We start from the raw sequence: 56,294 nt of genomic DNA, 5'->3' as shown, positions 1-56,294 counted from the left end.
GCGCGCTGCAGGCGCCGTACCGGCACAGATCGCCAGGCGATAGCGTTGCCGGCTGCCGTTTTTCATTCTTCCTCCATTTCCGGGTAGCGCCGCAGCACGCTGACCTTACCGTTTTTGCGCTGCAGCAGGCTGTACTGTCGGTAATCCACATCCGCCATCCGGGCGGTTACGCGTAAAGTAAAATAGTTGCTGTTAAGCGTCAGGTAGCGCCGCTGGCCCGCCAGCGGCTCCAGCCCGGCAACCGCCTGCTCCAGCGTCTCCCAGCCCGCCGCCGGGCGTTGCTTAAGCCAGCGTAAAATTTCGCTCTGGCTGCTGTCGGGCAGCAGCGCCGCCAGCAATAGCCACTGCTCCGGCTGTAACGTATTCAGATTAAGCGTGAAATTTTTTTCCGGTAAGACGCATACCAGCGGACGAAGCTGCTGCAAAATGTCGGGGGTAATGCCGCGCACCGGACGTAATTCACTGCTATGCCACAACGGCTGGCTGGCGGTGAGAAAGGGCGGATCGCTGGCCTGGTAGCTGTCGTCTTTCGCCCCGCCGGAACGGTTTTTTACTCCGCCGTCGAGCCAGTCCGCTATTGCCGCGCCCAGGCGTTCGGCCTGCAAAGGTTCGAGCTGCAGCAGCCGCAGCAGGCGGATAAAGATGCGCTGGATATCCTCATCGTCGGGCAGCGCGTTTATATTGAAACAGCTGCGCGCATCACGTATTCGCACCTCAAGCTCGCCATCCGGCAGCATAAATAGCGGCCCCGCGGTCGCCCACTGCTGCGCAAGATGAGTGTGTCGGACATCGTCCACCGCATCCTGCAGCAGCGCCATCGCGGCGATATTTTCCGCCGCCGCGGCATGCCATTTGCCCTGCAGGCGCTGATGCAGGTGCAGGCTATAGTGAAAGCTGAAAAACCAGCGTTCGGTCACCACCGTAACCAGCGCAACGATAACCGCCAGCAGCAGCAGCACCGTCAGCAGCGCCATGCCCCGTTGTTTCATTTCCCCTCCGTTAACAGAAAGCGCCGCGTAAGCGTGCTCCCTTCCGTCAGCTCCAGCCTGATTTCAACAGCCTGAGGTAAGCCTTCGCTTTCCTGCCACTGACGCTGCCAGCCGCCCTGGCGCCAGTAGCGCAGCTGCAACGCCCTGACGCCGCCGAGCAGGCGCTGGCGGTGCAGGCCGCTATCCGTCGGCATATCCGGATAATCGAGGTAGTCACGCATCAGCGCGCCTTCTGCCAGACGGTAAGCCACCCGCTGCAGCGTGGAACGGGCCAGCCGATCGCCGGGATTGAGCCAGCCGCCGTGGGTAAAGATGATGGCATCATCGCCGCTGCGTCCTGCGCTGGCGCGTGGCGAGGCTCCGGCCATAACGCCGGGCGTGCGCACCGGGCGCGGGATCATGGCGGAAAAATCGCGTTCCATCAGCGCAAACGCATGCTGAATTTGCGCCAGCCGCTGTGCGTGGCGGGCGGAAAAACGCTCCAGGGCGATGCTCTGTTGCAGCAAACGGCTGCCCATCAGCCCCAGCACGGCAAAAATCGCCAGCGCCAGCACCATTTCCAGCAGGGTAAACCCGGCGATACGCCCGTTCACTGGCGCACCACGTAAGTGCGCAGCACCGTAACGGGCGAACGGTTTTCATGCCAGGGTGCTGACGAGACCTCAATTTCCAGCGTTCGCACCTCTGCGCGGTGCGTTTCAACGCCGCGCCAGCGCCAGTACCAGCGTCGGCCTGCCTGTTCGCTCTCTCCTGCCGTCCAGCGCAGCGGCGGCCAGACTTTTTTTAACCGCAGCTCGACCAGCTGGTTTTCCGCCGTCCAGTCGGCCCAGGTTTTTTCCTCCAGCCGGCCGGTTCCGGTCGCCAGCTGCCCCAGGCCTTGCAGCAGCGAGAGCGCGGCGAGCGAGAAAATCGTCAGCGCTACCAGAACTTCCAGCAGCGTCATGCCGCTATAGCGCTTCATCGGACGCCTCCGTAAGTGCGACGCGCCCCTCAGCGTCAACCGCGATCGTCGCCTGCAGCTGCTCCCGGTAGAGATAGCGCAGCCGGAAGGGCGTGATTTCTCCGCCCGGCAGCAGCAGCACCTGCGGCGCGTCGCCGGCGGACTGGACGCCGGAAACGCTTAACCGCAGCCGCCATTCGGCAGGCAGACGCTGGGCGCCGCCCCGGCCTGGCAAAGCGAAGGCGTGCCAGCGGCGATTGCGCCACTCCATCAGCTGCCAGCGGTTGTCGCTCACTCTCAGGCCATAGGCGCGTCCATCCAGCGCCGCCTGGCGCGCCAGCGCGTTGACGATATCGGCCAGCCGTGCGCCTTCCTGCGGCGCCCGGTAACGTCCGCTAATGTTGTTGGCCGCCACCAGCGTCGCTCCCAGGCTGAGCAACAGCAGCACCAGCATCAGCTCCAGCAGCGTGAAGCCGCGGGCGTTAGCGGCTCTGAACCATATTGCTGATGTCGTCATCCGTGCCATACTCGCCGTCGGCGCCAGCCGAAAGGATATCTACCGCGCTATATTCGCCCGGCTGCCGCAGCCGGTAAGGGTTCCCCCAGGGATCTTTCGGCAGGCGGCGGATATAGCCGCCTTCAGGATAGCCGGGAGGAATAGGTTCGACGGTGGGTTTGGCCACCAGCGCCTCCAGCCCCTGCTCGCTGGTGGGATAGCGGTGGTTATCCAGCCGGTACATATCCAGCGCGCTCTCCAGTGCGTTAATATCGCTGATGGCTTTCTGCCGATCTGCCCTGTCTTTATTGCCCATCAGGTTTGGCACCACAAGGCTTGCCAGAATGCCGAGAATGACAATCACCACCATTATTTCCAACAGGGTAAAACCGGCCTGGGGCGATGCTTTAGCCGAGCCAGGTTGCATAAGATGTACCTCCTTGTATTTACAGCGTCATCATCGTATTGAGTTGCAGAATCGGTTGCAGAATGGCCAGCACGATAAACAGCACGACGGCGGCCATTGAAACCACCAACAGCGGTTCAAACAGGCTGAAAAACAGCGTGACGCGCGCGCCGAAAACGCCCTCCTGGTTATCCGCCGCCCGCAGCAGCATATCGCCCAGCTCGCCGCTGCGTTCGCCTGAGGCGATCATATGGCGCATCATCGGCGGAAACAGCGCGGTCTGTTCCAGCGCCTGTTGCAGGCTGACGCCTTCGCGTACGTGTTCGCACGCTTCGCGCAGCAGGCTGGCGAGATGCAGGTTGTTCAGCACCTGGGCGCTGATATGCATCGCCTGCAGCAGCGGCACGCCGCTGTTGTAAAGAATGCTGAGCGCGCGGGCGTAGCGGGCGCCGTTCAGCTCGCGGATGATGCGTCCGCATAGCGGCAGCCGCAGCAGCAGACGATGCCAGGCAAGCCGCCCGTTCGGCTGACGCAGCAGACGCCGCGCAAGCAGCATCAGGCCCAGCGTCGTCACCGCCAGCCAGGGGCCGCAATGACGAACGCCGTCGCTTAGCGCTATCAGCAGCCGGGTAGTCCAGGGCAGCGCCTGTTTCATATACATAAACTGTTCTGTCACGCGCGGCACTACGACACTGAGCAGGGTTACGATCACGCCGATAGCGACCAGCGTCAGCAGCAGCGGGTAGATTAGCGCCTGCATCAGCTTATGTTTCATCCGCTGGCGCTGTTCGGCGTAGTCCGCCAGCCGCAGCAGCACGCCGTCAAGCTGGCCGGACAGTTCGCCCGCCTCCACCAGCGCGCAGTAGAGCGAGCCGAATACCTGAGGATGCGCGCGCAGCGCGTCCGCCAGCGGAAAGCCTTCCACTACCCGCGCGCGCACGCCTTGCAGGAGCTGTTTTACCCGCTTTTCTTCGCTCTGCTGCGCCACCGCGTGCAGCGACTCATCCAGCGGCAGCCCGGCGCCGGTCAGCGTCGCCAGCTGGCGCATCAGCAGAGCCAGCGAGGAGCCTGAAATCGTTGCGGCCGGAAACAGCGCGCGCGGCCTGACCGCCTGCAGATCTACTGGCAATAGCCCCTGCTCGCGCAGGCATTGTCCCGCCTGGCGCTCGCTGCCTGCGCTAATTCGTCCGCGTCGGGTTTTTCCGCCAGTATCCCTGGCCCGATAGCGAAATTCTGTCATGTCAACTTCTCCGTGTGACGCGCGTAACTTCTTCCAGTGAAGTTATCCCCGCTAAAACCCGTTCCAGTCCGTTTTGATACAGCGTGGCGCCGCCGAGGCGCTGCGTCATGCCCGCCTCATCTTCGCCATGCAGAATGGCGCTACGCAGCGGATCATCCACCAGCAGCAGTTCATGAATCGCCGTTCGTCCGCGATAGCCGGTAAAATTGCAGGCCGGGCAGCCGCCGGGGCGAAAAAACTGGCTGCCGGCGGGCAAGGGTTCCTCCGCGCCGGCGGTTACCGGGCGGCGGCATTGCGGACAGAGCTTGCGCACCAGCCGCTGCGCCATGACGCCCAGCAGCGAAGTCGCCAGTAAAAAGGGTTCGACGCCCATATCCCGCAGGCGGGTAACGGCGCCGGCCGCGCTGTTGGTATGCAGGGTGGATAGGACTACACATCTCTTATGATAAACTCCTGTTAAGTCTATCATGGTAACTTACTAGCTCATGCCAAAAGCAATCTCATACATTCGATTTTCCTCAAGAATTCAGGCATCTGGAGACTCAACCAAACGCCAGAACAAGTACATAAATGAATGGCTCAAGAATAATCCAGACTATCAATTAGATGAGTCGCTCAGGTTTCAAGACCTCGGCATAAGTGGTTACTCTGGCGCTAATGCTAAATCAGGTGCATTTGGTGAATTCTTAGCCGCTGTTGAATCAGGGGTTATTGAGGCGGGTTCAGTGTTGTTAGTTGAATCACTGGACAGGGTAAGCCGTCAAGACATTGACACTGCAAGGGAACGTCTGCGAAAGATTTTGTTAGCTGGTGTTGATGTGGTCACATTGGCGGATAACTCATGGTACAAGAAAGAGAGTCTTAATGACCCTCTCAGCTTGATTAAAGCTGTGCTTATCATGCAACGTGCTAATGAAGAATCTGCCACGAAATCAAAGCGGTTAAGGTCTGCATGGGATGCAAAACGAGAAGAAGCTGCTAAGGGTAAGATAATGTCACGGCGCTGTGTGGCGTGGCTCAGAGTGTCTGATGATATGTCTCACTTTGAGCTAATACCCGATAATGTGAAAGCGGTTCAGCGTGTCTTTCAGCTACGTTTAGAAGGCTTGCCTTTTGTACGAATCGCCAGACAGATGAATGAAGAGGGCTTCTATACTCTAAACCAGCGCAATCCAGTTAAAGGTGCATGGTCTCATACCACTATTAAAGCACTCTTGGATAACCGCTCAGTGATTGGTTTCAAAGTGCCGTCTAATTGTACAGTTACGAAAGGGGTAAAGGAGATACCCAATTATTACCCTGCCGTCATTAGTGAAGAACATTTCTATGCTGTACAGCAGTTAAAACAGGGCGCAGGCCGTAGACCATCATCAGAAAAGCCCTTACTTACTAACCTCTTCAAAGGTGTAATGCGTTGTGCTGAATGTGGCTTTGTGACCATTGTTAACTGTGCAACTGAAAAATGGCATGGGGTCTATAGATGCTCAATGAGATATGAGGGGCGATGTCATGCCAAAAGTATCAACCGTCGATTGGCTGATAAAGCCCTTGTTCAGGGGCTTCTGTATAACACTAACCGTCTTTCCCTCAATCGTGGTAATGGCTCTGCTATAGGCTCTCTTCAAAGTGAGTTAGAACAGCTTCAGAAACAGCGTGAGAGGCTCATTAAGCTGGCTATGCTGGCAGATGATACCGAATCAATGGCAAAGGATTTGAAAGCCCTGAATAGTCAAATTAAGGACGCTGAAAAGGCTGTCTCAGAGGTTCACCAGCGAGAGCAATCAAGCCAGCTTGAGACAATCAGTCATCTTGATTTAACCTTGAAGAAAGACCGGATAGAGGCTCAAATCATTATCAAACGGATAGTGAAAGAGATTCGGCTAAACACCGCTCAAAAGAAGTGTGATGTCTTCTTACACAACGGCTTGAAATTGTTAAATTTCCCACTGGATAGGGTTGTTGATGGTGCGCAATGGCTGGAGATTTTACCGCTAATTGATGGTGATGAATTTGACTTTGAAGGGTTCACTACCAAACCGCGACACTTAGCCTTAGAAGAGGCCCCAAAGTGGGTGAAAGAGATGGAAGAGCAACCTAATCAGCCGTTGTGAAAACTTTGCTTACAAAATCATGATTCAAATGTAAAATCGCAATCAATTAGCTTACAGAAATACCAGAGGTGGCTGTGTCCAATTCGCCAGTACTAGAGTTACAAAACCTTGTGTCTTCAACTGATGGAAGCATTACAGATATGCTTCTAAAAGCAAAATTGATTGCATCCAAACTTGAGTTGGAAGTTTTTGATGATTTCATTAATAAAGAGTTTCTTGGTTACAAATATGCTTTATTAGGTGAGGATAGGAAGAAATTTCCATCTTACAGACAAATACGAGCAACCATTGTCAAACGGGATGAATACTACAATTATGTTGATATTGACATATATAACTGTGAAGACCCATCTTTTTTTAAGACCTTGCTGGAATTAAGATGGGCTTATGTGACACTGAGTATTACTCATCTTGAGTCAGAGTTGTCTTCTGGTGGAACGTTATATCTAAATATTCCAGACTGGCTTTTATGGGATACTCCCATCCCCACCGCAGATTATCAATATTATTTCTGGGAAATTGAATCGGTTAAAATTAAAGAAATTATAAGTGCTATAAAGTTTAATTTACTTGAATGGACATTGAGTTTAGAAAGGCAGGGGATATTAGGTGAGGGGCTGTTGTTCACGCAAAAAGAAATTGATGCGGCTCCCATGACAATTACCAATAACACCAATAATTTTCATGCCCCTGTGAATAATGCCGGTTCAATTGGTGCGGGTAACTCAGGTGATAATCATCAAAATAACTCTATCGTTTCTGGTGACTTTAACTCGCTCAAACAGCAACTCAGGGGATTTGGTGTTCAAGATGACGATATCGGGTTATTGGAGGAAATAACTAAAGAATCACCAGCGCCTTTGTCGCACGATAAGCTTGGTAAAGGAATAGGTGATTGGGCGGGAGCGATGATAGGCAAGGCTTATGCTGGTGAACTTAAGATTTCTGGAGTTTCTGCTCCGGCACTTCTTATAGGTTCGATTTGCAGCTACTTTGGTATTGCATCATGATTTTAAGGATTATCGGTATGTCGTATGGAGTGACTAATGAGTAATTCACCTGTATTAGAATTGCAAGCTCTGGCTGGAGACCCATCTTCAGACATTGTCGCGGTTTTATTAAAAGCTAAGATGATAGCTGTTAAATTAAATTTGAATGACCTTAGTGAATGGCTTGAATATGAAATTGAAGGTTATCCAACAGGTAATGATATTCCAAAGTATCGAGTAGGTCGAGGGATAGTCAAGGCGTTCAATCCTTATCATGGCTGGTTTCCTGTTGATTTTAGTAATGTATCGCCAGATTTCATTGAGAGTGCTTCTGAGTTTAGGATTACCGAATCAATATCGTCAATGAAAAAAGGCGAATCAAAAGATGGTATGCTGCGTATAACAATGCCTCCTAAAATGGTAAATCTCTTATTCGGTTCGCACGATATTCACCCTGAAGTTTGTTGGTTTTTTAGTGCAAACAAACTCAATCATATAGTGACAACCGTAAGAAACAAGATTCTCACATGGTCTCTGGAGTTAGAAAAACAAGGGATTATGGGGGATGGTTTATTATTCACCCAAAAAGAAAAGGATGCAGCACCAATGACAATCACAAATAACAATACGAATAATTTTCACGCTCCTGTAAACAATGCTGGCGCAATTGGAGCAGGTAACAGTGGCGACATCAATCAACAAAACTCTATCTCAGTTGGTGACATTGCATCCCTTGAGCGTGAGCTAAAGAGTCACGGTCTTGATGATAATGATGTTGCTGAATTGAAACAGCTTGTTGAGCAATCACCTAAACCAGCTTCAAAAGAAGAGGTTGAAAAAGGTTTTGGGGCGTGGATTGGTAAGATGACTGGTAAGGCTTTTACAGGTGCGTTAAAGGTCGCTGGTACGGCGGCTCCTGCCGTTCTTACTAACGCAATCTGCTGCTACTTCGGGATCCCTGTTTAACTCTTTTAAGGTCGCTATGGTTAGACGGGATTCCTTTTTGATTTCTGAAATTTCCATAGTGACCCCTTCAATGACTTGTTAATCCTGAAAAGTAGCCGTTTAGATGGCTAAATTAACAGTGAAAAACAGTATTCCCATATGGGGTGAAAACCCCTATCAACACCAGTAATTTCAATAGCTTTAGCCTATTAACTGTTCTTTATTCAGAACAGGCGTTATTCAGTGAATTTAATCCTGTTTAAATTTCTTCTTTGCTCCAAAGTAACCGCCAGCAGTTGAGGCCGCTACATAGGTAATCATAATCTGAATGGTATTGCGGGAAACATCCGACACAAAGTCATCATCAAAGATGCTTATATAGCCATCAGACGTATCAGCCACACGTTGAATCAGGTCAATAAGCAATATGTGATTCAGATATAAAAAGGCCGCTACGTTACAGATGGCAAGCACCCATCCCAACTTGCTTAACTTTTTGCCTTTACACCATAAGTATGAGGTCATCCCGCAACTGAACGAACAATAACCGATGATTGGGGCAATCAATGCCGCTGTATGTAACATGCTCTTACCGTCTATGTTAGGGGCTATCAAGTGGCTTTTAAGATAATTGATTGGTCATTTGGTTACAATCAGCCCTCAGTCGATGCAGTCTCAAAAGGAAGTGGTTTTGATACTCCTGAAAAGAGTCTCGAAAGGTGTGATTAGGTTGTCTCAAAAGGTTGATTTTGATTTTTGATACATATATCATTTTGAGACTGGCTTTTGAGACAACTTTCAGGGAATCACCATAATGTCATCTGTAATCGCTTACGTCCGTGTATCAACTTCTGACCAGACTATTGAGAACCAGAAGAAACAAATCAATGAGGCTGGCTATCAGGTAAACAAGTGGTTCTCTGATGAGGCTGTATCAGGTGGCATTAAGGCAACAGAGCGTAAAGGGTTCGGTGACCTGCTGAACTATGTTCGTGAAGGGGATACGCTGGTAGTTATTGGGATTGACCGCTTAGGCCGTAACACTATTGATGTTCTCTCAACGGTTGAACTTCTTCAGGCCAAAGGAGTGAAGGTTATCAGTCTCCGTGAAGGATTCGACCTGTCTACACCAGTGGGTAAGGCTATGCTCACTATGATGGCTGGATTGGCTTCTTTAGAGAAAGACTTGATAGCAGAGCGCAGAACAGCAGGGATTAAACGTGCTCAGTCTGAGGGTGTTCACTGTGGAAGACCGATTAAAGCAACCTCTGAACAGGTTCAGGAACTTCTTTCACAGGGAATGTCACCAAAGCAGGTGCAGGGTGAGTTACAGATTAGTAAGGCGACTTTCTATCGACTGAACAAGTAACAATTGGATGGTGATTCACAATGCCCCTTCGCTGGGGCTTTTTTATATCTGGCGTTTATCAGGATCCCTGTAACGCATTCTAAGCGGCCTTTATATTAACCTATGGGTTAGGGTTGCCATCATTAAATAATCGCTTAGAAAGCTGCACAGGCTCAGATATGTTCATTTTTTGCCATTGGTACGGAACCTTTGAAAAGGCGCGACTAAGCAGAGAGACTCAGACTATTCAAAATCTTCAAAGGTGCTTTAGATATGTTGAAAGTTTCCGGTGAAGCTGAAATAAAAGTAGGGCTGGATATTTTTTGGAAAAAATATTTCCAGTAAATTCACCTACTATCTTTAAACTACTTTCAGGGATCCTTGTAAGCTGAAAGTAGGTGAAGTTACAAAAGAGGTCTTTAACGGGAGTGCTTGGAATCTTCAGGTATATTTAGCTCTCAATAATTATCTCTAACTATGGTATCGTATCGCTCAATAAATGTAACTATTTTTTCATAATTATCTGTATAAGTGTTAAGCCATCTATCCATTGCATCTTCGATAATATCAATTAAATCAGTGTAATTAAAAAACGTAATTCCCTCATGCTCGCGAGTGGGAGTGCCTTTTGGTGCTATCGAGTAACTAATCCTTTGGGCCTCACCCCTGATTACCTTATGTGAGTTGAGGTTGGTCATGTGAAGTAATGAGTTCCTTAGTTCGTAAAGGTCTTTGGATGTAATACCTAGCTTGGGTAACTCTGAATATTTATCCATCCATTGAACAAATACAGCACTTCTTGGTGGGTTTCCTAATTCAATAAAAGCCATTGTGTCGATGAATGATACGAGTAATTTGAAGCTTGAAAGATAATGCTTGTTATTAAATAGCAAGTGAATCGGGGTGACGTGGTCATCAATTAACAGTTTTTTTATTTTAAAACTATTCCCATCACTGTATTGTTCCAGATAGTCAGGCATAACTTTAACACCCTCCACTTCAGCGTTAGGGTTGTGCTTGCGCCTAAATTGTTCATTAGCGGGTACTGTTGCATCTACTCTTGGTATTCCGTTTACTATTGCTGTAAAAACGTGCAAAGGGCTTTGCGGAGCATTAACGGCTTCAAGTGCAATCTCAAACGGTTGTAAAGAATTTCCTATCCTTGCATTTGCAATAAACCTATCAATTGTTAGCATACCTTTTTCATCCAATGTAAACGGATGTATAGGGTAATGAGTGCATAGCTGTGCATCAGATATAATATTATTTTTTAAAAATTCTAATTTTTCAGCATCCGTTCCCTCGCACTCATGGCACGAGATGCCAACATCCTTTATGTGTTTTCCATCCTCACAAAAATAAAATAGATTGAAGATAACTTCGTTCATTACGCTTCACTCACTGGTTGCTAATGGTATTGAAAGACTAATTCTATATCAATAACACTACAAAATCTCAAGCCGTATTTGAAAATATAGGTTTGGATGAACGAGGGCTTCAGTGTCAGGTGTGCTCATATGGCTTCGCTGTGTAGACAAGCTAAGATTTTGCAAAAAGCAGAGAATCTTTGAAAGGTGAACTGCTGAGTAGGTGGATGTCCGCTGTCTGATGTCGGATATTCTTGATGAATTAGGTGAAGTCTAGATAAAAAACCTCACCTAATTATTAGAAAAATATAAAATCAATAAAAGTCTTCTGGTAAAGAATTACCCCTTCTTCACGTTGTCTTCCTGCCATAACGGTTGGAGGTTACTCAAAGCATTGATAACGGAAATATCTTTTTCACCCATCTTGAGAAAATGTGAAACAGGGATTTTATGGTCGATGTTCCAGCAGCCTTTGCCAATTCCGTAGTTAGCCCAACACATGCCATATGTCCAAAGACTTTCAATATGGAGTTTGAACTCCTTTTCGGTATACAACAGGCGTTTTCTGAGACCTTTGTATGGTAGCCCCATGCGATTGCATGTGGTCATAGCCAGGCATAAATAGCTGTTCTTATCCCGATACCGCTTCAGGCGTTCAAGGCATTTATCCCTATTCGTTTGACGATACCGTCTATTGTGCTCAAGACGCCTTTCCCGATTATCACCAGCCCAACGATTGGAGTTGTCATTATTACATTCAACACAGAAAGAATTACTCGCATAGTGCTTACCCGCACCATGAACTTTACATATGTGTATAAAGGATTTTTCGCCAGCAGCTTTAGCAGCAGCATGTTTAGGAATCGTGAAGTCTTCTGTACCAGTCAGAAAGAGGAATTGATTAGACGGTGATGGTTGAATGACCTTAGCAGGTAAATCGAAAGGTAGGGTGCTCATAACGCTGTTTATCCATGTTCAAAAGTTCATCCATTCCACTAGCAGAAATCACCAGTGAAAGAAAACCCTTGCTGTGTAAGCGTTATGTGCTGCTGTTTCAGGGTGTAGGCAGCGACTGAAACCAATGTTAAGTGATAGCTGTAGGTTGGTCACATTTGGGGTGTGAATCCTTCACCGTTCATCGGTCTGTTATTTGATGATTGCTAATCGGGTGGGCTTACTGGAACCTGTCACAAACTCAACTAAATGAGCCGTTACAGCAGAATTACCACATCGTTTCCGGTGTTTCACTTCCATCTCCTAACAGACTGATTATTCTATCAAAGATGATGGTTTGATGCAATGTAGTCTGAGCTATTCTTTAGCGCTCTCTGAGGGCTTATTAGAGCTGTGAAGGGGAACATGCTATTAAGTATTAAGAGCGCTTCAGAATGACATACAGGGATTCTGATAGGCTATCTGAATAAATACAAGGCGAAAGCCATAGCACCGATAAGCGAAGCAAGGTGAGATTTAAATGATTGGTGATTCAGGAATTTAACTTTCTGTTAAGTGTTATTGATATTCTTTGTAAGTGAATCAATCAAATTTTCATGGCTTTTTGCGTTAGCCATGTTTATTGAAGTGAAACAAAAAGACTCAATCAGTTAACTTAACAGATAACTCTATTTATATCATATTTTCATCAATTTTTCTTAACAAAAAGTGCTAAATATGCATTTTCGCCATCACGCCCACCCCGCCAATAATAACCATTCATCAATTTCTGTAATAACAAAATACCACTGGACAAAAACACAGTTCCGTATGATAATAATACAGTAATGCTCATTTATCAAAATCGGTCAACAGGGTCTTAGATAGATGGGAATAGCCGGAAGGTCACTTTCTCAGGTTTTATCTTGGGGGTGACCTTTCCTGTTTCAGGAGTATTAATATGAATGAAGAAAAGAAAGAAATACTTTATCATCGTAGCTGAAAAGACACATCAATTCTACATGCAGTATAAGAGCCTTTCCGAATTAACAGGAATCACACCTCTCTCTGATTACACCCCGCCTCGTATGATGACTAAAACCAGACGGTACGAAATCATCAAGGCTATCTGCCAGAAACTGAAACCCCTTGACGGAATTTAACATTATGTTAACATTTATATATTGAATTGATTTCCTGACAAATTAATGGCTTTCCTGTGGCATCCTTCCTCGGAGACAGGTTAGCCAACCCTTTACACATTCCAGATTACACTACACGGGTTACGTAAAAAGACGGCCTGTGTGGTGTATTTTTGTATCTGAATTTCACGAGAGCGTTACTAATGACAACCTTGAATAAAGCCGTATCAATTAACCAACCCATCGCAAGTATTAACCATCTGCTACCTTTTGAACAACGTCAGCATATTGAGAAGCTCTATTTCCCGAAGGTTCAACAGGTCACTGACAAGATGTCTAAAGCAGAATCTGAATATCAGGATGCAGTAGAATCGCGCCAGCAATTGATTAATCAGAAAGCTGCCGAATATCAGGCTAATCCTTCAGAACGTCACGGATTCATTGTGAAGCAGGTTTACCCAACGAACCAACAGCAGATTATTGAGTCAATGGCTGATTCTGGCTACATGGTTCACCGCATGGGTATCGGTGTAATTAGTTTCATTCGTGTGCCAAAGAACGCTAAAGATAATCCTCTTCAGGAAATCACTGATAAGGCTACAGCAGAGGCTGAGTCAACTATTGATAAGATGATTGAACGTCTGAAGGTAAAAGCCTCTGAAGCTGTCCACCAGCGTAATAAGATTGTGATTGAGGCCCGTAAGGCTTTAGATTCTGTAAAAGACTTTACCGATTACCTGAACCTGATTGTAACTGATACTGAAGAGGTAAACGAATAATGAGTGTCCCAATGAAAGGGCTGTCCAAACGTGGCAGCTATAATCATCTGACTGACTCAATGCAATTCAAGTATTTTGACGGGCAAATAGAAATCAGTGAAGCAACTTATAAATCACTCTCTTCAGGCAGTAAGCCTAAACCAACTGTGAAACCCTCGAAAGCAATCACCACTTACAAGGTTAAGCCAAAGCCAACAATTGAACAGCAAAGAGATACAGCCCTGAAAGAGGCAATTAGGAAAATGACAGGAGGGCGGTAAATGAATCAACTCTTCAATGCTTATGGTCAGCAAGTACGAGCAAACATAGCTCTGAACCTTCACCCTTTTTATTTGGGGCAACTGGAAAGGCTGGCAAACCGAATCGGTAGCGGGATTAAGTCAGAAGAACAGCGTCTAATACTGGCAATTGGTGAGATGCTACGACAAGTGGAGACTGAACAATGAACCTTTACGCATTCAACCCACTGAAACAAAATGATAAACAAGAGGTGCTTACACCCGTAGCCTTCAATTTGGTCTTATCGCTACCTGAGCAGCTACTGAAAAAGCTGGATAAGGTCGGCTATGAACTGGTTAAGCGTTACGGTATTGCAGGGTGTAGTGATAAGCAGCGGCATCACATCGCTATTGTTCATCTGCTTGAAAAACATACATTGCGATGATGACTTGTACTTCAAAAAATCAGGCACTTTGTACCGTCAGGGTTTAGAAGCAAGACATCACCCCTCACCTCCATAGACGAAATGCAAATTTCACTGAAATCAAAATCTCCCAGCTTTCTCAGATGGTTTTGGACTTTAACTCTTGCCCCCTGTGGGGTATCCGCATGAACCAGAAACTTATAGATAACGCTGCTTTTTGACGTCAACTGAACCCGCGAATCATAAGAGGACATAAGTAATCTCCTGAATGCTACTTGCTTTATCACGATTCACTGTACATAAAACCAGCATAGGAATCAATTGGAACTGTCTGGTAAAGCTCTATGCCATATCCTTGAAGTCGCTTAACATCTATACAAATCGAAGTTAGTGATTAGAGAGTTGTAAATAGCACCAGATGGCCGGTGAGCGAGGCCTGCACGGCGATGGCGGCGGTTTCGCCGTCGCGGATTTCCCCCACCATAACCACATCGGGATCCTGGCGCAGAATCGCGCGCAGCCCACGCGCAAAGGTCATTTCAACCTTGCTGTTGACCTGAGTTTGCCCGATGCCCGGCAGATCGTACTCAACCGGATCTTCTACCGTCAGGATATTGCGCTCTTTGCTGTTGAGCAGGCTCAGCGCGGCGTAGAGCGTGGTGCTTTTGCCTGAGCCGGTGGGGCCGGTAACCAGTATGATGCCGTGCGGCTGCGTCAGCAGCGAGGCGGTTTGCTGGTAGAGCGCCGGCGACATGCCTGACGCCTGCAGATCCAGCGGGGCGCTGTTTTTGTCCAGCAGGCGCAGCACCACGCGCTCCCCGTGGTTGGCGGGCAGGGTGGAGACGCGCACGTCGATGGCGCGCCCGCCGATGCGCAGCGCGATACGTCCATCCTGCGGAATGCGCTTCTCGGCGATATCGAGTTTCGCCATAACCTTGATACGTGATACCAGCAGAGCGGCGAGCCGCCGCTGCGGTTGCAGGATCTCGCGCAGTACGCCGTCGATGCGGAAACGGATGCTGAGATGGCGCTCAAAGGTTTCGATATGAATATCGGACGCGCCCTCTTTAATCGCCTCGCCCAGCATGGCGTTAATCAGGCGAATAATGGGCGCGCCGTCGTCGCTTTCCAGCAGATCGTCCTGCTCTGGCAGCTCTTCCGCCAGGGCGTAAAAACTCATCTCGTTGCCCAGCTCGGCCATGACGCGCTGCACCCGATCGTCTCCCGCCTGCCAGGCGTCCATCAGGCGCTGTTCAAACGCCTCATTTTCCAGCAGCTGAACCTGCAACGGCGCGCCCGCCGCCCTGCGCGCTTCGCTCAGCGCCGCGGACGTGACCGCTTTCCGGCACAGCAGCACCATTCCTTCCGCCTGTCGGCACAGCAGCACGCCATAACGGCGGGAAAAGGCGGCGCTAAGTAAAGGAGCGTTCATCACCTGTCCCTCACGACTTGCTATAAAACAGGGCGATGGCGCTGCGAACGTCGTTGAAACCCCGATCGGCGGCCAGCTCAGGCAGCTGCAGCTGTCGCTGCGGGCTATCCCGCCACAGTTCAGCTTTCGAGGCAGCGACGTCATGACGCTGGAACTGCTGGTATTTGCCCGCTGAGGCGCGGTCGTAGTGCTGCTGATCGCGAATGATGGTGGGGCGGATAAACAGCATCAGGTTGCGTTTTTCACGGCTTTTGCTTTTGTAGCTGAACAGATTACCGAGCAGCGGGATATCGCCCAGCAGCGGCACCTTGCTGACGCTCTCCCTGCTGGTGGTGTTAAGTAAGCCGCCGACCACGACGGTCGCTCCGCTGGAAACCAGTACCGCATTGCTGACGGTGCGCGTATTAAAAACCGCGCCCAGCTCGTTGCCGCGGGCGTTTTCCGCCACGCTCGACACCTCCTGCTCTATCTCCAGCAGCACCGAATCGCCTTCGTTGATTTGCGGGTTGACCTTGAGTTTGACGCCGACGGTTTTTCGTTCGACGGTATTAAAGATGTTATCGCCGGAGGTAGTTTGCGAACCTGACAGCACCGGCACCTCCTGGCCGACGTTGAAGGTGGCCTCTTTATTATCGATAGTGACGATGCTGGGCGTCGCCAGGATATTGTTTTTGCTGTCGCTGGCAAGCGCGGTGAGCAGCATGGCCCAGTTGCCGGAGTAGAAACCGGCGGCGATGCCGTTGAAGGCGCCCAGCGCATCGCTCATGTTGTCGGGAATTTTTCCATCCTGGCGATAGCGATCGGCTCCGGCGACAACGGTGCCGATCGGCAGGCCGGTAGGGGGAAACTGCGTCATTCCGGCGTGGGTATTGCCCCACTGAACGCCGAGATTAAGTCCGTCGGCATTCTGTACCTCAGCGATAATCGCCTCCACCAGCACCTGCGGGCGGCGGATATCGAGGCGGGCAATGACCTGTTCCAGCTCATTCATCACGTCCGGCGTGGCGTTGATAATCAGCGAATTGGTTTGCGGATCGGCTTTTATCACCCCCTCTTTGCTGAATACGCCGCTGCTGCCGGCGTTCTCCTGATTGCCGCCGATGCCCGTCAGCACCTCAACCAGTTTTTCCGCGCTGGCATATTTCAGGTAAATTACGCGGGTGTTGCCGCGGCTGACCTGCGGTTTATCCAGCTGGCGGACCATCGCCGCCAGCCGGCGACGCGCGCGATCGTCGCCGCTGATCAGCACCGCGTTGGTGCGTTCGTCGGCCAGGATACGTCCCGGCGGCGCCGCGTTTTTATTGTTCTCCAGGGCCATCTGCGTGACCAGCCGCGCTACCTCAGCGGCTGAAGCATGCCGGAGCGGCAGGGTTTGTACTTTCTTTCCGCCGGCGTTATCGACCCGTTCGATTATCTGCATCAGGCGATTAATTACCGCGGCGCGCCCGGTAAGCAGCAGCACGTTGGAAGGATCGTAATGCACTACGTTTCCGACGCCGGCATTATCGTTAAGCTGACGCAGCAGCGGCGCCAAATCGCGCGCGGTAACGTTGTGCAGCGGAGCGACGCGAGTCACCACCTCATCGCCGCGCGCCGCGCTGCTGTTGTCAACTACCGGTATAGAGGCGTTTTTGGCGTCTTTCGCTTTTACCACCTTCAGCACGCCGTTATCCATCGGCACGACGGCGAAGCCATACACGTCAAGCACGCTAAGGAAGAACTGATAGTATTGTTCCTCATTCAGCATGTCATAGCTGCGGACGGTAATAGTGCCGCGCACGCCGGGATCGATAATCACCGTTTTATTAAGATTTTTGCTGACGGTATTAATAAATTCATGCACCTCAACGCCCTTAAAGCTTGCTGAAAACTCCGCGGCCTGCAGGGGCAGTACCAGGCAGAGCCCGAAAACCATCAGCCAGCGGCTGCCTCGTCCCATTACGCTTCCTCATCCAGTGCAACCGAAATCTCATAACGCTGGCCGTCGCGCTCGACGGAGACGGTTACCGTTCGTAGCTGCGGCAGCTGCAGTAAAATATGCTGCGCCTGTTGCTTATCGCGCAGATCGGCCCCGTTGATAGCTATCGCCAAATCGCCCGGCTTAAATCCCAGGCTGGCAAAAAGCGCAGATTTGCGTCCCGGATTGATTCTGTAGCCGAGCAGCCTGTCGCCTTCGCGCACCGGCACGACGCTCAGATAATCAGCGATATCGCCAGGGCGCTGTTTTAACTGGCGCGTCAGGCTGGACGACAGCGGTTGGGCTGCCGCCGTTTGCGGCCGACGCGGGTAGCCTAACCAGGTATCGCCTGCGGGTTCCGCTAAGAGCACGCCGTCAGCGGTAATCTGGCGGACAGAGACATTCGCAACAGGCAGCTTATCTCCTGCGCTATAGCTGGCCTGACGTCCCTGATAAAGAATCACCGCCAGCGTTAACCGCGAGTCGTCGCTGACGAGCAGGCCGGTTAACGTCAGAGGCAGCGAGGTGGCCGGCAGTGAGATCGATGCCGTCGCCGCGCTTTGCGCTGCGCTATTTGCCGTACCAAATAATCCCCGCGGAATAACGGGCAAAGCGCGCGCCGCAGACAGGGAATTTATTTCTTCGTCAGGAAACGCCCTGGGCGGAAAAATTAATTGCCAGCTAATTTTCGCCATCAGCCAGCCGGCCAGCGCTATTGCTGTCAAAGTTAATAATTTGGCAATTAATAAAATATCGATCCATCGCCATCTACCGTTTTCCATTATTTTTTCAATTTAGGTTGAAAAGTGAATTTTATTTAATTTGTGATGAATTAATATTTAGTTTGTTTACCATTTTTTCGTACTTGACTGATATCATTTTTAATTATGTGCCTCATTACTTTGTGTTTCTTACGATGTTTTTAACGCATAACCTGTCTTTAAACATAATGGAAATTAATAAATGTGTGGGCATGATCACGCATTGAAAAACTCTTAATTTCAAGGCTTGAAATTAAGTGACATAGTCGAAAAAACAAAAAAACAGCGGGCGCGAAGATTGCGTCATTTTCTTACTTATTCTTTTTTTATCGCACTCTGCCTCATTATCTTTGCAAAATGGAGTTGTCATATGATGTTTAAAAGGAAACCGGCTCTTATATTGAGCGGAATAGTTATTTGCGGCCTGAGCGGATGTGACAACAGCACTGAGCATCCGCCAGAGCAAACCACGCAACAGGCCGAACTGGAGGCGCGCAACGTCGCTCTGCTGACGGTGGATGGGCTTAAGTTCAAGGATTTGAATAAGAACGGCAAGCTTGATAGCTATGAGGACTGGCGTCTTGACAGCGAAACCAGGGCAAAGGCGCTTACCTCATTAATGAGCGTTGAGGAAAAAGCCGGAGCGATGATGCACGGCACCATTACGCTTAATGACGAAGGGCGCGTTGATATCGCCACGACGCACGAAGAGATTAGCCAGGGACTGGTAAACACCTTTATTACCCGGATGGCGGGCAATCCCCGTTATATCTCGGCGGATAACAATAAGTTACAGGAGCTGGCGGAAGAGACGCGCTTAGGGATTCCCATCACTATCAGTACCGATCCGCGCAACCATTTTGTTAACGATCCTAATGCAACCAGCGTGGCGGCAGGCAGTTTCTCCCAGTGGCCGGAAACGCTGGGGCTGGCGGCGATTAACGATGCCGAACTGGTCAAAACCTTTGGTGATATCGCTCGCCAGGAATATCGCGCCGTCGGCATTCATATGGCGCTGTCGCCGCAGGCCGATCTGGCGACGGAACCCCGCTGGGGACGTATCAACGGAACCTTCGGCGAGGATAACCAGATCGCTAAAAGCATGGTGCAGGCCTATATTGAAGGGTTCCAGCACGGCGCTGAAGGCCTGAAGCCAGACAGCGTTATTACGGTAGTCAAACATTTCGCCGGCGGCGGCCCGCAGCTCAGAGGGCTGGATCCGCATAATATTTATGGTAAAGAGCAGGTCTATCCCGGTGACAATCTGGAATATCACCTGGTGCCGTTTGAGGGCGCCTTTGCCGCTAACGTGGCGTCGGTTATGCCCTATTATGGTCAGCCGATCGGCCTGTGGTATCAGGGGCAGCAGATTGAAGAGGTCGGTTTTGGTTTCAACAGGCAGGTATTAACCGATATGCTGCGCGGGCGCTTCGCCTTTAAGGGCGTGATTCTCAGCGACTGGGGCATCCTGGAGGATTGTGTCGGCCAGTGCGCGACGGGCATCAGCGATGAAGAGGTGGCCGCCGGCGTCTCGCCATGGAAAGCCGGCATCGGCATGTCGTGGGGCGTGGAAAATTTGACCCGCCAGCAGCGCGTAGTTAAGGCTATCGAAGCGGGCATAGATCAGTTTGGCGGCACCACTAACGCCAGCGATCTGATAGCCGCTATCAACCAGCAGCAGCTTCCCATCGCGCGTATTGATGAGTCGGTTACCCGTATTTTGCAGCAGAAATTTGAGCTGGGGCTGTTTGAAAAACCCTTTGTTGATGAAGATAAAGCGGTAGAAATCGTTGGCAACAGCGCATTTCAGCAACAAGCGGATGCGGCCCAGCGTCGTTCTCAGGTTTTACTGCAGAATAACCATAACCTGTTGCCGCTGGCCCTGAGCGGTAAAAAAGTCTTTCTGCACAATGTTAACGCCACCGTTGCCGCCCGCTATGGGCTGCAGGTAGTGGAAAACCCTGAGCAGGCGGAGATCGCTATTCTGCGCGTTGATACGCCGCATCAGAATGAACCGCACTATCCGTTCGGCTCGGTTAATTTCGGCCAGCTTGGATTTGAGGATGATGACGATGTGCTGCTGGATGAATTATCCAACGTCTATAGCGGCAGTGAAGATTATCAGCTGATTAAGCAGGTTAACGCGTTAAATATTCCCACCGTTATTGCGCTCTATGTCGATCGTCCCGTTATTCTCAGCAATATTATTGATAAAGCCGATGTGCTGCTGGCGAATTTCGGCGCTTCTGATGAAGCGGTGCTGGACATTATTAGCGGTAAGAGCAAAGCCGAGGGTAAAATGCCGTTTGAGCTGCCTTCCAGCTGGCAGGCGGTGCTGGATCAGAAAGAAGATGTCGCTCATGACAGCGAAGATCCCTTATTTCCCATCGGGGCCGGAATTTTATAAGCCGCAGCTATGGGCCTGAATACAGGCCCATTTTAGTTGCCCGCAGGCCGGCAACCTTTTCTTGCCGCGGCCGCCCCCTGGTTAATAGCTTTAAAAGCCCGCACAGATGAAAGGGCGCATCGCTTCGCTTTTATCCACTCTTCTCCGAATGCCGGGATTGCGCCTGAATTTATCCCTGAGGAGAAAAAAGTGAAAAAAATACTGGCGGTTAGTTTGCTGACGCTGGCTTAATCCTTGCTGTTACTGATAGGAAAACGTCACGCTGGCTAACGCGTTGGCCGATCCCGGCGTCAGTTCGCCCGTGCGGATATAGCGCGCCTGAAACGGTAAAGAGAGCCTTTGCGCCTGGCCAGTGCGCTGAATAAAAAACTGGTTGGCGGTGCCGCGCGCGGCGCTGTCCGGGCCGAGCTTTAACGGCCCGGTGCCGTTATAGAAGAACTCCACGCCTACGCCCGCCGCGGTAGAATCGCCGGTAAGCGAAACCACCGTCGATCGGTTATCAGGATTGCTTTGATCGGTGACGACCGCGTTTAAGGCAATATTTTCATCACAGTCGACATCAATAGTAAAATTCGCCGCCGGCGAAGTGCTGCCAATGGCGGGCAGTTCGCGCAGGTTGATATTGCCCAGCTTCAGATCGACGCTGTCGGTATCAACGGTACAGCCAGCGGCTTTTACGATAAAAGTAGTGGGATTGATATAGACATCAGCCATGGTACTGACGTTGGCGCTGTCAATGGCCGTTAAGACCGCAACGTGGATCAGCGGCGATCGATGCGATCCCGACTGTAATTTTTCGCCGGTTTTAACAAAGGTCACTTTTATCGACCAGCCAAGCGAAGGTGAATAGCCAGGGGCGGCGTCGTCGGCAGGAAAGGTCTGCACTTGCGCCATTTGCAAAGGCATATAGTGGGTGGCGTTGTAGTCTTTTACCGCCACGATATAGCCTATTCCCGGCACGCTGGTTTCAAACACGTTATAGCGCGCGCCATTTAGCGTTACGGAAAATCCGGCGGATTGAATCGTGCTTGATGGTTCTACCGTGCCTGTCGCGCAAACAAAAATAAAGTCGCACCAGATAACCTCAGCAACCTCCATCGTTTCAGTCCAGGTTACGCCCATAATATTACCCGGTGTCGTGGCTTCCGCCGGAGCAGAATAGTACAACGGCAGAGGCGATAAGGTGATATCGGTAAATTTGTCCATGGCGGAAGCGCCGCCGTTTAAGCCGAACCATAGCGTCAGCAAGCGAAAAAATAAGCGAAAAGAGAAGTTATTCATTGATACTCCAGCATCCAGGTGGCGACAGCAGAAACCGCTCCCGCATTGACCGTTGTTTCTGTAGCAACCATGCGCGCGTAAAATTTAATCTGTACGCTGTCGTCCTCCGTCAACTCATAGGCAGGGGTTAGCGTATTTAGCGCGACGGGGTTTTCATTGCGATCCAGCAGCTGTATTGCCACGCCGCTGGCTCCGCCTTCATCAACCTTAATGTACTGCGGGTTTTTTTGATCCGGCGTGGCGATAAACCGTACCCTGACGCCGCGGAAGGTAGATGAACACTCTTCCAGGTTAATCACAAAGGATTTGCCGGGGCTGACCCGGCTACCGGAAGTCGTGAAATTACGCATGCCGATCTCGCCTAACGGCACATGAATATTTTTGCTGTCTGCGGCTATGGTGCAGCCGTTGCCGACAATATTTCCGCTGGCGGTAATCAGCGTGTCGTAAGCCTGCACGTAACCGGGGAGGGCGCCAAGCAGCAGGCCTGCGAATAGTAGCTGGCGGCTTAGCGACATATCAGCTCCTGTGAGTAGAGGCCGGTGACGGAGCGATAATGTTGCCCGCTAAGCTGGTAGTCTGCGATGCAGGATTTATCAGCCCCCCGGCCCCAGACGGCCAGCAGTTTTCCCTGTTTCGGCAGGCCGGATAAATAGAGGCTGCCGCCGTCGCCGACGATACCGGTATGGGACTTTTCATCCTGTAGCGTAACGACTGAGCCAAACGGCAGAACGCCATTCTGGTGCCGCAGTATAAACATCGCTTTCATTCCCACCCGTACCGGTATCGTCGCTCTGACCAGCGCGCCTTCAGTGGGAGCCTTATTCACGATCGCATCGTCTATTTCCACCTCATGCCCGGCAGTGGTGATATCCATTTCAACGCGGTTAAGCTGGTATGGCGTGGCGTAGGGGATCACGGCGTAGCCGCGCCCGTCGGTTTTTATCCCGCGGTAGTGTTTGATACTGACATGAGCGGCGCCAGGGGCCTTGATTAAAATATTGGTATTGCCCAGCGGCTGGCTGAGCGTAACGCCGTCGTCATGCAGAACCACTCCGCCGCTGACGCCGTAATTATATTGTCGGGAATGGGGCGAGTAGCCATAGCTGAGATAATAGTCGCCCGTCGCCCCGCGATATTGCATCGCTATATCCCCGCCATATTCCCGGCGTGCGTTATAGCGCTGATTAAGGTTATAGGTAAAATTATTCTGTTCCGGCAAATGGCCGCTCACGCCGGCGCCCTGTACGCTGCCGTTAGCGGCTGACCAGCTATGGGAATAGCGCAGGCGCGTCAGATTAGCGGGCTTGCCGAGGGCGACAGAAAGAGACAGCGCGATGATATTATCTTTTTTACTATCGAACAGCATGGTGCTTTGCTGATAGTTGACGCCCCAGGTCAGGTTGCGCAGCGTGTTATGCCAGGCAAACTGCATACTTTCCGTTGCGTTGTCGGTGTGCCAGTAGGTCTGCTTTTCCCATGAAAGCGATAGCGTGCCAAGGCGCTGAAGCGGATGTGAAAGTAAAACCTGGTTTTTCGCCTTGCGCGTCAGGCTCAGATTATGGTTATTCTGGTAATTCGAATCCGCATCGTCATCGTCATTGACGGATAAGGTGTTTTCGCTGCCGGTCATCTTTTTATAGGTGGTGTCGTTCAGGGTATAAAATCCTTTGGTAGAAAAACGCCACGAATAAAAGTTGATGCGGGTGCCCGCCTGATAAATTAATTTATTGTAGCGCAGGCGAATAGCGTCGCCGTGAAAGGTATTGCCGTTCGGCAGCTGGCTGATGCTGTGAGTCGCATCCAGCGCAAAGGCGCCCAGTTTTCCCATATTTTGCCCGGCGCCCAGCGCCATACCGGTATAATTAGAAGAAATTTGTGCTCCGCCGTAAAAAGTCAGCCCGTAACGCCAGCCGTAAAAGGCTTCGCCGTGGAAGAAAAAAGGATCGTTTTGATTATTTGACGGACGAAAGCGCCCCAGGCCCAGTGAATATTTAAACTGCCCCGTGCGAATCAGGTTAGGGTTGCTGGCAAAGGGAATGCTGTATTGCTTTTCGCTGCCGTCTTCTTCCTGAATGGTGACGATTAAATCTTCGCCGGAAGAGGCCGGATAAAGATCCTGTAAAATAAACTCACCCGGCGGCACCGAAGTTTGATAAACCATGTTGCCATTCTGACGTACCGTTACAATGGCGTTGCTGTTGGCAATGCCGCGAACTTCCGGAGCATAACCGCGCAGGCTGGCGGGCAACATATTATCATCGGAGCTAAGCGCAAGGCCGCGTAAAGCCACGGCATCGAAAATTTGCGTTGAGGTATAGGTTTCACCAAGCGTTATCTGCGATCGTATGGCCGGAACGTCACGCTGTAGCCATGAACGGATATGCGTCAGCTGCGTCTTTGCGCCGCTGCTGCTGCTCAGGGTAGAGTAGTCGCGCAAACGCCACGAGCCCAGATTTATGCCGCTGTTCAGGCTGGTGAAAAGGCGATTTTGCCGTACGCGCCTTGTACCACGGGACAGGCTGTGCGTGCCATTAGCGACGTAATTAAGCCAGGCGGAAGTAATGCCATTTTCCCACAGCTCCGGGCTGACATAGCCGCGCGGCAGCTTTTTTATATAGCGCTGCGGTACGCTAAACCTGAGGTGAAGGTTGTTTTGATCGAAATTGAAGGTAACGCCTGGAAAGCGCTGCGCGAGGAAATAACAGCGCTGAGGGCCGGCGCTGGCCGCTTCCGGCGCCTGACTGACATCGATGCCCGTCATGGCGAGCTGTTCTGGCGTGATACAGGGCGTGAGGACTTTTTCTCCCTGCTGCTGGCGCATTTTTAATAGCACTTTTCCGGTAAAGGCGTAGTTCTCATTAATAAATACCGTAACGTCATAGCTGCCGGGCGGAAAATCTAACCCTGCCGTTATCCAGCTCAGATCGGCGCTATGTGCATTTTCTCCATTTAAAAAGGCGGGATTAAAGCGCCAGCCGCTCTGCGCGCAGGCGCTGGTTCCGACTAATGATAAATTAATCAGAACAAACAGGACTCCTGGCTTCACAATGGTTTTACTTCCTTGTTCAGGCAATTTTAACTCAGAGAACGCGTCAGCGTGTGGTTAATTGTCGAGTCACCTCGGCGGTCCAGGCGCCATAGTCATTGATGGTGCGATAGGAAAATTGCTGCGCCTGCGTGAAGCTACCTTCCAGCTCGGCCTCGCTTTTCGGCGCAAGCATTAGCGGTTTCATCGTTTTGCCGTCCACTTTTAATTCAACAAGGGTAATGTAGTAGGGCGTGGGATTTTTTAAGCTAATACGGTTGCGGTGCAGATTGCCGCTAATCATCTCCCAGGCTTTATCTGCCTGGTCAGCCAGGTTCGCCGGCCGGTAAAAGAGCTTAATCCGGCTGGCCGAGGCGAAGTGCAGCACGTTTTTTTGCGTATCATCCGACATCTGAGGGATCGCTTTTGCCGTCAGCCAGTAGAGCGTTTCGCGATCCTGACTGGCAGGTTCGCCGCTAAAGATCACTTTCAACGCATTTTCTGAAGAGGGTTTTAATACAAACAGCGGAGGAGTGATAACAAAGTCGTTGCTGCGATCTCCCTGTTCATTCTCTATCCATGACTGAATAAGAAATGGATCTTCTTTGGTGGTATTTCTGACGCTTAATGAGGCTTGTTTAGCCGAACTTAAATAGACCATCCTGGTGACGCTTAATCCTACTCCGCCAGCTTTTGCCTGCGGCAGAGGAAGAAAAGCAGCCAGTAACAAAATGACGGATAATAACCGCATAGTTCATTCCATTGCATATATAAAGAAAAGTCCGATCTTGCGATCGGACCGGCCAGTCAGGCATAGGTAAGGGTATAGGTTGCCGTTGCGGTGATACTACCTGCCGTCGCAGTGCCTGTCGGCGAAATGAGCGTGGCCTTAAAGGTTAACGGCGTAGCCGTGGGGTTCAGGCTGACGGATTTGGACGCCGCGCCTAAATTCAGCCTTGAACCATCCGTATCATAGAAGCGGATAGCCACCTTTCTGGCGGCATCGCTGGTTGCCAGCGCAGTAGCGTCAGTTGAATCCGGCGTGCCGTTAAAAGTGACCACCACGTTCTTTAACACGGAGTTATCACAGCCGTTTAAATTAATGGTGAAGCTTTTTTTGATCGGCGATTCGCTGTTGGCTGCCGCTAACGTTTTACTCCCTACCGATCCCATATCAATATTTAAGGCAATGCTGTCGCTTGCGATCACGCAGGCTGATTCCACGATGCTGCCGGCGAACTCTACCGTTCCGGTATTAGCCTGAGCTGCGCCAGCGCTGAGAAACAGCGTTGCCAGAACCGCAGTTAAGATTTTTTTTGACGGCAGATATTTTTTAATTGTGGTGTCCATTTTTTTCCCTTTAACAGTCATGCTCCCGACAGGCGGTGGTTTAATGGCTCAGAAAAACCAGTAAATCCGCCTTGTTTTTCAGCCCCAGCTTCCTTGTTGCTGAGACTTTTAAGGCGCTCACGCGGTGGTAAGAGAGCTTCTCTTTTTGCGCGATCGCCGTTAATGAGTGGCCGCTTTTTAGCCCATATAAAATTTGCCACTCCGCCTGGGTAAGATGAAGGCGAGGCGCGGCATATTTATTGGGGCGCCGAAAATCTTTTAAGATGCTTGCCGCTTTTGCCTGCCAGACGGGCATCGCATCTTTTAGCGAAAAAAATGCATCTATATTGTTTCTTAGCCAGTGCGATGGGATATATTCTTCGGAGTAGAGGCATATCATCAAATCCGGGTAATCTTTTTTTATTTTTTTCAAACAGGCTAAGCAGCTGAAGCCTGGCTGTCCCGCTATATTTTCTGAGATGAAGAGTAAGTTGATATGCCACTTATCCAGAACCATATGTAAAACATCATAGCTACGGACTGATGCTTTGATGGTGATGTTTTCATCTAATTCCAGTAAAAGCGCGGCAATGCCCTGACGAGTGAAGTTATTTGGGTCCAGAATCGCAATATCTTTACGCTCTCTCAGGCTAAGCATCATTTTTTATATTACCCCCTCACGCCCTGTGATTAATGTAATGTTTTTATTTCTCCAATCAATAAAACGTCAATCCGCGCCATTAAACAGAATATAATTTTAAATTGATTGGCTAATCATCTTTTTTAAAATAAAACGCACTATAAATCATCAGATTTTGAAGTTTTTCACTGTCATTGGCATGGGAAATTGGTTTTCTCTAATGTTTACTGTCTGAAGGTAGTATCAGATATTTTGCTGAAAATTCCTAAGAAAATAATGGAACTCACTATTTTTATTAGGATTTATCCATTATGCGTTAATGGAAATAAATCTTTAACTTTAAGTAATTGTTCTTGTAAATATTAAAGTATTCTCATATTAAAGGCGGCCGTTTTACTGCGTTATGCGCGGCGTCGAAGGCCTTGCCAGACGAGCGTGGCACAGCCGCCGCCGCATCAGTCCGCTGTCGCCGCCCTTTAGATAATTCGCATAGCGTTCAGTCGGATTAATCTTCCACGAAGCTGGAGATGGCATCAGGGGCGGCGCGGCGATCGCGACGTAACCACGGCGCTTGTCAGAGCTAACCTTGATCTGGCGTGCTGCTTTTTTTCCGTCGCGGGGCGAATAGCTGGCAGAAAGTCGCTAAGCTGAGGCAAGTGAAAGCAAGCAGAAGAGAGACAATATGGCAGATATCAGACTTATTGCTGTCGATATGGATGGTACTTTTCTCAATGATGAAAAGCATTATAACCGCGAACGCTTTCAGCAGCAGTATGCGCAGCTCAAAGCGCGTGGCGTTCGTTTTGTCGTCGCCAGCGGTAACCAGTACTACCAGCTACGCTCTTTTTTCCCGCACGTCGCGGATGAAATCGCTTTTGTGGCGGAAAACGGCGCCTATGTTGTTGAGGCGGGAGAGGATCGCTTTGTTGGTGAATTCGCGCGCCAGGATGTGCCGAAGGTGCTTGATACTCTGACGCGCGGCGGCTATCCCGATCTGAACTATGTGCTCTGCGGCTATCGAAGCGCCTGGTATTTTGCCGCCACACCTGCGGCCTATATAGAGAAAATGCGCCGTTACTGCCATCGTCTGCAGCCGGTAGCGCGGCTGGAAGAGATTGATGACCGCCTGTTTAAATTCGCCCTTAATCTCTCTGATGAATATGTGCCGACGCTGATGGCCGATATTGAACGCTATCATGCCGGCGTGGCGACCGCCGTGACCAGCGGCCACGGTTCCGTCGATTTGATTATACCCGGCCTGCATAAGGCCCACGGGCTGCGGCTTTTGCAGCAGCGCTGGGGCATTGATGATTCGCAGGTGGTGGCCTTCGGCGATGGCGGCAACGATTTAGAGATGCTGAGGCAGGCTGGCTTCGGCTTTGCTATGGCTAATGCGCCGGAGCGGGTGAAGCGCGCGGCGCGCTACCAGGCGCCCGACAATAACCATGAAGGCGTGCTGGATGTTATTCAGCAGCTGCTGGATGGACGCTATCCTTTTGATTAAGCCGTACGGCGCCAGGCCTGCTCCAGCATCCAGCGCAGCTGGGCTTTATCATAGCTAACCAGCGAATTTTTACTGTTGGCGCGCGCGACTATCCAGTCGATTTCTGCCGCGCTTAGGGCTGTCTTCCGCTGCCAGAACGGGAAAATAGCCTGCTCTTGCAGCCACTGGCTTAGCTGTCCGGCAGGGGAAGGGTGAGGCGCGCCAAACAGCGCCAGCTGAAGCTCGGCCATGAGCGCCTGCTGCTCCGGATGCGTACTGTTATCCAGCAACCTCAGGAACGGGAACAGCAGGCGCCCGCAAACTTCGCCATGATGTTCTTCTTTAATCGCGCCCAGCTCGCCGGCGATGCCGTGGATTACGCCCAGGCCCGCCATACTCAGGCTCAGACCGCCCAGCCAGGAGGCCAGCAGCATCGCCTCGCGCGCTTCATCACCCTGCCGATCCTGACGATTAAGCGCGGGCCAGGCGGCGACAAAGTGCCGCATGCCGTTAAGCGCCGTTTGACGCGTAAAAAAATTCCCTTTTGCTGACAGCCAGGCTTCAAACAGATGAGTAAACGCATCGATAGCGCAACAGGCCAGGATCTTGTCCGGCGTGGCGTCCAGCAGACTGGCATCAAGGATAGCGACCTGTGGAACAAAACTGGCGTGGCGCAGGGATGCCTTCACTTTAACCTCCGCCTGGTCGGTAACCACGGCGTTTTGCGTCACTTCGCTGCCGGTTCCGGCGGTAGTGGGGATAGCGATCAGCGGCAGCGTCGCGCCGCTGATCGGGGTATCGCCCACTTTTTCCAGATAGCGTAGCGTCTTCAGCGGATGCTGGCTGACGGCGGCGAAAGCCTTTGCCGCATCCAGCACGCTGCCGCCGCCGACAGCAACCACGCGTTCAGCCTTACCGCGCCAGCGCGCCACCCAGCGATCGATATCGTCCGGCGAGGCCTCGTGCGTGACGATCTGCTGGCCGATCAGCAGCGGCTCCAGCTGCGCGCTCATGGCGGCGTAATGAGGCCCCTTGAGAAAAGATGCGCCGCAAAACAGCAGGGTAGGCAGCGCAGGCTGTTGCAGCAGCGGAAGCAGTTGTTGCAGGCTGCCGCGTCCGAAGAAGGTTTGCCGGTTGGCGATGGTCTGGCTGATTAACACGTTTATCTCCGCAGCGCTATGATTGAAATGGTGAACGGCCATCCTGTTGCGGCATAACGCCGACAGATGTTAACGCCAAGATAAAAATTTGATCGCCTTCGCAGAACGGTAATTCTGCCTGCGGGCCGCATTCCCGCCGCAAAACGTTACCGTTAACATGTTATCGGTAACAGCAGGACGCGGCTTGCCCGTCGGCTGCTCTGTTATCGCGATGGCTAATGCGCAACGTAGCACAAAAGCAGAGGCCTTTTCCTTAGCGGTTATTCCCCGGAGAAATAGTATGCCATTAGTTATCGTTGCGGTAGGAGTTGCTCTCCTGCTGCTGCTAATGATTCGCTTCAGGCTTAACGGATTTATTGCGCTGATTCTGGTTGCGCTGGCGGTAGGTATGATGCAGGGCATGCCGGTCAACAAGGTTATCGCCTCGATTAAAACGGGCGTGGGAAGCACGCTGGGCAGCCTGGCGCTTATTATGGGCTTTGGCGCCATGCTGGGCAAACTGCTGGCCGACTGCGGCGGGGCGCAGCGAATCGCCACTACGCTAATTGCGAAGTTTGGGCGACGCTATATCCAGTGGGCGGTAGTACTGACCGGCTTTACCGTCGGGTTTGCGCTGTTTTATGAAGTGGGATTTGTTCTGCTGCTGCCGCTGGTGTTCAGTATTGCCGCCTCCGCTCGCGTACCGCTACTTTATATCGGCGTACCCATGGCTACGGCGCTCTCCGTTACCCACGGCTTTCTGCCGCCGCATCCGGGGCCAACCGCTATCGCCACGCTGTTCAATGCCGATATGGGGAAAACGCTGCTGTTCGGCACGCTGCTGGCGATACCGACGGTCATTCTGGCCGGGCCGGTCTATGCACACTTCCTGAAGAATATCGATAAGCCGATTCCGCAGGGGCTGTATAACCCAAAAACTTTCAGCGAAGCGGAGATGCCCGGCTTTGGCGTAAGCGTCTGGACCGCGCTGGTGCCGGTAATCCTGATGGCGCTGCGCGCCGTTGCGGAAATGCTGTTGCCAAAAGGGCACGCTTTACTTCCCTGGGCAGAATTCTTTGGCGATCCGGTGATGGCTACGCTTATCGCCGTGCTGATTGGCATTTTCACCTTTGGTCTGAACCGTGGACGCAGCATGGAAGAGGTGATGGAGACGCTGACGGACTCGATTAAGATCATCGCCATGATGCTGTTGATCATTGGCGGCGGCGGGGCGTTTAAGCAGGTGCTGGTTGATAGCGGCGTGGATAAATATATTGCCGGCCTGCTGCATGAAACCAACGTCTCGCCCATTTTTATGGCCTGGTCTATTGCCGCCGTGCTGCGTATTGCGCTGGGGTCAGCTACCGTGGCGGCCATCACGGCAGGCGGCATTGTGGCGCCGCTAATCGCCACCACCGGCGCCAGTCCTGAACTGATGGTTATCGCCGTCGGCGCGGGCAGCGTGATCTTCTCGCACGTTAACGATCCGGGTTTCTGGCTGTTTAAGGAGTATTTTAACCTGACGATTGGCGAAACGCTGCGCTCCTGGTCGGCGCTGGAAACCATTATTTCGCTGTGCGGCCTGCTTGGCTGCCTGCTGCTTTCCGCTCTGCTGTGAGCGTCAAAAGCGGCTAAAAATCGGGGTCACGCGGCGGTGACCCTTTAACTTAGTGTGGTTGCCGGAAGCCAGCCTTGATCAGCTGCTCGCGTAGCGCATGGGTAATGTCGCGATTGCCGCCGGTTATCGGGTAGATCACGTTGTTAACCACATCATCCAGATAGTGCTCTTCAAACTCCTGCAGCGAGAGTTGGGCTCCACCCTCATCGTTGATGGAGATAGAACCTTTGATATGTCCGCCGGCATTTTTCGCCTTCAGGCAGTATCTGCCCATACAGGTATTAAGCGTACTCATAACGCCTCCTTTTGACAGGTTAAGAAGCGGAGCCGTAACGCTCCCTCCGGGCTGCGCTATAAGTTTAGCGTTGTTTTTTTGTACAGAGAACGCGGCAATACAAAGTGCGCGCCACAGTACGATCCGGCTCGCAGAAATGCAGAATTTACAGCCTTAACTATACTTAAGCGACAGGTGCCGCTGCGGTTGCCGCTGGCACGGCGCGCTGTGCTAAAGCCGGCAGCGCAGGGAAATTTACTTAAGGGCCGGACCAATATCATGGCGGCCGGGCAGGGGAGAGAATGGAATGAAAATTATACTGTGGATTATCGCCATCATTTTTATTGTTGGTCTGCTGACGTTAACCGGCGTGTTTAAGATTTTGTTCTAGTGCAATCAGGCGGCGCCATAAATGAGGTGCCGCCTGAATTGCGCGTTAGCATCTGCTGCGTTGATCAAAAGTAGCACGATTAACTGAACCAATTTCTGTATTAGGTAGTAAATCCTGCGGAGTGAAAGGTTTAAAACAATAAGCACATACCGCACCATGGTGAAATTTCCCTTTCTGATCTCCAGTGGTATAGCGAAACCGTTTACTACCACAGGCGGTACATCTGACTTTCATGACCATCCTTATCTTCCTTACTGCTGATACTGATTTCGCGGCGGGAATATCTTAGCAAAAACTCAATAAAGATCTATAAATTTACTTTATGTGTTTGTCGGGTGTATGGTTGACAGTAAAGTGATGAAAATTAAAACAATTTAATGGCTTTCTTTGGTTGTTTGCATTTTTTTAGCTGAAAAATAGTGTGATTCAATGATATTTATCAAGATTTAGTAAGATATTTTTCAGTGGTTGACGTTTTTTTATCTCTTAAAATCCAGTGTTCTTAATAAGAATCTATGGCGGCAAAATGAACAATTGATGAGATTTTGTGAATAAGAGCCGTGGGGCACAGCTTGAGAAGATATAGAGTTAATAAGTAACCGCATGCATCGGGGCGCGGAGAAGGGACGGAAAAAGGTCTGCTTTCATTGGTCGGTGAAACAGGCGCAGCGTGACATCCACGTTGGTGTAGAGATTTTATTTTACATTTCGGTCAGGCAAGAGCTTAACAGGGCGTTAACTCTTATAAAACGCTTATTTTTTAGCAGCTTAAAATAAAAAACAGCCTAACTGACGCAGAAATGGCGAGCAAATCTGGTGGTTTTTAACGGCGATAAAAGCGCCCGTCGTGAAAAAATAGCGATATTTATCACTTTTTCTTCACGGCGCACTGGACAAAAGGCGCAGCAATTGCTGTACTTAACCCCGACACAGTTTAGTGTCCATTTTTCATGTAAAGGTAATATAGATGTCCAAGATCAAAGGTAACGTTAAGTGGTTTAATGAGTCCAAAGGATTCGGCTTCATTACTCCGGAAGATGGCAGCAAAGACGTATTCGTACACTTCTCTGCTATCCAGAGCAATGGTTTCAAAACCCTGGCTGAAGGTCAGCGCGTAGAGTTTGAAATCACTGACGGCGCAAAAGGCCCATCTGCTGCTAACGTTATCGCTCTGTAAGTTAACAGTCAGAATTTTAAAAACCCGCCTTCAGGCGGGTTTTTTTTTCGGCTGTCGTTAGCGGTATACATAAAGAGCGACGAAAAAAATCAGCGACAGGCCGCTCAGCACTACGGCGAAGAGTTCGGAAAAGCACAGCGGCAGCAGATCTTTCATGAGGGGGTTCTCCTTCTGGTCTGCTGCTTATTTTGTCAATGCAAGATTAAGAAAACATTAATTGTTGCATTGCGGCATATAAAAGAATTTTCTCACCTTTTGTCGACTCGATTCCCTTGCCTTTCTGCATCAGCTACGTCTATAACTCTGATTAAGCTTATGCATTCGCTGGTTTCCCGGAGTCACTATGCACATTCGTCCCGCCCTGGCTGAAGACAGTTTTTCCCTTATCTCGTTATTAAATGAATTAGGCTATGGCGATACCGGGAGCTTTATGGCGCAGCGATTACAGCAGCTGATGGCCGATCCCGATGAATTATTGTTAGTAGCCGAAGATCGGCAGTCGGTGCTGGGCTTTTTATCGCTGCACTTTATTCCGCAGCTGGCGCTGGCGGGAGACTTTGCCCGCATCAGCTATTTCTGCGTGGCGGAAGGGGTGCGCAGCCAGGGCCTGGGGCAACAGTTACTGCAGTATGCTGAACAGCAGGCGCGCGAGCGGGGTTGCGATCGAATGGAGGTGCACTGTAATGAAACACGCATCAAAGCGAATCAGTTTTACGCGCGCGAAAACTATCTGGAATCGCCGCGCTATCGTATTAAGTCGCTGCAGCCCTGAACGGGCGGCTGGCGGGCGCCTGCTGCCCGGCTGGATAAAAAGGGGCATAGCGCCATGAAAGTCGCGATGGGACAGTTTGCCGTGGCGCGAGAATGGCGGCAAAACGCCGCTACCTGCCGTTCTCTGATGCGCCAGGCGCACGAGGCGGGGGCCGTGCTGCTGGTGCTGCCGGAAGCGATTCTGGCGGCGGATATTAACGATCCGGGGCTGGCGGTAAGAGAGGCGCAGCCGCTCGACGGGCCTTTTTTAACGCAGCTGCGGCAGGCGAGTCAGGAAGGCGCGTTAACCACCATCTTCAGCATGCATATTCCTGACGGACCGCAGCGCGCCGTTAACGCGCAGATCGCACTGCGGCAGGGAGAGATTATCGCCCGTTACGATAAGCTGCATCTGTATGATGCTTTTGCCATGCAGGAATCAAAACGGGTAAACGCCGGTAACCGGGTGCCGCCGCTGGTGGACGTCGGCGGTATGAAAGTCGGCATGATGACCTGTTACGATATTCGTTTCCCGGAGCTGGCTCGCCGGCTGACGCTGGATGGCGCTGACGTGCTGGTATTACCTTCCGCCTGGGTACGAGGCCCGCTAAAGGAGCATCACTGGGAGGTGCTGGCTACGGCGCGTGCGCTGGAAAATACCTGCTACCTTATTGCCGTGGGGGAATGCGGTGCGCGCAATATCGGCAACAGTATGATTGTCGATCCGCTTGGCGTAATTATCGCCCGCGCGGCGGAGGAGCCGGCGCTGGTGTTTGCCGAGCTGGAGGCGCAGCGTCTGGCCAGCGCGCGTCAGCGGCTGCCGGTACTGGCTAACCGCCGCTTCGCGCGCCCGCAGCTGGACGCTGAAGGCTGAGCGGCGCCCGGCCTTTCGGCGCAGGCGGCGCGGCCGGTAAAATTAGCACTCTGTTACATGTCGCTGTTGTATTAAGCAGCGTTCTGCGCGTTAATAGCGGCGGTTGTCTTCGGTTAATGTAAGAAGGTGTTATGGAAGGTATCAGTATTGCCAAATTACTGGTTATCGGTGCGCTGATCGTACTGCTGTTCGGCACAAATAAGCTTCGTTCGCTGGGCGGCGATCTAGGCGCTGCCATCAAAGGCTTTAAAAAAGCGATGAAGGATGAAGATGGCGCGGCGCCTGCGCAAGCAGAAGAGCTGCCGGCCGAGCGCGTTAGTCACAAAGAGTAATCCGCGCGCGATATTAGGTTACAAGATGTAACGGTGTACCGACTGAAAGCCAGCTTTTGCTGGCTTTTATCATATCGGCGCGAAAAAAACGCAGCTGTCAGCTGCGTTTTTGCTGTCAGCTGCGTTTTTCCTGGCGCGCGGCGCGTATTATTTTACTTCCATCCCTTTCGCCTGTAGATCGGCGTGGTAAGAGGAGCGCACAAAAGGCCCGCAGGCCGCGTGGGTAAAGCCCATCGCCAGCGCTTCGGCTTTCATTTCATCAAACTCCGCCGGGCTAACGTAGCGCTGAACCGGCAGGTGGTGACGGCTTGGCTGTAGGTACTGGCCCAGCGTCAGCATGGTTACGCCGTGGCGCCGCAGATCGCGCATGACTTCCACAATCTCCGCGTTGGTTTCTCCCAGCCCTACCATCAGGCCCGATTTAGTAGGGATTGACGGGTGCGCCGCTTTAAAACGCTCCAGCAGCTGCAGCGACCATTCATAGTTGGCGCCGGGACGCACCTGACGATAGAGGCGCGGCACGTTTTCCAGGTTGTGGTTAAACACGTCCGGCGGCGTCGCGGTAAGGATATCAAGCGCGCGATCCATACGTCCGCGGAAGTCAGGCACCAGCGTTTCGATTTTAATGGTTGGACTTTTTTCGCGAATGGCGCTGATACAGTCGGCAAAGTGCTGCGCGCCGCCGTCACGCAGATCGTCGCGGTCGACGGAGGTAACCACCACGTAGCGCAGGCCCATATCGGCAATGGTCTGGGCCAGCTTGCCCGGCTCGTTGCTGTCAGGGGTTAACGGACGTCCGTGCGCCACGTCGCAGAAGGGGCAGCGGCGGGTGCAGATAGCGCCGAGGATCATAAAGGTCGCCGTGCCATGGTTAAAACATTCCGCAAGGTTAGGGCAGGAGGCCTCTTCGCAGACAGAGTGCAGACCGTTTTTACGCATCGCCGCCTTAATCCCCTGAATGCGGCTGGAATCGGCGGGCAGTTTGATTTTCATCCATTCCGGCTTGCGTAATAACTCCTGACGCTCGGTGACGACGGTTTTCACCGGGATTAACGCCATTTTATCTGCGTCGCGATACTTAACGCCGCGTTCCATCTGAATCGGTTTACTCATAATCTTGCAGCTTCCAGGTTGGATTGCAGTTTGAAAACAGGCCGTAACTCTTTGAGCTATTTGCTTTTTCAACTTGATTTGTAAAAAACGCAAAAATTATATCACTTCGCCGCCTGACAAACAGCCTGCCGAGTGCGGAATGGGTTGCTGAATTGTAAAATCGCACGCAGGGTTACAACAGATCAAGCTGCTGCGCCGGCTGCCAGCTTGCCGCTTCAATCTGCAGCTGCTGCAGGAATTTTTCCACCAGCAGCGGCTGCACCTCGTCTGGCGTGACGCCCGCGCGGAAAGCGCTCAGCTGGGTCATCTCCAGCCCGGCGTAGCCGCAGGGATTAATACGCAGAAAAGGCGACAGATCCATAGCGACATTCAGCGCCAGACCGTGAAACGAGCAGCCGTGACGGATACGCAAACCGAGAGAGCAGATCTTCTTGCCGTCAACATAGACGCCGGGCGCATCCGGGCGGGCGCTGGCCGCTACGTCGTAATGCGCCAGCGTCTCCACTACCGTTTGTTCCATTGCCGTAACCAGCTGGCGCACGCCCAGCCTGCGCCGCTTCAAATCGATCAGCACATACATCACCTGCTGACCCGGCCCGTGATAGGTAACCTGACCGCCGCGATCGCTCTGCACGACCGGAATATCGCCCGGCATCAGCAGATGCTCAGCTTTCCCGGCCTGGCCCTGGGTAAAAACGGCAGGATGTTCTACCAGCCAGAGCTCATCTGGCGTATCGGCGTCGCGTCGATCGGTGAACTGATGCATAGCAAGCGAGACGGGTTCCCAGGGGCGCAGGCCCAGCTGGCGAACAATAAGAGAAGGCTGTTGCAAAACGTACTTTCCGCTTCAGAGAAAGAAGTCAGTATAACGCTGGCCGTGGGCGAGCACTACCCGCCCTGACCGCGGAAACGCGTTATAACACCATGCGCACAATTTCAATTTTGCCCAGCTCTTCATAGAGCGTTTCAACCTGCTCGATATGCGTTGCGGTGATGGTGATGGATACGGAGTGGTAGTTGCCTTTACTGCTGGGTTTTACCTCAGGCGTATAGTCGCCGGGCGCATGACGCTGCACCACTTCCACCACGTGATCGACCAGCTCCGGTTGCGCCAGCCCCATCACTTTATAGGTAAAGGAGCAGGGGAATTCGAGCAGTTCATTCAGTTTGGTTTTCATAGGGACTCCGGTGCTAAAAAAGACTCCCGCCGTAGCGGGAGTGGACAGATAACAGGTTTATATGGGCGCAGACCGCCAATATCAACCAGAACTGGCGAAGCTTAGCCGAACCAGTGGTGGAACATCAGCCGGATATAATCCACGATACGGCTAAAGAAGCCGCCTTCCGGCACTTCATTCAGCACTACCAGCGGACGCTGTTCAATGGTTTTGCCGTCCAGCTGGAAGTTAATGGAGCCGACCACCTGGTTTTTTTGCAGCGGGGCGTGCAGCTCGGTATTGCTCAGCACATAGCTGGCCTTCAGATCTTTCATCCGGCCGCGCGGAATGGTCAGATACATATCTTTATTCACGCCGAGCTGAACGCGATCGCTATTGCCGAACCAAACCGGCTCGGAGGCAAATTCTTTTCCTGCCTTCAGCGGCGCGACGGTTTCAAAAAAGCGGAAGCCCCAGGTGAGCAGCTTTTTACTTTCAATCTCACGCCCCTTATAGGTATGGCCGCCAAGAACTGCCGAGATTAGGCGCATCTGGCCTTCGGTGGCGGAGGCGACCAGGTTGTAGCCGGCGGCAGACGTGTGGCCGGTTTTGATGCCGTCCACGTTCAGGCTGGTATCCCACAGCAGGCCGTTACGGTTCATCTGGCGGATATTGTTAAAGGTAAACTCTTTCTCTTTGTATACCGCATATTCGTCCGGCACGTCGCGGATCAGCGCCTGACCAATCAGCGCCATATCGCGCGCCGAGCTGTACTGCCCCTCGGCATCCAGACCATGTACCGTCTGAAAGTGGGTGTTTTGCAGCCCCAGCGCCTTAACGTAGTTGTTCATCAGGCCGACAAACGCATCCTGGCTGCCCGCCACGTAATCCGCCATCGCCACGCAGGCGTCATTGCCGGACTGCAGGACGATGCCGCGCGTCAGCTGTGAAACCGGCACGCGATCGCCCGGTTTCAGGAACATCAGCGAGGAGCCGCGAAAGACCGGGTTGCCGGTGGCCCAGGCGTCCTGGCCGACGGTAACGATATCATCCTGATGGATTTTGCCCGCCTTGACTGCCTGACCGATAACGTAGCTGGTCATCATTTTGGTCAGGCTGGCCGGATCGCGGCGCGCGTCGGCGTTTTTTTCCGCCAGCACTTTCCCGGAGTTGTAGTCGATAAGGATATAGGCTTCCGCATCAATGTCCGGTACGCCAGGGATCATGGTTTTAAGATTAATATCTTCAGCTAACGCGGCCTGGCTCAGGCTCAGGGCAATCACGGTGCCCGCCGCCAGGCGCTTAAAATAGTGACAGGGTTTCAGCGTATTCATGTTAGGGACAACAACATCCGTGGAGGTTAGTGAGAAAAGTGCCTTACTATAACAAAAGGCGTTTTTACAGGCATCCAACTTTGCGCCAACAAAGCGGCCAGAATTCTGGTTTCGGGCCGGCGTGGCGCAACGTTGCTGCTTTTACGCTTTATATGCCGCCGTCAGCTGCGGTGATAAAGGATTGTTGATTCGCTTCGCTCTGCAACCGCTGCTGCAGCGCCGCCGCCTGCTGGCGCGATGAGAACGGCCCCAGCTGTACGCGATAAAGCGCGCCGTTATGAACCACCTTGCCCGGCACGCCAAACTGCGCTTTCAGCTTATCGGCCCACTGACGCGCACGTTCGGCATCGCTTAAGGCGCCGACCTGCACCACATAATTACCGGTGGCCGGCGCGTCGACGCTTTCGTTTGCTGGCGCAGCGACAGGCGGCGGTTCGCTGCCTTCCAGCACGCCCGTCGGCAACGGTCCCGGCGCGCCGAGGAGGCCGCTGCTGTGTACCGGCGCGCCCATTTGATCTGCGCCGCTAAGCGTACTGTTATCGATCGGGCGCACGCTCTGCGCTGGCGTGGCGGCAGGAGCGGCAGCGCCGCCCATAATGGTCATCCCGCCGCTGAGATCGGGACGTGCAGGCAGCGCATAGCTCTGTTTCGCTACCACGGTGCCGATAGTGCCGGGGCCGGAAAGCGAGCCGTCCGGCGCCACCTTAATATAGTCCACGCGCACGCGCGTATTGTTTGAGATATTCAGCCGATTGCCCGCGGCACGGGAAAGATCGATGATACGTCCCGGCGTGTAGGGGCCGCGATCGTTAACGCGCACCACCAGCTGCCTGCCGTTGGCAAGGTTGGTAACGCGCACATAGCTCGGCAGGGGCAGGGTAGGATGCGCGGCGGTTAACGCTTCAGGATCGAAGTTTTCGCCGGTGGCGGTGCGGGTGCCGTTAGCCTCTTCGCCATACCATGCTGCAAGGCCGGTTTCGCTATAGTTGGCGGGATCTTTAATAATCCGATAGCTCCTGCCGTTAACGCGGTAATCCTGGCTGGTGGCGGGATTTATCGGCTCGTAGCGCGGCTCGACGCCGCCAATTTCCACCACCGGGCCATTATAAGCCGGCGGCTGTTGCGGCGCCGACGTCTGCTGTTCTGTCACAGTACAGGCGGCCAGCAGCAGCGAGGCTGCACCCACCCAAAGCCAATCCTTACGCATCAAGAGCCTCTTAAACGCTTTTAGACAACAATTTTCGGTGAGTGTGGATAGACATGACAATGCCAAATCCCGCCATCAGAACGATCAACGCTGAACCCCCGTAGCTCACCAGCGGCAGCGGTACGCCGACAACCGGTAAGATACCACTTACCATGCCGATATTAACAAAAACGTAAACAAACAAAATCAACATCAGGCCGCCCGCCATCACGCGGCCAAAGGTGGTTTGCGCCCTGGCGGCGATAACCAATCCGCGCATAATCAGCAGCAGATAGAGCGCCAGCAGAATAAGCACGCCGACCAGCCCCAGCTCTTCCGCCAGTACGGCGAAAATAAAGTCGGTGTGGCGTTCAGGCAAAAACTCCAGCTGTGACTGTGTACCGTGCAGCCAGCCTTTACCGCGCAGGCCGCCGGAGCCGATAGCGATTTTAGACTGAATAATATGATAACCGGCGCCCAGCGGATCGCTCTCCGGATCGAGCAGCATCATAACGCGGGCGCGCTGGTAATCGTGCATCAGAAAGAACCACAGTACCGGTATAAAGGCGGCCACCAGCAGAACGGCGATGCCGATCAGCCGCCAGCTCATGCCGGCTAAAAACAGCACGAACAGGCCGGAGGCGGCAATCAGAATTGAGGTGCCGAGATCGGGCTGCGCTGCTACCAGCAGCGTCGGCACGAAAATCAGCACCAGCGCGATGCCGGTATTTTTCAGCGTCGGCGGACAGATATCGCGGTTAATAAAGCGCGCCACCATCAGCGGCACGGCAATTTTTGCAATTTCCGACGGCTGAAATCGCACCACGCCGAGATCGAGCCAGCGCTGCGCCCCCTTACTGATATGGCCAAAGGCGTCCACCGCCACCAGCAGCACCACGCATACCAGATACAGATAGGGCGCCCAGCCTTCATAAACGCGCGGCGGCACCTGCGCCATCGCCACCATTACCGCCAGCCCCATAAAGATCTGGCCGACTTTTCGCTCCATCATGCCGGGATCCTGGCCGCTGGCGCTCCACATAACGAAGGCGCTGTAAAACAGCAGGCAGGCAATAATAATCAAAAACAGCGGATCGATATGAATCCTGGTCCAGATCGACTTTTTCTGCGGGCTATCGTTCATGGACATCGTTATTCACCTTCATAACCGGGCGGAGTCGGCGCGGCATCCGGCAGCACCGTATTATTATCGCCTAACATAATGTGATCGAGAATCTGACGCATCACGGTGCCTACCGCCGGGCCTGCGCCGCCGTTCTCCAGAATCATGGTGACGGCCACGCGCGGCTTATCATAAGGAGCGAAGGCGGTCATCAGTTTGTGATCGCGCAGATGCTCCGCGATTTTATGCGCGTTGTAAGTTTCGTTCTCTTTCAGCCCGAAAACCTGGGCGGTGCCCGATTTCGCCGCAATCTTATAAGGGGCGTTGTCGAAGCTTCGGTGCGCCGTGCCGTTAGGCCGGTTCGCTACGCCGTACATGCCATCTTTAGCGATCTCCCAGTAGCCGGAGTGGATATCGCCGATAGGCACGGCAGGCGGCTGACGATAGGGCACCAGCTGATTGTTTTCGCGCGTGGCGCGCAGCAGGTGCGGCGTGCGGATCACGCCGTCGTTAATCAGGATCATCAGCGCCTTGTTCATCTGCAGCGGCGTAGCCGTCCAGTACCCCTGGCCGATGCCAACCGGAATAGTATCGCCCTGATACCAGGGTTTTTTAAAGCGCTTCATTTTCCATTCGCGCGTCGGCATATTGCCGGGATTCTCCTGCGGCAGATCGATGCCGGTGCGCTGGCCATAGCCAAACTTACTCATCCATTCCGACAGACGATCGATGCCCATATCATAGGCGACCTGATAGAAGAAGGTATCGGCGGATTCCTCCAGCGATTTAGTGACGTTCAGCCGGCCATGCCCCCATTTTTTCCAGTCGCGATAGCGTTTTTCGGAGCCGGGAAGCTGCCACCAGCCGGGATCGAACAGGGTGGTATTACGGGTGATTACCCCCGCGCTCAGCGCCGAGACGGCTACATAGGGTTTGACCGTCGAGGCGGGCGGGTAGGCGGCCTGGATGGCGCGGTTATAGAGCGGACGGTTTGCGTCCTGCAACAGCGCCTTGTAATCCTTACTGGAAATGCCATCGACGAACAGGTTAGGGTCGTAGCTCGGCGTGGAAACCATCGCCAGAATTTCGCCGGTGCGCGGATCGCTGACCACTACGGCGGCGCGGCTGCCCGTCAGCAGGGTTTCGATATATTGCTGTAGTTTCAGATCGATCGACAGCCAGATATCGCGTCCGGCCTGCGGCGACTGCTCATGCAGCTGACGAATGACGCGCCCGCGGTTATTGACCTCTACCTCTTCGTAGCCGGTTTTGCCGTGCAGCACATCTTCATAATAGTTTTCAATGCCCAGCTTGCCGATATCGTGAGTAGCGGCGTAGTTAGGCCATTTGCCCTCTTTATCGAGGCGTGCGACGTCGCGATCGTTAATTTTCGACACGTAGCCGACCACGTGCGTCAGCGTCTGGCCGTAAGGGTAATAGCGACGCTGATAGCCTTTTACCTCAACGCCGGGAAAGCGATACTGGTTAACGGCGAAGCGCGCCACCTGCACATCGTTCAGCGCCGTTTTCAGGGCGATAGAGGTAAAGCGACGCGAGCGCTTACGCTCTTTTTCAAAGTTTTCGATATCGTCGTCGGTGAGATCGAGAATAGGCCGCAGTTCCTGCAGCGTCTGTTTGAGGTTATCGACCTTCTCCGGCACCAGCTCCGCCTGATAAATCGTGCGGTTCAGCGCCAGCGCGACGCCGTTGCGATCGTAAATAATGCCGCGGCTTGGCGCCACCGGCACCAGCTTAATGCGGTTCTGGTTGGAACGGGTGCTGTAATCATCGAAGCGTAAGATCTGCAGGTGATACAGATTGACCACCAGCACGCCGGAAAGCAGAAGAATACCGACGAAAGCCAGCAGCGCTCGCCGTACGAAAAGGGTCTGCTCGGCAGTATAGTCACGAAAAGAGTTGCGTTGAGATTTCATCCGCTGTTTGGTTGTCCGGTTTGCCTTATCGAATTATTCACGGTGATAAGGATGATTCGCAGTGATGCTCCATGCACGATACAGGCTTTCTGCGACTAAGACGCGTACCAGCGGATGAGGCAGCGTTAGCGCCGAAAGAGACCAGCTCTGCTCTGCTGCTGCTTTGCAGGCCGGCGACAGCCCTTCCGGGCCGCCAATCAGCAGGCTGACGTCACGTCCATCCTGCTTCCAACGTTCCAGCTGCCGGGCAAGCTGCGGCGTTTCCCAGGGCTGTCCGGGAATATCCAGCGTGACAATGCGGTTGCCCTTACCGACGGCGGCCAGCATCGCTTCACCCTCTTTTTCGAGGATGCGCTTGATATCCGCATTTTTACCGCGCTTCCCGGCTGAAACCTCGGTCAGCTCCAGCGGCATATCCTTCGGAAAGCGACGCAGGTATTCCATAAAGCCGGTTTGAACCCAGTCCGGCATTTTGGTGCCTACGGCAACAAGCTGCAACTTCACGGCTTAGCTCCAGAGCTTTTCCAGCTCATACAGGTGACGGCTCTCTTCCTGCATGACATGAACGATAACCTCACCGAGATCGACCACGATCCAGTCCGCGGCGTTTTTGCCTTCCATGCCAAGCGGCATCAGGCCGGCGGCGCGGGATTCTTCCATTACGTGATCGGCAATCGACATCACGTGACGCGAAGACGTACCGGTACAGATAATCATGCAGTCGGTGATGCTGGATTTACCCTGCACGTCGAGAGAAACGATATCCTGACCTTTCAGATCATCAATCTTATCAATAACGAAGTCTTGGAGTGCTTTACCTTGCAAAAGGTTCCCCCTTGGGTAACGGTTTCTGTTGTCTGACGACGGCGTCGGACGACGCCTGAAAAATTTAGCGGCGCAGTATACCACGCGCTTATCAAGGGCGATATAAGCCCTGATGATTGATATAGTCGATAACCGGCGCGGGTAGCAAATCGGCGCAGGAGAGGCTGTGGCGCTGGCGCTGACGAATATCGGTCGCGGAGATGGGCAGCAGCGGCGTATCCGCCAGCCAGATTAAACCGCACGGCTGTCGGTGCAGCGCGTCGGCCTCCTGCGTACGGTGCTGCGCCAGCCAATTTTGCAGTTCCGGCGTCGGCATCGCGCTGCCGTAGCCGGGACGCTGGCAGACCAGCAGATGGCAGAGAGCTAATAATTCCTGCCAGCGGTGCCATGTATGCAGGCTGAGCAGCGAATCCTGACCAATGATAAAGGCCAAAGGCTGCGTCTTGCCGCGCTCCGTGCGCAGCTGTTGCAGGGTTTCCACCGTCCAGGAGGGCGTCTGGCGCTTCAGCTCACGGGTATCAAGTTGAAACAGCGGGCGATCGGCGATCGCCAGTTCAATCATGGCGACGCGCTGCGCGGCGCTGGCTTCCGGCTGCGGGCGATGCGGCGGAACGTTATTTGGCAGCAACGTTACCTGATGTAAGCCGACCTGACGCGCCAGCGCCTCCACCGTATTAAGATGACCGTAGTGAATAGGATCGAACGTGCCGCCAAACAGGGCCTGCAGCGCCGCCATTAAAATTCACCTAACTCTGCCGGCAGCGCCTTATTGCACAGCAGCAGCGACAGGGTTTCCAGCTCCGGCCAGAGACGCTGGCCGTAATCCTGCTTCAGCGTAATTTCCAGCCGGGTCAGCAGCTGAATCGCCTGGCGGATCTGTAATAAAGAGAGCCGCTGCAGCGCCTCGCTGAACAGGGCGCGACGATTTTGCCAGACGCGATGCTGATCGAACAGCGCGCGTAAAGGCGTGTCGCCCTGCTGGCGCTGTAGCGTCAGCAGCAGCAGCAGCTCGCGCTGTAGCGTGCGGATCAGGATCACCGGCTCGCTCTCTTCGGCAGCGAGCTGACGCAGAATATGCAGCGCGCGTTTGCTTTTGCCCGCCAGCAGCGCGTCCACCCAGTGAAACGGCGTGAAATGCGCGGCGTCGCTGACCGCCTGTTCAACCCGCGGCAGAGTCAGCTTGCCGTCCGGCCAGAGCAGGGAAAGCCGCTCCAGCGCCTGCGACAGCGCCAGCAGATTGCCTTCATAGCAGTAGCAGAGCAGCTGGCAGGCGGCATCGTCGAGATCGAGCCGCAGGCTTTTGGCGCGGGCGGCGACCCAGCGCGGCAGCTGAGCGTGCTCCGGCGTGGCGCAGGGCACCATCACCGCCTGGGCGCTGAAGGCTTTGAACCAGGCGCTGTTTTCCTGCGCCCTGGTTAATTTGCTTCCGGTTATGATGGGCAGGATATCGCTGTGCAGCAGCGTGCCGAGCTTCTCCAGCTGGGTCGCGATTGCGGCGTTGGGGCCATTTTCCGGCAGCGTTAAGGTAAGGGTTTGCCGGCTGGCGAACAGGCTCATCGACTGGCAGCTGCTAAATACGGCGTCCCAGTCGGTGCTGTTGTCCAGCACGACGTTGAAATGTTCGGTAAAGCCCTGCTGCTGCGCGCAGGCTTTTATCGCGTCATGACTTTCCTGCAACAGCAGCGGTTCGTTGCCGATAAGCAGGTAGCAGGCGCGCAGCCCCTCATGGAGCTGCGCGTGCAGTTGCTCAGGGTAAATCCTGATCATTGCAGACTGGTGGCGGAAGAAGAGGAAACTTCCGGCGAATCTTCACCCGGCGCTAAAACGTCTGGCGCGGGCAGGGTCTCTTTATCGTTCAGCTGAGCCGCATGCACCGTCAGCAGTTTACGCACCAGCTGTTCCGCCAGACGCTGGCGCATCTCATCGCGGATGATGTTCTGCTCAGCATCTTTTGCCAGCGCCGCCAGCGGGTTATCGAAGAACGAACGATAAACAGTGGCGCTGATGGGATAGATGCCTTTAGCCGGAATCACCACCTGTGCGCTGACCGACATCACCATAGAGTATTCCGCCGTAACGCCGTTCTGGAACACGGAGGCGGTATCGCGGCTCTGGCGTTCGCCGGAGAGGCGCAGCGTCGGCAGATCGGTGCGGGTGCCCGCGTCGGCCGCTTCGACAATGGTGATATTGTTCAGACGCAGCTGCTGACGCACCGTACGCGCCAGAGGACCGTAGGGGTCGCCGCTTTGCAATACCAGCGTGCGCAACTCCTGCGGCACCTGAGTGGTGCTGCGCAGGTGGAAGCCGCAACCGGCGGTGACCAGCACCGCCAGGCCGAGTAACAAGGTAAAAATCGGATGTCGCACAGTTCCTCCTGAACTTAACCTACTACCAGGTTAAGCAGTTTGCCGGGAACGTAAATGACCTTACGGATAGTTACGCCCTCCAGGTATTTTGCTACCAGGTGCTCTTGCGCGGCGCGCGCCTGCACCTGCTCCTGAGTCGCCTCAGCCGCAACGGTGATTTTACCGCGCACTTTGCCGTTAACCTGCACCACCACCAGCACTGAATCTTCCACCATAGCGGATTCATCGGCAACCGGCCAGGCCGCGTTGTCCACGTCGCCTTCGCCGCCCAGCGCCTGCCACAGCGTAAAGCTGGCGTGCGGAGTGAACGGATAAAGCATGCGTACTACGGCCAGCAAGGCTTCCTGCAGCAGCGCGCGATCCTGCTCGCTCTCCTGCGGTGCGCGTGCCAGCTTGTTCATCAGTTCCATAATAGCGGCAATCGCGGTATTAAAGGTCTGACGGCGGCCAATGTCATCGGAAACTTTGGCGATGGTTTTGTGCAGATCGCGGCGCAGCGCTTTTTGATCGTCATTCAGGCTGGCGGTATCCAGCGCAACGGTGGCGCCTTTCTGGCTGTGGTCGTAAACCAGCTTCCAGACGCGTTTCAGGAAGCGGTTAGCCCCTTCCACGCCTGATTCCTGCCACTCCAGCGTCATCTCCGCCGGCGACGCGAACATCATAAACAGGCGCACGGTATCTGCGCCGTAGCGCTCAACCATCAGCTGCGGATCGATGCCGTTGTTTTTGGATTTCGACATTTTGCTCATGCCGGCGTAAATCACTTCCCGGCCTGCCTTGTCGACAGCCTTAACGATGCGACCTTTTTCATCGCGCTCAACGTTGACGTCAACCGGAGAGATCCAGTTGCGCTCGCCGTTTTCGCCCAGATAGTAGAAGGCGTCAGCCAGCACCATCCCCTGGCAGAGCAGACGCTTCGCCGGCTCATCCGAATCCACCAGGCCGGCGTCACGCAGCAGCTTGTGGAAGAAGCGGAAATACATCAGGTGCATAATGGCGTGTTCAATACCGCCGACATACTGATCGACCGGCAACCAGTAGTTAGCCGCCGCCGGATCGAGCATACCCTTATCGAAATCAGGACAGGTGTAGCGCGCGTAATACCAGGAGGATTCCATAAAGGTATCAAAGGTATCAGTTTCACGCAGCGCGGGCTGACCGTTAACCGTGGTTTTCGCCCACTCCGGATCGGCCTTTATCGGGCTGGTAATGCCGTCCATCGTGACATCTTCCGGCAGGATGACCGGCAGCTGATCTTCCGGCGTCGGCATTACGGTGCCGTCTTCCAGCGTCACCATCGGAATCGGCGCGCCCCAGTAACGCTGACGGGAAACGCCCCAGTCGCGCAGGCGGTAGTTTACCTTACGCACGCCGACGCCTTTTTCCGCCAGCTTATTGGCAATAGCGTTAAAGCCCGCTTCATGATCGAGGCCGTCGAATTCGCCGGAGTTGAACAGCGCGCCTTTTTCGGTCATGGCCGCGGCGCTGACGTCAGGCTGACTGCCGTCCAGCATCAGAACTACCGGTTTAATCGGCAGATGGTATTTGGTGGCGAATTCCCAGTCGCGCTGGTCGTGCGCCGGAACGGCCATTACCGCGCCGGTGCCATATTCCATCAGCACAAAGTTAGCGACCCAGACCGGGATTTTATCGCCGCTCAGCGGGTGAATGGCGAACAGACCGGTCGCCATGCCTTTTTTCTCCATGGTCGCCATCTCAGCTTCGGCTACCTTGGTGTTGCGGCATTCGGCGATAAAGTCAGCCAGCGCCGGGTTGTTTACCGCTGCCTGGGTAGCCAGCGGATGGCCAGCGGCCACGGCGACGTAGGTGGCGCCCATAAAGGTATCGGGGCGGGTAGTGTAAACGGTCACTTTTTCCGCGCTGTCGGCTACGTCGAAGGTGATTTCCACCCCTTCAGAGCGGCCAATCCAGTTGCGCTGCATCGTCTTGACCTGCTCCGGCCACTCTTCCAGCTTATCCAGGTCGTTCAGCAGCTCATCGGCGTAGTCGGTGATTTTGATAAACCACTGCGGGATCTCTTTACGCTCGACTTTAGAATCACAGCGCCAGCAGCAGCCGTCGATAACCTGTTCGTTAGCCAGCACGGTCTGATCGTTGGGGCACCAGTTAACCGCAGAGGTCTTTTTATAAACCAGACCTTTTTCATATAGTTTGGTAAAGAACCACTGTTCCCAGCGGTAATATTCCGGCTGGCAGGTAGCCAGCTCGCGGCTCCAGTCATAGCCGAAACCCAGCAGTTTCAGCTGGTTTTTCATATAGTCGATATTAGCGTAGGTCCAGGGGGCGGGAGCGGTGTTATTTTTTACCGCAGCGCCTTCCGCAGGCAGGCCGAAGGCATCCCAGCCGATCGGCTGCAGCACGTTTTTTCCCAGCATACGCTGGTAGCGGGCAATCACATCACCAATGGTGTAGTTGCGCACGTGCCCCATATGTAGGCGGCCGGAAGGATAGGGCAGCATAGAGAGGCAGTAATATTTCTCTTTGCCTTCTTCTTCGGTCACTTTGAACGTCTGTTGGTCATCCCAGTGTTGCTGAACACGGGATTCTATCTCTTCCGGGCGGTATTGCTCTTGCATGGCAGCCTGTGGTCCTTTATGAATAGCGCGAAGCCTGAACTGTGTCGATATGATCCGCATAGCATAGCCGATAAGGCTTTGTCGCAACAACACCTGACGGACGCCGGCGCGCCATTTCTCGTTAAGCTGGAAGCGTCGCTGCAAAATTTTCCTCAAATCGGCGCGCAGAGGGAGTAAATTCGTGGCAGACGCTAGAATTAACAACGGGCTTACCGCGGATAACAGGAGAAAATATGAATAAGGTGGCGCAGCATTACCGTCAGCTGCTCTCTTCCCTGAGCGAGCGCTTGACGCAGGGAGAGCGGGATATCGACGGCATGGTCGCTCAGGCTCGTCAGCAGCTCGCCATGCAGGGCGAGTTATCCCGCAGCGAAATTAATGAGGTGACGCGCGCGGTACGGCGCGATTTAGAGGAGTTTGCCCGCAGCTATCATGAAAATGAAGAAGATCTGAGCGATAGCGTATTTATGCGCGTAGTGCGCGCAAGCCTGTGGAAAGAGCTGGCGGATATTACCGATAAAAGCCAGCTGGAGTGGCGCGAGGTATTCCAGGATCTCAACCATCACGGCGTCTACCAGAGCGGCGAGGTGGTGGGGCTGGGCAACCTGGTCTGTGAAAAATGTCGCTTCACCAGGGCGATTTATACGCCGGAAACGCTGTCGCTCTGCCCTGAATGCGGGCACGATCACTTTCAGCGGCAGCCGTTTACTCCTTAAGCCAGGGGGCGGCTGGAGGAGAGCGGGCCATTTCATCTGTTGTCGGACGTGGTCAGTGTTTTGGGGCGGCCGGCAGGCCGCCTCTAATATTAGTGCAGAATTTTGGCCAGAAAATCTTTGGCGCGCTCCGATCGGGGATTGGCGAAGAAATCTTCTTTGCGCGTATCCTCAACGATTCTGCCCTCATCCATAAAGATCACCCGGTTGGCCACCTTACGCGCGAAGCCCATCTCATGGGTGACGACCATCATCGTCATACCTTCGTGCGCCAGCTCCACCATCACATCCAGCACTTCATTAATCATTTCCGGATCGAGGGCGGAAGTTGGCTCGTCAAACAGCATCGCTACCGGATCCATACAGAGCGCCCGCGCGATCGCCACGCGCTGCTGCTGTCCGCCGGAAAGCTGGCCGGGAAACTTACCGGCATGGACCGCAAGGCCGACGCGCGACAGCAGCTTCAGCCCTTTTTCCCGCGCGGCCTCTTTATTGCGCTGCAACACTTTGATCTGCGCCAGCGTCAGGTTTTCCACAATGCTCAGATGGGGAAACAGCTCGAAATGTTGAAAAACCATGCCGACTTTAGCGCGCAGCTGCGCCAGGTTGGTTTTTTTATCGTTGAGCTGGATGCCGTTGACCTCAATGCTGCCCTGCTGGATCGGCTCCAGCGCGTTGACGGTTTTTATCAGCGTCGATTTACCGGAGCCGGAAGGGCCGCAAACCACCACCACTTCCCCTTTGTTTACCTGGGTTGAGCACTCGTTCAGCACCTGAAAGTGACCATACCACTTCGAAACGTTTTTCAGGGTAATCATTTATACCGTCCTTTTTCTTTTTAGGTAGCTGACCAGCGTGGAGGCGCTAATACTGATAATGAAATAGACCAGCCCGGCGAACAGAATCATCTCTACCTGAGTGCCGTCGCGTTCGCCGATAGTGGAGGCGGTGCGGAAAAAATCGGCGAGGCTGAGCACGTAAACCAGCGAAGTATCCTGAAACAGCACGATGCCCTGGGTGAGCAGCAACGGCACCATGGCGCGAAAGGCCTGCGGCAGAATAATCAGCCGCATGGTCTGGAAGGGCGTCATGCCGAGCGCCAGGCCAGCGTTGGACTGCCCGCGCGAGATACTCTGAATGCCGGCGCGAATAATTTCCGCATAGTAGGCCGCTTCGAACAGCGAAAAAGCCACCATGGCCGAAATCAGGCGAATATCCGTTTTAGGCGACAGCCCCAGCACCTGCTGCAGGAAACTGGGCACCACCAGATAGAACCAGAGCAGCACCATCACCAGCGGTACGGAACGGAACAGGTTAACGTACAGCCGGGCAAACCAGCTAACCGGCGCAAAGGTTGAAAGGCGCATCACCGTCAGCAGGGTGCCCCAGAGAATGCCGAACACTACCGCGGTGACGGTAATTTTCAGGGTGATCACCAGCCCGCTGAGAAGATAGGGCAGGCTGGGGACAATAGAACTCCAGTCAAACTGGTACATTATTTACTCCCCATATTGCCCGGCAGGCGCACCCGCCGCTCTACCACGCTCATTATCAGCATAATCACCAGATTGATGGCGATATAGGCGAGCGTAATGGCGGTGAAGGATTCGTAGGCGTGCGCGGAGTAATCAAGCAGCTTGCCCGCCTGCGCCGCCATATCCACCAGACCGATGGTGGAGGCGATGGCGGAATTTTTTACCAGGTTAAGCATTTCCGAAGTCATCGGCGGCACTATTACCCGATAAGCGTTGGGCAGCAGCACGTAGCGATAGGTTTGCGGCAGCGTCAGCCCCAGCGCCAGCCCCGCATTGCGCTGGCCGGGCGGCAGCGACTGAATCGCCGCACGTACCTGCTCGCACACGCGGGCGGCGGTAAACAGGCCGAGACAGATGGTGGAGGAAAGAAAGAACTGCAAATTGGGGTTCAGTTCTGACTTGAACCACATTCCCAGATTTTCGCCCACCAGCTCCGGCGCCACCAGATACCAGAAGAAGAACTGAACGATCAGCGGAATATTGCGAAACAGCTCGACATAGCAGGTGCCGATGGCGGAGAGCAGGCGGCTGGGCGTCGTGCGCAAAATACCAAAAAAAGAGCCGACCAGAAAAGCGATGATCCAGGCGCAGACAGAAACGATCAGCGTGGTTTGCAAGCCGGACAGCAGCCAGCCAAGGTAGGTGGTGTTGCCAAACGGCGCCTGCTCGAAGAAGATGCCCCAGTTCCAGTTAATACCCATAACAAACTCCGGTAAAAAAGGGTAGCTAAGCTACCCTGAAGATTGATGAGAGACTCTCATGGAACGCCTGCCGGGGAACGGCCGGCGGCGCTTGTCTGTCCGAGCCTGTTTTCAACAATCGAGTGGGCGGCAGGCCGCCCCTGTTTTGGTTATTGTTAATTTAATGCTTTATCGTTCGGCGTTTTGAACAGCGCTTTCATGTCGTCAGAAAGCGCAAAATTCATGTTGAGGTTTTTCGGCGGAATCGGTTGTTTAAACCAGGTGTCGAACCACTTTTCCGCCTGGCCTGAGGTCTGCGCTTTGGCGATGGTTTCATCCACCAGCGCTTTAAAGGCGGGATCGTCTTTACGCAGCATACAGCCGTAAGCCTCTTTCGACTGCGGCGTGCCGACGATTTCCCAGTTATCCGGTTTCTTCGCCTTGGCGCGCTCGCCGGCCAGCAGGGCGTCATCCATCATAAAGGCGACGGCGCGTCCGGTTTCCAGCGTGCGGAAGGAATCGCCGTGATCCTTCGCGCTGATAATGCGCATTTCCAGCTGCTGCCCGTCGTTGAGCTTATGCAGCAGCACCTCCGAGGTGGTGCCGGAAGTAACCACTACGGTTTTCCCTTTCAGATCGGAAAACTCTTTAATCGGGCTGCCTTTTTTCACCAGCAGGCGCGTGCCGATGATGAACACCGTGTTGGAAAACGCCGCCTGCTTCTGGCGCTCAAGGTTGTTGGTGGTTGAGCCGCACTCAAAATCATAGGTGCCGTTTTGCAGCAGCGGAATGCGGTTCTGCGAGGAGATGGGCAGCATTTTTACCTGCAGATTCGGCTTATTCAGCTTCGCCTTAATCGCATCCACAATGGCGTTAGAGTAGGCCTGCGAGTAGCCCACCACTTTTTGCTGGTTATCGTAATAAGAAAAGGGAACGGAAGATTCACGGTGGCCAACAACGATAACGTCGTTATCATTGATTTTTTTCAGCGTGCCGGTGAGTTCTTCTGCCTGGGCTGCGCCTGTTACTGCACTCAGCAACAGAAGAGACAGCGCCGCTTTACGCATCTGCATGTTCCAACTCCTTCATCTTTTGGTCGCCCGATCGGCGATCGGGAGAATAATGTTTATGCCAGCCGCCTTTCCTGCGTTGCCAGAACGGGTCTGAACAGCCTTTAACATAGCGAAATGTTAACGTAATGAAACAAAAAAGTTTCCTTTTTGCGAAGTCCGCCGCACCAAATTTATGCATTTTGGCGCCTGGCGCCCTCTCGCAGGGCATCAGGCGCGCAAAAATGGGGTATAGGCCCGGCAGCCCGGCGCTAACAAGGCAGAAGCGCAAGCTGGCGAATTGTTTAATGCAAGGGCTATGCCACGTTATGGCAGGAAGATGTCGGTTTGATGAAGCAGGGGTAAAAGAAACAGGCGAAGCAGGTCGCTTCGCCTGTCTGAGCTAGCGGCGTTTGCGGAAAAGAGTGAATAAGGCCAGCAGAGCAAACAGCAGCGTCAGCAGCCACACCGTCAGGTTGCCGGTACGGGCGTAGGGCGTCAGACCGGTGGCTGGCGTAACGCGGGTTGCCAGCGTCTGGCGGGTAAACTGCGGAATGACGGCCTGCACGGAGCCGTCGGCGGCCACCACCGCCGTCACGCCGTTGTTGGTGCTGCGCAGCAACGGACGCCCCAGCTCCAGCGCGCGCATGCGCGCCATCTGAAAATGCTGCCACGGGCCGATAGAGTGACCAAACCAGGCGTCGTTAGAGACGGTCAGCAGGAAATCAGTGTCGGGACGAAGATTATCCCTGACCTGCTGCCCCAGTACGATCTCATAACAGATAGCGGTAGTCAGATGATAGCCCGCCGCCTTCAGCTGCGGCTGTATATAGTCGCCGCGGCTGAACGAGGACATCGGCAGATCGAAGAAGGGCGCCAGCGGACGCAGCAGCGTTTCCAGCGGTACGAATTCGCCAAACGGCACCAGATGATTTTTCTGATAGCGATTGCCGCCGTTGTAGTTATAGGGACGATCGGCGCCCAGCACGATCACCGAGTTGTAATCGTGGTAGCGGTTGTTCTCCAGCCGCGAATCAACGATGCCGGTAATTAGCGTGGAGTGACCGGCGCGCAGCGCCTCGTCCAGCGCGTGCAGGTATGGCTGCTGGTTGACTTCGAGATCGGATATTGCGGATTCAGGCCAGATAATCAGCGGCGCTTTACCAACGAAGGGGCGGCTGTTTTCTCCATAGATGCGCAGCGTGTTGCGCAGCTGCTCCGGGTCCCATTTCAGCATCTGCGGAATATTGCCCTGCACCAGCGCCACCTCCACCGCGCGCGAAGGCTGCGGCTGGAACCAGCTGATATAACGCAGCGGCCAGGGTAACAGCAGCAACGCCAGCGCGGCGACCAGCGAGAATGTCAGGCGCGGTAAGCGCTTACGCTGGCGCTCTCTTAAGCGATCCAGATAGTTAACCTGCCTGAAACTGGCCACTCGCTTACGCGGCAGCAGGTAAATGAGGCGCTGCAGGCGGATATAAAGCAAAAGCTGGGACAGCGCGTAGACGACCAGGCCCGCCACTATCATCAGTACAAACGTAATGGTTTCAACGCCTGCCAGCGGGGCCAGCCCTTTCAACGGGCCATCGATCTGGCTGTAGCCAAACTGCAGCCAGGGAAAACCGGTAAGAACCCAGCCGCGTAGAAACTCGCTGATCTGCCAGATAACCGGGGCCAGCAGCAGAAAGCGTAGCGGAGTAGCCTGCGGACGAAGACGGTTAAGAACCGCGGCAAACAGCAGCGGATAGAGCGCGAGGTAAGCCGCCAGCAGAATCACCAGCAGTACGTTAACCGGGCCAGGCATGCCGCCGAAGGTAGCGATACTGACGTAAACCCAGTTAATGCCGCTGCCGAACAGCCCAAAGCCCCAGGCAAAACCGACGGCCGCCGCCTGCGGCGTGGTACGGTGCAGCGTTAATATCTGTAGCCCGATCAGCGAGATCAGCGCGGCCGGCCAGAAATCATAAGGGGAAAACGCCAGCGTGCCGATCGCGCCGGTTAACAGAGCCAACAGCAGGCGAACCTGCTGACGGGCATAAAAAGAGGCGATAGCCATAGTGATGTCAGGTATCCAGAATGGAGGCGATAGCCATAAATGCGTTATTCTTCCAGCGTCGGCAGCGGCGCGTCTTCCGGTATTTTTACGTGTACCTGAATAATGCGGCGGCTGTCAGCCATAGCGACCTTGAACTGATAGCCTTCGATATCGATGCTTTCGCCGCGCGCGGGCAGATGACCAAAGCCCTGCATTACCAGGCCGCCGATGGTATCCACCTCTTCATCGCTGAAATGCGTCTCAAAGACCTCATTAAAATCTTCAATCGGCGTCAGCGCGCGAATGGTATAGGTATGGCGGCTGAGCTGACGAATATCGCGATCTTCTTCATCATCATATTCATCTTCGATTTCGCCGACGATCAGCTCAAGGATATCTTCGATAGTGACCAGGCCGGAAACGCCGCCGAATTCATCAATCACAATCGCCATATGGTAGCGCTGTGAGCGAAACTCTTTCAGCATGCGATCCACGCGTTTGCTTTCAGGCACCACCACCGCCGGACGCAACACTTTTTCCATACTGAAAGGTTCAGATTCGCTGCTCATAAACGGCAGCAGGTCTTTCGCCATCAGTATGCCTTCCACATGATCTTTATCTTCGCTGATCACCGGGAAGCGGGAGTGGGCGGATTCGATAATCACCTGCAGGCACTCTTCGAGGCTCTGATTGCGCTTCAGCGTAATCATCTGCGAGCGGGGAATCATGATATCGCGCACGCGCTGTTCGGCGATATCCATGACGCCTTCCAGCATGTCGCGGGTATCCTGGTCGATCAGCTCGTTCTGTTCGGAATCACGAATGAGTTCCAGCAGCTCTTCACGGTTCTTCGGCTCACCATGAAAAAGCTGGTTGAGAATGAGGGAAAAAAATCCCTTTTTACTACTGGGACTGTCGCTGTTTTGTGAATGGTCGTCGCTCATGGCGTTCTAATATGGGTCTCTCTTTATGAGGATCGGCCTGCCGACACGGGCCGGCAGGAGCTAATAACAGGCAGCCGCTTAAGGCGCCTCTTTCTCCGAAATGTACGGATCGGGATAGCCAAGAGCAAGCATTATCTCGGTCTCCAGCGATTCCATCTCTTCCGCTTCATCATCTTCAATATGGTCATAGCCGAGCAGATGCAGGCTGCCATGGACAACCATGTGCGCCCAGTGCGCCTCAGGCGCTTTTTCCTGCTGCTGCGCTTCGCGTTCAACAACCTGACGGCAAATCACCAGATCGCCCAGCAGCGGCAGCTCTATGCCGGGCGGCGCTTCAAACGGGAAAGAGAGCACGTTGGTCGGCTTATCCTTGCCGCGATAAGTCATATTCAGTTGATGGCTTTCCGCTTCGTCGACGATGCGAATCGTCACTTCGCTTTCCGGCTGAAACTGCGGCAGTACCGCCTCCAGCCAGCGACGAAAATCACTCTCGCCCGGCAAA

58 protein-coding genes and 2 pseudogenes (2 of these 60 cut by a window edge) are annotated in these 56,294 nt (G+C 53.3%); 17 read left to right on the top strand and 43 right to left on the bottom strand.

What is annotated here, in order from left to right; translation table 11 throughout:
• From gspL to FKM52_RS15305, 8 genes and pseudogenes are all read right to left on the bottom strand, one after another.
• Positions 1-66 carry the start of a type II secretion system protein GspL gene (gspL, locus tag FKM52_RS15340; RefSeq protein WP_141177032.1) on the bottom strand. Its footprint begins 1,071 nt before the window's first position, so the window shows 66 of its 1,137 coding nt (coding positions 1-66); the start codon lies at positions 64-66; its stop codon lies off the left edge, out of view.
• Positions 63-989: a type II secretion system minor pseudopilin GspK gene (gene gspK / locus FKM52_RS15335; protein ID WP_141177031.1), complete on the bottom strand. Its 927-nt coding sequence runs from the start codon at positions 987-989 to the stop codon at positions 63-65. Before gspK ends, gspL begins: the two co-directional genes overlap by 4 nt.
• A complete protein-coding gene (gspJ, locus tag FKM52_RS15330; RefSeq protein WP_141177030.1) occupies positions 986-1,582 on the bottom strand; it encodes a type II secretion system minor pseudopilin GspJ in 597 nt (198 codons plus the stop codon). The genes gspK and gspJ overlap by 4 nt, the downstream gene beginning before the upstream one ends.
• Positions 1,579-1,950, bottom strand: coding sequence for a type II secretion system minor pseudopilin GspI (gene gspI / locus FKM52_RS15325; protein ID WP_141177029.1), 372 nt, complete (start codon positions 1,948-1,950; stop codon positions 1,579-1,581). Before gspI ends, gspJ begins: the two co-directional genes overlap by 4 nt.
• On the bottom strand, positions 1,937-2,446 hold the full coding sequence (gene gspH, locus FKM52_RS15320; RefSeq protein WP_160250573.1) for a type II secretion system minor pseudopilin GspH: 510 nt from the start codon (positions 2,444-2,446) through the stop codon (positions 1,937-1,939). The genes gspI and gspH overlap by 14 nt, the downstream gene beginning before the upstream one ends.
• The gene (gspG, locus tag FKM52_RS15315; RefSeq protein ID WP_141177027.1) at positions 2,412-2,852 is read right to left on the bottom strand and encodes a type II secretion system major pseudopilin GspG; all 441 of its coding nucleotides are present in this window, start codon (positions 2,850-2,852) and stop codon (positions 2,412-2,414) included. The genes gspH and gspG overlap by 35 nt, the downstream gene beginning before the upstream one ends.
• Before the next feature lie 19 nt (positions 2,853-2,871).
• A complete protein-coding gene (gene gspF / locus FKM52_RS15310; RefSeq protein WP_141177026.1) occupies positions 2,872-4,071 on the bottom strand; it encodes a type II secretion system inner membrane protein GspF in 1,200 nt (399 codons plus the stop codon).
• Position 4,072: 1 nt separating this feature from the next.
• Positions 4,073-4,504: pseudogene (locus tag FKM52_RS15305) on the bottom strand (GspE/PulE family protein); the annotation flags it as partial.
• A 52-nt stretch (positions 4,505-4,556) separates the two neighbouring features.
• On the opposite strand from FKM52_RS15305, the gene FKM52_RS15300 reads away from it, so the two are divergent.
• From FKM52_RS15300 to FKM52_RS15290, 3 genes are all read left to right on the top strand, one after another.
• Positions 4,557-6,182, top strand: a complete 1,626-nt coding sequence (locus tag FKM52_RS15300) for a recombinase family protein (RefSeq protein WP_017144995.1) — start codon at positions 4,557-4,559, stop codon at positions 6,180-6,182.
• Between the two features lie 68 nt (positions 6,183-6,250).
• The gene (locus FKM52_RS15295) at positions 6,251-7,192 is read left to right on the top strand and encodes an AbiTii domain-containing protein (protein WP_141177024.1); all 942 of its coding nucleotides are present in this window, start codon (positions 6,251-6,253) and stop codon (positions 7,190-7,192) included.
• Between the two features lie 36 nt (positions 7,193-7,228).
• Positions 7,229-8,137 (top strand): AbiTii domain-containing protein, encoded by a 909-nt coding sequence (locus tag FKM52_RS15290; RefSeq protein WP_141177023.1) that lies wholly within the window; start codon positions 7,229-7,231, stop codon positions 8,135-8,137.
• Between the two features lie 228 nt (positions 8,138-8,365).
• Here the strand turns inward: FKM52_RS15290 and FKM52_RS15285 are convergent, their stop codons facing one another.
• Positions 8,366-8,701, bottom strand: a complete 336-nt coding sequence (locus FKM52_RS15285; protein WP_017144992.1) for a hypothetical protein — start codon at positions 8,699-8,701, stop codon at positions 8,366-8,368.
• A gap of 229 nt (positions 8,702-8,930) precedes the next feature.
• Here FKM52_RS15285 and FKM52_RS15280 point away from each other — a divergent pair, with 229 nt between their 5' ends.
• The gene (locus tag FKM52_RS15280) at positions 8,931-9,485 is read left to right on the top strand and encodes a recombinase family protein (protein ID WP_017144991.1); all 555 of its coding nucleotides are present in this window, start codon (positions 8,931-8,933) and stop codon (positions 9,483-9,485) included.
• Between the two features lie 437 nt (positions 9,486-9,922).
• On the opposite strand, the gene FKM52_RS15275 is transcribed toward FKM52_RS15280, so the two are convergent.
• On the bottom strand, positions 9,923-10,852 hold the full coding sequence (locus FKM52_RS15275; RefSeq protein WP_017144990.1) for a hypothetical protein: 930 nt from the start codon (positions 10,850-10,852) through the stop codon (positions 9,923-9,925).
• 318 nt (positions 10,853-11,170) lie between these two features.
• Positions 11,171-11,788, bottom strand: a complete 618-nt coding sequence (locus tag FKM52_RS15270) for a hypothetical protein (protein WP_141177022.1) — start codon at positions 11,786-11,788, stop codon at positions 11,171-11,173.
• A 1,321-nt stretch (positions 11,789-13,109) separates the two neighbouring features.
• Between FKM52_RS15270 and FKM52_RS15260 the strand changes: the two genes are divergently transcribed.
• From FKM52_RS15260 to FKM52_RS15245, 4 genes are read left to right on the top strand one after another with little or no spacing between them, the layout of a single operon-like run.
• Positions 13,110-13,685: a hypothetical protein gene (locus tag FKM52_RS15260; RefSeq protein WP_246085540.1), complete on the top strand. Its 576-nt coding sequence runs from the start codon at positions 13,110-13,112 to the stop codon at positions 13,683-13,685.
• Between the two features lie 11 nt (positions 13,686-13,696).
• On the top strand, positions 13,697-13,945 hold the full coding sequence (locus tag FKM52_RS15255; protein ID WP_017144984.1) for a hypothetical protein: 249 nt from the start codon (positions 13,697-13,699) through the stop codon (positions 13,943-13,945).
• On the top strand, positions 13,946-14,131 hold the full coding sequence (locus FKM52_RS15250; protein ID WP_017144983.1) for a hypothetical protein: 186 nt from the start codon (positions 13,946-13,948) through the stop codon (positions 14,129-14,131).
• Positions 14,128-14,349, top strand: coding sequence for a hypothetical protein (locus tag FKM52_RS15245; RefSeq protein WP_017144982.1), 222 nt, complete (start codon positions 14,128-14,130; stop codon positions 14,347-14,349). The genes FKM52_RS15250 and FKM52_RS15245 overlap by 4 nt, the downstream gene beginning before the upstream one ends.
• Before the next feature lie 382 nt (positions 14,350-14,731).
• Here FKM52_RS15245 and FKM52_RS15235 read toward each other — a convergent pair.
• The 3 genes and pseudogenes from FKM52_RS15235 to gspC form a co-directional block, all read right to left on the bottom strand.
• Positions 14,732-15,760, bottom strand: a pseudogene (locus FKM52_RS15235) (GspE/PulE family protein); the annotation flags it as partial.
• 10 nt (positions 15,761-15,770) lie between these two features.
• A complete protein-coding gene (gene gspD / locus FKM52_RS15230) occupies positions 15,771-17,699 on the bottom strand; it encodes a type II secretion system secretin GspD (RefSeq protein ID WP_181407945.1) in 1,929 nt (642 codons plus the stop codon).
• Positions 17,699-18,499 carry a type II secretion system protein GspC gene (gene gspC, locus FKM52_RS15225; protein WP_141177020.1) on the bottom strand — a complete coding sequence of 267 codons (801 nt, stop codon included), beginning with the start codon at positions 18,497-18,499 and terminating at the stop codon, positions 17,699-17,701. The genes gspD and gspC overlap by 1 nt, the downstream gene beginning before the upstream one ends.
• Before the next feature lie 379 nt (positions 18,500-18,878).
• On the opposite strand from gspC, the gene FKM52_RS15220 reads away from it, so the two are divergent.
• The gene (locus FKM52_RS15220) at positions 18,879-20,885 is read left to right on the top strand and encodes a glycoside hydrolase family 3 protein (protein WP_246085539.1); all 2,007 of its coding nucleotides are present in this window, start codon (positions 18,879-18,881) and stop codon (positions 20,883-20,885) included.
• Positions 20,886-21,125: 240 nt separating this feature from the next.
• On the opposite strand, the gene FKM52_RS15215 is transcribed toward FKM52_RS15220, so the two are convergent.
• The 6 genes from FKM52_RS15215 to FKM52_RS15190 are packed head-to-tail and all read right to left on the bottom strand — an operon-like array spanning position 21,126 to position 27,184.
• Positions 21,126-22,166, bottom strand: coding sequence for a fimbrial protein (locus FKM52_RS15215; protein WP_246085538.1), 1,041 nt, complete (start codon positions 22,164-22,166; stop codon positions 21,126-21,128).
• A complete protein-coding gene (locus tag FKM52_RS15210) occupies positions 22,163-22,684 on the bottom strand; it encodes a fimbrial protein (protein WP_141177018.1) in 522 nt (173 codons plus the stop codon). The genes FKM52_RS15215 and FKM52_RS15210 overlap by 4 nt, the downstream gene beginning before the upstream one ends.
• Positions 22,675-25,215: a fimbria/pilus outer membrane usher protein gene (locus FKM52_RS15205; protein WP_246085537.1), complete on the bottom strand. Its 2,541-nt coding sequence runs from the start codon at positions 25,213-25,215 to the stop codon at positions 22,675-22,677. The genes FKM52_RS15210 and FKM52_RS15205 overlap by 10 nt, the downstream gene beginning before the upstream one ends.
• A gap of 46 nt (positions 25,216-25,261) precedes the next feature.
• A complete protein-coding gene (locus FKM52_RS15200) occupies positions 25,262-25,945 on the bottom strand; it encodes a fimbria/pilus periplasmic chaperone (protein WP_141177017.1) in 684 nt (227 codons plus the stop codon).
• Positions 25,946-26,001: 56 nt separating this feature from the next.
• The gene (locus tag FKM52_RS15195) at positions 26,002-26,544 is read right to left on the bottom strand and encodes a fimbrial protein (RefSeq protein ID WP_160250565.1); all 543 of its coding nucleotides are present in this window, start codon (positions 26,542-26,544) and stop codon (positions 26,002-26,004) included.
• Positions 26,545-26,584: 40 nt separating this feature from the next.
• Entirely contained in the window at positions 26,585-27,184 is a 600-nt protein-coding gene (locus tag FKM52_RS15190) for a helix-turn-helix domain-containing protein (protein ID WP_141177015.1), read from the bottom strand.
• A 661-nt stretch (positions 27,185-27,845) separates the two neighbouring features.
• Between FKM52_RS15190 and FKM52_RS15185 the strand changes: the two genes are divergently transcribed.
• Positions 27,846-28,667 carry a Cof-type HAD-IIB family hydrolase gene (locus tag FKM52_RS15185; RefSeq protein WP_141177014.1) on the top strand — a complete coding sequence of 274 codons (822 nt, stop codon included), beginning with the start codon at positions 27,846-27,848 and terminating at the stop codon, positions 28,665-28,667.
• Here the strand turns inward: FKM52_RS15185 and FKM52_RS15180 are convergent.
• A complete protein-coding gene (locus tag FKM52_RS15180) occupies positions 28,664-29,806 on the bottom strand; it encodes an iron-containing alcohol dehydrogenase (protein WP_244316861.1) in 1,143 nt (380 codons plus the stop codon). The genes FKM52_RS15185 and FKM52_RS15180 overlap by 4 nt on opposite strands.
• 280 nt (positions 29,807-30,086) lie before the next feature.
• On the opposite strand from FKM52_RS15180, the gene gntT reads away from it, so the two are divergent.
• On the top strand, positions 30,087-31,403 hold the full coding sequence (gene gntT / locus FKM52_RS15175; protein WP_141177012.1) for a gluconate transporter: 1,317 nt from the start codon (positions 30,087-30,089) through the stop codon (positions 31,401-31,403).
• A gap of 49 nt (positions 31,404-31,452) precedes the next feature.
• Here gntT and FKM52_RS15170 read toward each other — a convergent pair whose 3' ends face one another.
• Complete coding sequence (locus FKM52_RS15170) at positions 31,453-31,698, bottom strand: hypothetical protein (protein WP_141177011.1); 246 nt, start codon at positions 31,696-31,698, stop codon at positions 31,453-31,455.
• Positions 31,699-31,984: 286 nt separating this feature from the next.
• On the opposite strand from FKM52_RS15170, the gene FKM52_RS22280 reads away from it, so the two are divergent.
• The 5 genes from FKM52_RS22280 (at position 31,985) to tatE (ending at position 35,201) form a co-directional block, all read left to right on the top strand.
• On the top strand, positions 31,985-32,068 hold the full coding sequence (locus FKM52_RS22280) for a small membrane protein YohP (RefSeq protein WP_442897173.1): 84 nt from the start codon (positions 31,985-31,987) through the stop codon (positions 32,066-32,068).
• A 967-nt stretch (positions 32,069-33,035) separates the two neighbouring features.
• Positions 33,036-33,245, top strand: coding sequence for a transcription antiterminator/RNA stability regulator CspE (gene cspE / locus FKM52_RS15160; protein ID WP_038627478.1), 210 nt, complete (start codon positions 33,036-33,038; stop codon positions 33,243-33,245).
• Between the two features lie 343 nt (positions 33,246-33,588).
• Complete coding sequence (locus FKM52_RS15155) at positions 33,589-34,017, top strand: GNAT family N-acetyltransferase (RefSeq protein WP_141177009.1); 429 nt, start codon at positions 33,589-33,591, stop codon at positions 34,015-34,017.
• A gap of 54 nt (positions 34,018-34,071) precedes the next feature.
• On the top strand, positions 34,072-34,869 hold the full coding sequence (locus FKM52_RS15150) for a deaminated glutathione amidase (protein ID WP_141177008.1): 798 nt from the start codon (positions 34,072-34,074) through the stop codon (positions 34,867-34,869).
• 131 nt (positions 34,870-35,000) lie between these two features.
• Positions 35,001-35,201, top strand: a complete 201-nt coding sequence (gene tatE, locus FKM52_RS15145) for a twin-arginine translocase subunit TatE (RefSeq protein WP_141177007.1) — start codon at positions 35,001-35,003, stop codon at positions 35,199-35,201.
• Between the two features lie 147 nt (positions 35,202-35,348).
• On the opposite strand, the gene lipA is transcribed toward tatE, so the two are convergent.
• From lipA to leuS, 13 genes are all read right to left on the bottom strand, one after another.
• Complete coding sequence (gene lipA, locus FKM52_RS15140; protein ID WP_141177006.1) at positions 35,349-36,314, bottom strand: lipoyl synthase; 966 nt, start codon at positions 36,312-36,314, stop codon at positions 35,349-35,351.
• 172 nt (positions 36,315-36,486) lie between these two features.
• On the bottom strand, positions 36,487-37,146 hold the full coding sequence (gene lipB / locus FKM52_RS15135; protein WP_141177005.1) for a lipoyl(octanoyl) transferase LipB: 660 nt from the start codon (positions 37,144-37,146) through the stop codon (positions 36,487-36,489).
• Between the two features lie 82 nt (positions 37,147-37,228).
• Complete coding sequence (gene ybeD / locus FKM52_RS15130; protein ID WP_141177004.1) at positions 37,229-37,492, bottom strand: DUF493 family protein YbeD; 264 nt, start codon at positions 37,490-37,492, stop codon at positions 37,229-37,231.
• Positions 37,493-37,593: 101 nt separating this feature from the next.
• A complete protein-coding gene (dacA, locus tag FKM52_RS15125; RefSeq protein ID WP_141177003.1) occupies positions 37,594-38,805 on the bottom strand; it encodes a D-alanyl-D-alanine carboxypeptidase DacA in 1,212 nt (403 codons plus the stop codon).
• Positions 38,806-38,953: 148 nt separating this feature from the next.
• A complete protein-coding gene (rlpA, locus tag FKM52_RS15120; RefSeq protein ID WP_141177002.1) occupies positions 38,954-40,012 on the bottom strand; it encodes an endolytic peptidoglycan transglycosylase RlpA in 1,059 nt (352 codons plus the stop codon).
• Between the two features lie 10 nt (positions 40,013-40,022).
• Positions 40,023-41,135: a peptidoglycan glycosyltransferase MrdB gene (mrdB, locus tag FKM52_RS15115; RefSeq protein ID WP_141177096.1), complete on the bottom strand. Its 1,113-nt coding sequence runs from the start codon at positions 41,133-41,135 to the stop codon at positions 40,023-40,025.
• Between the two features lie 8 nt (positions 41,136-41,143).
• Entirely contained in the window at positions 41,144-43,048 is a 1,905-nt protein-coding gene (gene mrdA, locus FKM52_RS15110) for a peptidoglycan DD-transpeptidase MrdA (RefSeq protein WP_141177001.1), read from the bottom strand.
• Between the two features lie 33 nt (positions 43,049-43,081).
• Positions 43,082-43,552, bottom strand: a complete 471-nt coding sequence (gene rlmH / locus FKM52_RS15105; RefSeq protein WP_141177000.1) for a 23S rRNA (pseudouridine(1915)-N(3))-methyltransferase RlmH — start codon at positions 43,550-43,552, stop codon at positions 43,082-43,084.
• A 3-nt stretch (positions 43,553-43,555) separates the two neighbouring features.
• The gene (gene rsfS / locus FKM52_RS15100) at positions 43,556-43,873 is read right to left on the bottom strand and encodes a ribosome silencing factor (protein WP_141176999.1); all 318 of its coding nucleotides are present in this window, start codon (positions 43,871-43,873) and stop codon (positions 43,556-43,558) included.
• Between the two features lie 91 nt (positions 43,874-43,964).
• Entirely contained in the window at positions 43,965-44,609 is a 645-nt protein-coding gene (gene nadD, locus FKM52_RS15095; RefSeq protein WP_141176998.1) for a nicotinate-nucleotide adenylyltransferase, read from the bottom strand.
• Positions 44,609-45,640, bottom strand: a complete 1,032-nt coding sequence (gene holA, locus FKM52_RS15090; protein WP_141176997.1) for a DNA polymerase III subunit delta — start codon at positions 45,638-45,640, stop codon at positions 44,609-44,611. Before holA ends, nadD begins: the two co-directional genes overlap by 1 nt.
• The gene (gene lptE / locus FKM52_RS15085; protein ID WP_141176996.1) at positions 45,637-46,239 is read right to left on the bottom strand and encodes an LPS assembly lipoprotein LptE; all 603 of its coding nucleotides are present in this window, start codon (positions 46,237-46,239) and stop codon (positions 45,637-45,639) included. Before lptE ends, holA begins: the two co-directional genes overlap by 4 nt.
• 14 nt (positions 46,240-46,253) lie before the next feature.
• Positions 46,254-48,836 (bottom strand): leucine--tRNA ligase, encoded by a 2,583-nt coding sequence (gene leuS / locus FKM52_RS15080; RefSeq protein ID WP_141176995.1) that lies wholly within the window; start codon positions 48,834-48,836, stop codon positions 46,254-46,256.
• Between the two features lie 233 nt (positions 48,837-49,069).
• Between leuS and FKM52_RS15075 the strand changes: the two genes are divergently transcribed.
• Positions 49,070-49,552: a zinc ribbon-containing protein gene (locus tag FKM52_RS15075; RefSeq protein WP_141176994.1), complete on the top strand. Its 483-nt coding sequence runs from the start codon at positions 49,070-49,072 to the stop codon at positions 49,550-49,552.
• 89 nt (positions 49,553-49,641) lie between these two features.
• Here FKM52_RS15075 and FKM52_RS15070 read toward each other — a convergent pair whose 3' ends face one another.
• The 8 genes from FKM52_RS15070 to ybeY all read right to left on the bottom strand — a co-directional run.
• Positions 49,642-50,367 carry an amino acid ABC transporter ATP-binding protein gene (locus FKM52_RS15070; RefSeq protein ID WP_141176993.1) on the bottom strand — a complete coding sequence of 242 codons (726 nt, stop codon included), beginning with the start codon at positions 50,365-50,367 and terminating at the stop codon, positions 49,642-49,644.
• Positions 50,368-51,045 (bottom strand): glutamate/aspartate ABC transporter permease GltK, encoded by a 678-nt coding sequence (gltK, locus tag FKM52_RS15065; RefSeq protein WP_141176992.1) that lies wholly within the window; start codon positions 51,043-51,045, stop codon positions 50,368-50,370.
• Positions 51,045-51,785: an amino acid ABC transporter permease gene (locus FKM52_RS15060; RefSeq protein ID WP_141176991.1), complete on the bottom strand. Its 741-nt coding sequence runs from the start codon at positions 51,783-51,785 to the stop codon at positions 51,045-51,047. The genes gltK and FKM52_RS15060 overlap by 1 nt, the downstream gene beginning before the upstream one ends.
• A 155-nt stretch (positions 51,786-51,940) precedes the next feature.
• Positions 51,941-52,837, bottom strand: coding sequence for an amino acid ABC transporter substrate-binding protein (locus FKM52_RS15055; RefSeq protein ID WP_141176990.1), 897 nt, complete (start codon positions 52,835-52,837; stop codon positions 51,941-51,943).
• The gene (locus FKM52_RS15050) at positions 52,824-53,015 is read right to left on the bottom strand and encodes a hypothetical protein (protein ID WP_141176989.1); all 192 of its coding nucleotides are present in this window, start codon (positions 53,013-53,015) and stop codon (positions 52,824-52,826) included. The genes FKM52_RS15055 and FKM52_RS15050 overlap by 14 nt, the downstream gene beginning before the upstream one ends.
• A gap of 201 nt (positions 53,016-53,216) precedes the next feature.
• On the bottom strand, positions 53,217-54,869 hold the full coding sequence (gene lnt / locus FKM52_RS15045) for an apolipoprotein N-acyltransferase (protein ID WP_141176988.1): 1,653 nt from the start codon (positions 54,867-54,869) through the stop codon (positions 53,217-53,219).
• Positions 54,870-54,913: 44 nt separating this feature from the next.
• The gene (gene corC, locus FKM52_RS15040; protein ID WP_141176987.1) at positions 54,914-55,792 is read right to left on the bottom strand and encodes a CNNM family magnesium/cobalt transport protein CorC; all 879 of its coding nucleotides are present in this window, start codon (positions 55,790-55,792) and stop codon (positions 54,914-54,916) included.
• Positions 55,793-55,870: 78 nt separating this feature from the next.
• Positions 55,871-56,294, bottom strand: partial view of an rRNA maturation RNase YbeY gene (gene ybeY, locus FKM52_RS15035; RefSeq protein ID WP_141176986.1) — the 3' portion only. It continues 50 nt past the right edge of the window; the window shows 424 of its 474 coding nt (coding positions 51-474); its start codon lies beyond the right edge, outside the window — the gene reads right to left on this strand; it ends in the stop codon at positions 55,871-55,873.

It is taken from the genome of Mixta tenebrionis (genome assembly GCF_006517625.1).
In the GTDB taxonomy this organism is placed as follows: domain Bacteria; phylum Pseudomonadota; class Gammaproteobacteria; order Enterobacterales; family Enterobacteriaceae; genus Mixta; species Mixta tenebrionis.
Note: the sequence above shows the minus strand (reverse complement) of the source record. Positions and strands in the feature narration are given on the sequence as shown.

What these genes read in the sequence shown, in the direction of transcription:
- gspK (WP_141177031.1), bottom strand. Translation starts at nt 989, where the DNA reads ATGAAACAACGGGGCATGGCGCTGCTGACGGTGCTGCTGCTGCTGGCG.
- gspI (WP_141177029.1), bottom strand. Translation starts at nt 1,950, where the DNA reads ATGAAGCGCTATAGCGGCATGACGCTGCTGGAAGTTCTGGTAGCGCTG.
- gspH (WP_160250573.1), bottom strand. Translation starts at nt 2,446, where the DNA reads ATGACGACATCAGCAATATGGTTCAGAGCCGCTAACGCCCGCGGCTTC.
- gspG (WP_141177027.1), bottom strand. Translation starts at nt 2,852, where the DNA reads ATGCAACCTGGCTCGGCTAAAGCATCGCCCCAGGCCGGTTTTACCCTG.
- gspF (WP_141177026.1), bottom strand. Translation starts at nt 4,071, where the DNA reads ATGACAGAATTTCGCTATCGGGCCAGGGATACTGGCGGAAAAACCCGA.
- FKM52_RS15300 (WP_017144995.1), top strand. Translation starts at nt 4,557, where the DNA reads ATGCCAAAAGCAATCTCATACATTCGATTTTCCTCAAGAATTCAGGCA.
- FKM52_RS15290 (WP_141177023.1), top strand. Translation starts at nt 7,229, where the DNA reads ATGAGTAATTCACCTGTATTAGAATTGCAAGCTCTGGCTGGAGACCCA.
- FKM52_RS15285 (WP_017144992.1), bottom strand. Translation starts at nt 8,701, where the DNA reads ATGTTACATACAGCGGCATTGATTGCCCCAATCATCGGTTATTGTTCG.
- FKM52_RS15280 (WP_017144991.1), top strand. Translation starts at nt 8,931, where the DNA reads ATGTCATCTGTAATCGCTTACGTCCGTGTATCAACTTCTGACCAGACT.
- FKM52_RS15275 (WP_017144990.1), bottom strand. Translation starts at nt 10,852, where the DNA reads ATGAACGAAGTTATCTTCAATCTATTTTATTTTTGTGAGGATGGAAAA.
- FKM52_RS15270 (WP_141177022.1), bottom strand. Translation starts at nt 11,788, where the DNA reads ATGAGCACCCTACCTTTCGATTTACCTGCTAAGGTCATTCAACCATCA.
- FKM52_RS15260 (WP_246085540.1), top strand. Translation starts at nt 13,110, where the DNA reads ATGACAACCTTGAATAAAGCCGTATCAATTAACCAACCCATCGCAAGT.
- FKM52_RS15255 (WP_017144984.1), top strand. Translation starts at nt 13,697, where the DNA reads ATGAAAGGGCTGTCCAAACGTGGCAGCTATAATCATCTGACTGACTCA.
- FKM52_RS15250 (WP_017144983.1), top strand. Translation starts at nt 13,946, where the DNA reads ATGAATCAACTCTTCAATGCTTATGGTCAGCAAGTACGAGCAAACATA.
- FKM52_RS15245 (WP_017144982.1), top strand. Translation starts at nt 14,128, where the DNA reads ATGAACCTTTACGCATTCAACCCACTGAAACAAAATGATAAACAAGAG.
- gspD (WP_181407945.1), bottom strand. Translation starts at nt 17,699, where the DNA reads ATGGGACGAGGCAGCCGCTGGCTGATGGTTTTCGGGCTCTGCCTGGTA.
- gspC (WP_141177020.1), bottom strand. Translation starts at nt 18,499, where the DNA reads ATGGAAAACGGTAGATGGCGATGGATCGATATTTTATTAATTGCCAAA.
- FKM52_RS15215 (WP_246085538.1), bottom strand. Translation starts at nt 22,166, where the DNA reads ATGAATAACTTCTCTTTTCGCTTATTTTTTCGCTTGCTGACGCTATGG.
- FKM52_RS15210 (WP_141177018.1), bottom strand. Translation starts at nt 22,684, where the DNA reads ATGTCGCTAAGCCGCCAGCTACTATTCGCAGGCCTGCTGCTTGGCGCC.
- FKM52_RS15200 (WP_141177017.1), bottom strand. Translation starts at nt 25,945, where the DNA reads ATGCGGTTATTATCCGTCATTTTGTTACTGGCTGCTTTTCTTCCTCTG.
- FKM52_RS15195 (WP_160250565.1), bottom strand. Translation starts at nt 26,544, where the DNA reads ATGGACACCACAATTAAAAAATATCTGCCGTCAAAAAAAATCTTAACT.
- FKM52_RS15190 (WP_141177015.1), bottom strand. Translation starts at nt 27,184, where the DNA reads ATGATGCTTAGCCTGAGAGAGCGTAAAGATATTGCGATTCTGGACCCA.
- FKM52_RS15185 (WP_141177014.1), top strand. Translation starts at nt 27,846, where the DNA reads ATGGCAGATATCAGACTTATTGCTGTCGATATGGATGGTACTTTTCTC.
- gntT (WP_141177012.1), top strand. Translation starts at nt 30,087, where the DNA reads ATGCCATTAGTTATCGTTGCGGTAGGAGTTGCTCTCCTGCTGCTGCTA.
- FKM52_RS15170 (WP_141177011.1), bottom strand. Translation starts at nt 31,698, where the DNA reads ATGAGTACGCTTAATACCTGTATGGGCAGATACTGCCTGAAGGCGAAA.
- FKM52_RS22280 (WP_442897173.1), top strand. Translation starts at nt 31,985, where the DNA reads ATGAAAATTATACTGTGGATTATCGCCATCATTTTTATTGTTGGTCTG.
- cspE (WP_038627478.1), top strand. Translation starts at nt 33,036, where the DNA reads ATGTCCAAGATCAAAGGTAACGTTAAGTGGTTTAATGAGTCCAAAGGA.
- FKM52_RS15155 (WP_141177009.1), top strand. Translation starts at nt 33,589, where the DNA reads ATGCACATTCGTCCCGCCCTGGCTGAAGACAGTTTTTCCCTTATCTCG.
- FKM52_RS15150 (WP_141177008.1), top strand. Translation starts at nt 34,072, where the DNA reads ATGAAAGTCGCGATGGGACAGTTTGCCGTGGCGCGAGAATGGCGGCAA.
- tatE (WP_141177007.1), top strand. Translation starts at nt 35,001, where the DNA reads ATGGAAGGTATCAGTATTGCCAAATTACTGGTTATCGGTGCGCTGATC.
- lipA (WP_141177006.1), bottom strand. Translation starts at nt 36,314, where the DNA reads ATGAGTAAACCGATTCAGATGGAACGCGGCGTTAAGTATCGCGACGCA.
- ybeD (WP_141177004.1), bottom strand. Translation starts at nt 37,492, where the DNA reads ATGAAAACCAAACTGAATGAACTGCTCGAATTCCCCTGCTCCTTTACC.
- dacA (WP_141177003.1), bottom strand. Translation starts at nt 38,805, where the DNA reads ATGAATACGCTGAAACCCTGTCACTATTTTAAGCGCCTGGCGGCGGGC.
- rlpA (WP_141177002.1), bottom strand. Translation starts at nt 40,012, where the DNA reads ATGCGTAAGGATTGGCTTTGGGTGGGTGCAGCCTCGCTGCTGCTGGCC.
- mrdB (WP_141177096.1), bottom strand. Translation starts at nt 41,135, where the DNA reads ATGAACGATAGCCCGCAGAAAAAGTCGATCTGGACCAGGATTCATATC.
- mrdA (WP_141177001.1), bottom strand. Translation starts at nt 43,048, where the DNA reads ATGAAATCTCAACGCAACTCTTTTCGTGACTATACTGCCGAGCAGACC.
- nadD (WP_141176998.1), bottom strand. Translation starts at nt 44,609, where the DNA reads ATGGCGGCGCTGCAGGCCCTGTTTGGCGGCACGTTCGATCCTATTCAC.
- holA (WP_141176997.1), bottom strand. Translation starts at nt 45,640, where the DNA reads ATGATCAGGATTTACCCTGAGCAACTGCACGCGCAGCTCCATGAGGGG.
- leuS (WP_141176995.1), bottom strand. Translation starts at nt 48,836, where the DNA reads ATGCAAGAGCAATACCGCCCGGAAGAGATAGAATCCCGTGTTCAGCAA.
- FKM52_RS15075 (WP_141176994.1), top strand. Translation starts at nt 49,070, where the DNA reads ATGAATAAGGTGGCGCAGCATTACCGTCAGCTGCTCTCTTCCCTGAGC.
- FKM52_RS15070 (WP_141176993.1), bottom strand. Translation starts at nt 50,367, where the DNA reads ATGATTACCCTGAAAAACGTTTCGAAGTGGTATGGTCACTTTCAGGTG.
- gltK (WP_141176992.1), bottom strand. Translation starts at nt 51,045, where the DNA reads ATGTACCAGTTTGACTGGAGTTCTATTGTCCCCAGCCTGCCCTATCTT.
- FKM52_RS15060 (WP_141176991.1), bottom strand. Translation starts at nt 51,785, where the DNA reads ATGGGTATTAACTGGAACTGGGGCATCTTCTTCGAGCAGGCGCCGTTT.
- FKM52_RS15055 (WP_141176990.1), bottom strand. Translation starts at nt 52,837, where the DNA reads ATGCAGATGCGTAAAGCGGCGCTGTCTCTTCTGTTGCTGAGTGCAGTA.
- FKM52_RS15050 (WP_141176989.1), bottom strand. Translation starts at nt 53,015, where the DNA reads ATGCATAAATTTGGTGCGGCGGACTTCGCAAAAAGGAAACTTTTTTGT.
- lnt (WP_141176988.1), bottom strand. Translation starts at nt 54,869, where the DNA reads ATGGCTATCGCCTCTTTTTATGCCCGTCAGCAGGTTCGCCTGCTGTTG.
- corC (WP_141176987.1), bottom strand. Translation starts at nt 55,792, where the DNA reads ATGAGCGACGACCATTCACAAAACAGCGACAGTCCCAGTAGTAAAAAG.